57 protein-coding genes and 1 tRNA gene (2 of these 58 cut by a window edge) are annotated in these 55,462 nt (G+C 69.8%); 32 read left to right on the top strand and 26 right to left on the bottom strand.

The genetic code is table 11. The features are described from left to right. The 3 genes from PSH03_RS06730 to PSH03_RS06740 all read left to right on the top strand — a co-directional run. On the top strand, nucleotides 1-5,937 hold the 3' portion of the coding sequence (locus tag PSH03_RS06730; protein ID WP_238688560.1) for an RHS repeat-associated core domain-containing protein. It extends 372 nt beyond the left edge of the window; only the last 5,937 of its 6,309 coding nucleotides appear in the window; the start codon falls outside the window, past its left edge; the stop codon is at nucleotides 5,935-5,937. A gap of 147 nt (nucleotides 5,938-6,084) precedes the next feature. Beyond that, the gene (locus PSH03_RS06735; protein ID WP_238688561.1) at nucleotides 6,085-6,537 is read left to right on the top strand and encodes a DUF3592 domain-containing protein; all 453 of its coding nucleotides are present in this window, start codon (nucleotides 6,085-6,087) and stop codon (nucleotides 6,535-6,537) included. A gap of 17 nt (nucleotides 6,538-6,554) precedes the next feature. After that, nucleotides 6,555-6,743 (top strand): hypothetical protein, encoded by a 189-nt coding sequence (locus tag PSH03_RS06740; protein ID WP_210784551.1) that lies wholly within the window; start codon nucleotides 6,555-6,557, stop codon nucleotides 6,741-6,743. 35 nt (nucleotides 6,744-6,778) lie between these two features. On the opposite strand, the gene PSH03_RS06745 is transcribed toward PSH03_RS06740, so the two are convergent. Then, nucleotides 6,779-7,111: a DUF3817 domain-containing protein gene (locus PSH03_RS06745; protein WP_238688562.1), complete on the bottom strand. Its 333-nt coding sequence runs from the start codon at nucleotides 7,109-7,111 to the stop codon at nucleotides 6,779-6,781. Between the two features lie 25 nt (nucleotides 7,112-7,136). Continuing rightward, entirely contained in the window at nucleotides 7,137-7,559 is a 423-nt protein-coding gene (locus PSH03_RS06750) for a hypothetical protein (RefSeq protein ID WP_238688563.1), read from the bottom strand. 131 nt (nucleotides 7,560-7,690) lie between these two features. On the opposite strand from PSH03_RS06750, the gene PSH03_RS06755 reads away from it, so the two are divergent. From PSH03_RS06755 to PSH03_RS06765, 3 genes are read left to right on the top strand one after another with little or no spacing between them, the layout of a single operon-like run. Continuing rightward, on the top strand, nucleotides 7,691-8,032 hold the full coding sequence (locus PSH03_RS06755; protein WP_372494714.1) for a DUF6158 family protein: 342 nt from the start codon (nucleotides 7,691-7,693) through the stop codon (nucleotides 8,030-8,032). Further along, nucleotides 8,032-8,370, top strand: coding sequence for an SRPBCC family protein (locus PSH03_RS06760; protein ID WP_210784555.1), 339 nt, complete (start codon nucleotides 8,032-8,034; stop codon nucleotides 8,368-8,370). The genes PSH03_RS06755 and PSH03_RS06760 overlap by 1 nt, the downstream gene beginning before the upstream one ends. Nucleotides 8,371-8,423: 53 nt before the next feature. Then, nucleotides 8,424-8,966 carry a DUF1360 domain-containing protein gene (locus PSH03_RS06765; protein ID WP_210784556.1) on the top strand — a complete coding sequence of 181 codons (543 nt, stop codon included), beginning with the start codon at nucleotides 8,424-8,426 and terminating at the stop codon, nucleotides 8,964-8,966. A gap of 58 nt (nucleotides 8,967-9,024) precedes the next feature. Here the strand turns inward: PSH03_RS06765 and PSH03_RS06770 are convergent, their stop codons facing one another. The 3 genes from PSH03_RS06770 to PSH03_RS06780 all read right to left on the bottom strand — a co-directional run bounded on the left by PSH03_RS06770 (nucleotide 9,025) and on the right by PSH03_RS06780 (nucleotide 11,046). Continuing rightward, a complete protein-coding gene (locus tag PSH03_RS06770; RefSeq protein WP_091405645.1) occupies nucleotides 9,025-9,219 on the bottom strand; it encodes a hypothetical protein in 195 nt (64 codons plus the stop codon). 53 nt (nucleotides 9,220-9,272) lie between these two features. Next, the gene (locus PSH03_RS06775; protein ID WP_247669581.1) at nucleotides 9,273-9,512 is read right to left on the bottom strand and encodes a hypothetical protein; all 240 of its coding nucleotides are present in this window, start codon (nucleotides 9,510-9,512) and stop codon (nucleotides 9,273-9,275) included. A 439-nt stretch (nucleotides 9,513-9,951) separates the two neighbouring features. Beyond that, nucleotides 9,952-11,046, bottom strand: a complete 1,095-nt coding sequence (locus tag PSH03_RS06780; RefSeq protein WP_210784558.1) for a 3-deoxy-7-phosphoheptulonate synthase — start codon at nucleotides 11,044-11,046, stop codon at nucleotides 9,952-9,954. A 273-nt stretch (nucleotides 11,047-11,319) separates the two neighbouring features. On the opposite strand from PSH03_RS06780, the gene PSH03_RS06785 reads away from it, so the two are divergent. Beyond that, on the top strand, nucleotides 11,320-11,538 hold the full coding sequence (locus PSH03_RS06785) for a hypothetical protein (protein WP_210784559.1): 219 nt from the start codon (nucleotides 11,320-11,322) through the stop codon (nucleotides 11,536-11,538). Here the strand turns inward: PSH03_RS06785 and PSH03_RS06790 are convergent. After that, nucleotides 11,505-12,242, bottom strand: a complete 738-nt coding sequence (locus PSH03_RS06790) for a phosphodiesterase (protein WP_238688564.1) — start codon at nucleotides 12,240-12,242, stop codon at nucleotides 11,505-11,507. The genes PSH03_RS06785 and PSH03_RS06790 overlap by 34 nt on opposite strands. A gap of 103 nt (nucleotides 12,243-12,345) precedes the next feature. Between PSH03_RS06790 and PSH03_RS06795 the strand changes: the two genes are divergently transcribed. The 4 genes from PSH03_RS06795 (at nucleotide 12,346) to PSH03_RS06810 (ending at nucleotide 16,765) form a co-directional block, all read left to right on the top strand. Next, entirely contained in the window at nucleotides 12,346-13,635 is a 1,290-nt protein-coding gene (locus PSH03_RS06795; protein WP_238688565.1) for a M16 family metallopeptidase, read from the top strand. Beyond that, nucleotides 13,632-14,969 carry a M16 family metallopeptidase gene (locus tag PSH03_RS06800; RefSeq protein WP_238688566.1) on the top strand — a complete coding sequence of 446 codons (1,338 nt, stop codon included), beginning with the start codon at nucleotides 13,632-13,634 and terminating at the stop codon, nucleotides 14,967-14,969. Before PSH03_RS06795 ends, PSH03_RS06800 begins: the two co-directional genes overlap by 4 nt. A 162-nt stretch (nucleotides 14,970-15,131) precedes the next feature. Continuing rightward, complete coding sequence (locus PSH03_RS06805) at nucleotides 15,132-16,157, top strand: aspartate-semialdehyde dehydrogenase (protein ID WP_210784563.1); 1,026 nt, start codon at nucleotides 15,132-15,134, stop codon at nucleotides 16,155-16,157. A gap of 167 nt (nucleotides 16,158-16,324) precedes the next feature. After that, nucleotides 16,325-16,765: a PPOX class F420-dependent oxidoreductase gene (locus tag PSH03_RS06810; protein ID WP_210784591.1), complete on the top strand. Its 441-nt coding sequence runs from the start codon at nucleotides 16,325-16,327 to the stop codon at nucleotides 16,763-16,765. 15 nt (nucleotides 16,766-16,780) lie between these two features. On the opposite strand, the gene PSH03_RS06815 is transcribed toward PSH03_RS06810, so the two are convergent. Next, nucleotides 16,781-17,362, bottom strand: coding sequence for a nucleotidyltransferase family protein (locus tag PSH03_RS06815; protein WP_238688567.1), 582 nt, complete (start codon nucleotides 17,360-17,362; stop codon nucleotides 16,781-16,783). 177 nt (nucleotides 17,363-17,539) lie between these two features. Between PSH03_RS06815 and PSH03_RS06820 the strand changes: the two genes are divergently transcribed. The 6 genes from PSH03_RS06820 (at nucleotide 17,540) to PSH03_RS06845 (ending at nucleotide 23,112) form a co-directional block, all read left to right on the top strand. Further along, complete coding sequence (locus PSH03_RS06820) at nucleotides 17,540-17,956, top strand: CBS domain-containing protein (RefSeq protein WP_091405600.1); 417 nt, start codon at nucleotides 17,540-17,542, stop codon at nucleotides 17,954-17,956. Nucleotides 17,957-18,165: 209 nt separating this feature from the next. Then, nucleotides 18,166-18,537, top strand: coding sequence for an SCP2 sterol-binding domain-containing protein (locus PSH03_RS06825; protein WP_210784565.1), 372 nt, complete (start codon nucleotides 18,166-18,168; stop codon nucleotides 18,535-18,537). Next, a complete protein-coding gene (locus PSH03_RS06830) occupies nucleotides 18,537-20,597 on the top strand; it encodes an amylo-alpha-1,6-glucosidase (protein ID WP_238688568.1) in 2,061 nt (686 codons plus the stop codon). Before PSH03_RS06825 ends, PSH03_RS06830 begins: the two co-directional genes overlap by 1 nt. A 95-nt stretch (nucleotides 20,598-20,692) precedes the next feature. Then, the gene (locus PSH03_RS06835; protein WP_210784567.1) at nucleotides 20,693-21,445 is read left to right on the top strand and encodes a lysophospholipid acyltransferase family protein; all 753 of its coding nucleotides are present in this window, start codon (nucleotides 20,693-20,695) and stop codon (nucleotides 21,443-21,445) included. 73 nt (nucleotides 21,446-21,518) lie between these two features. Then, nucleotides 21,519-22,127, top strand: a complete 609-nt coding sequence (locus tag PSH03_RS06840; RefSeq protein WP_238688569.1) for an isochorismatase family protein — start codon at nucleotides 21,519-21,521, stop codon at nucleotides 22,125-22,127. A gap of 4 nt (nucleotides 22,128-22,131) precedes the next feature. Continuing rightward, complete coding sequence (locus tag PSH03_RS06845; RefSeq protein WP_238688570.1) at nucleotides 22,132-23,112, top strand: GlxA family transcriptional regulator; 981 nt, start codon at nucleotides 22,132-22,134, stop codon at nucleotides 23,110-23,112. On the opposite strand, the gene PSH03_RS06850 is transcribed toward PSH03_RS06845, so the two are convergent. The 5 genes from PSH03_RS06850 to PSH03_RS06870 form a co-directional block, all read right to left on the bottom strand. Beyond that, entirely contained in the window at nucleotides 22,994-23,716 is a 723-nt protein-coding gene (locus PSH03_RS06850) for a hypothetical protein (protein ID WP_238688571.1), read from the bottom strand. The two genes, PSH03_RS06845 and PSH03_RS06850, sit on opposite strands and share 119 nt — an antisense overlap. 72 nt (nucleotides 23,717-23,788) lie before the next feature. Then, complete coding sequence (locus tag PSH03_RS06855; protein ID WP_210784571.1) at nucleotides 23,789-24,502, bottom strand: response regulator transcription factor; 714 nt, start codon at nucleotides 24,500-24,502, stop codon at nucleotides 23,789-23,791. Further along, nucleotides 24,475-25,683 carry a hypothetical protein gene (locus PSH03_RS06860; protein ID WP_238688572.1) on the bottom strand — a complete coding sequence of 403 codons (1,209 nt, stop codon included), beginning with the start codon at nucleotides 25,681-25,683 and terminating at the stop codon, nucleotides 24,475-24,477. The genes PSH03_RS06855 and PSH03_RS06860 overlap by 28 nt, the downstream gene beginning before the upstream one ends. Further along, nucleotides 25,673-26,851 (bottom strand): sensor histidine kinase, encoded by a 1,179-nt coding sequence (locus PSH03_RS06865; protein ID WP_308194357.1) that lies wholly within the window; start codon nucleotides 26,849-26,851, stop codon nucleotides 25,673-25,675. The genes PSH03_RS06860 and PSH03_RS06865 overlap by 11 nt, the downstream gene beginning before the upstream one ends. Nucleotides 26,852-26,970: 119 nt before the next feature. Further along, complete coding sequence (locus tag PSH03_RS06870) at nucleotides 26,971-27,366, bottom strand: VOC family protein (protein ID WP_210784573.1); 396 nt, start codon at nucleotides 27,364-27,366, stop codon at nucleotides 26,971-26,973. A gap of 139 nt (nucleotides 27,367-27,505) precedes the next feature. Here PSH03_RS06870 and PSH03_RS06875 point away from each other — a divergent pair, with 139 nt between their 5' ends. Continuing rightward, on the top strand, nucleotides 27,506-28,504 hold the full coding sequence (locus PSH03_RS06875) for a hypothetical protein (RefSeq protein WP_238688574.1): 999 nt from the start codon (nucleotides 27,506-27,508) through the stop codon (nucleotides 28,502-28,504). A gap of 53 nt (nucleotides 28,505-28,557) precedes the next feature. Here PSH03_RS06875 and PSH03_RS06880 read toward each other — a convergent pair whose 3' ends face one another. Beyond that, entirely contained in the window at nucleotides 28,558-28,881 is a 324-nt protein-coding gene (locus PSH03_RS06880) for a plasmid stabilization protein (RefSeq protein WP_091405580.1), read from the bottom strand. A gap of 365 nt (nucleotides 28,882-29,246) precedes the next feature. Between PSH03_RS06880 and PSH03_RS06885 the strand changes: the two genes are divergently transcribed. Continuing rightward, a complete protein-coding gene (locus tag PSH03_RS06885) occupies nucleotides 29,247-29,993 on the top strand; it encodes a GAF and ANTAR domain-containing protein (protein WP_238688575.1) in 747 nt (248 codons plus the stop codon). Nucleotides 29,994-30,170: 177 nt separating this feature from the next. After that, nucleotides 30,171-30,668, top strand: a complete 498-nt coding sequence (locus tag PSH03_RS06890; protein WP_210784576.1) for an STAS domain-containing protein — start codon at nucleotides 30,171-30,173, stop codon at nucleotides 30,666-30,668. A 41-nt stretch (nucleotides 30,669-30,709) separates the two neighbouring features. Here PSH03_RS06890 and PSH03_RS06895 read toward each other — a convergent pair whose 3' ends face one another. Both PSH03_RS06895 and PSH03_RS06900 read right to left on the bottom strand, forming a co-directional pair. After that, entirely contained in the window at nucleotides 30,710-31,753 is a 1,044-nt protein-coding gene (locus PSH03_RS06895; RefSeq protein WP_238688576.1) for a hypothetical protein, read from the bottom strand. Continuing rightward, nucleotides 31,753-32,250, bottom strand: coding sequence for a SigE family RNA polymerase sigma factor (locus PSH03_RS06900; RefSeq protein WP_210784578.1), 498 nt, complete (start codon nucleotides 32,248-32,250; stop codon nucleotides 31,753-31,755). Before PSH03_RS06900 ends, PSH03_RS06895 begins: the two co-directional genes overlap by 1 nt. 732 nt (nucleotides 32,251-32,982) lie before the next feature. Here PSH03_RS06900 and PSH03_RS06905 point away from each other — a divergent pair. Continuing rightward, entirely contained in the window at nucleotides 32,983-33,285 is a 303-nt protein-coding gene (locus tag PSH03_RS06905; RefSeq protein ID WP_210787733.1) for a helix-turn-helix domain-containing protein, read from the top strand. A gap of 288 nt (nucleotides 33,286-33,573) precedes the next feature. On the opposite strand, the gene PSH03_RS06910 is transcribed toward PSH03_RS06905, so the two are convergent. Further along, nucleotides 33,574-34,305, bottom strand: coding sequence for an LPXTG cell wall anchor domain-containing protein (locus PSH03_RS06910; RefSeq protein ID WP_238688577.1), 732 nt, complete (start codon nucleotides 34,303-34,305; stop codon nucleotides 33,574-33,576). A gap of 320 nt (nucleotides 34,306-34,625) precedes the next feature. On the opposite strand from PSH03_RS06910, the gene PSH03_RS06915 reads away from it, so the two are divergent. Next, a complete protein-coding gene (locus tag PSH03_RS06915) occupies nucleotides 34,626-34,838 on the top strand; it encodes a hypothetical protein (RefSeq protein WP_238688578.1) in 213 nt (70 codons plus the stop codon). 792 nt (nucleotides 34,839-35,630) lie between these two features. Here PSH03_RS06915 and PSH03_RS06920 read toward each other — a convergent pair. The 5 genes from PSH03_RS06920 to PSH03_RS06935 form a co-directional block, all read right to left on the bottom strand. Continuing rightward, a complete protein-coding gene (locus PSH03_RS06920) occupies nucleotides 35,631-36,818 on the bottom strand; it encodes a hypothetical protein (protein ID WP_238688579.1) in 1,188 nt (395 codons plus the stop codon). After that, nucleotides 36,815-37,357 (bottom strand): DUF4365 domain-containing protein, encoded by a 543-nt coding sequence (locus PSH03_RS32990; RefSeq protein WP_372494712.1) that lies wholly within the window; start codon nucleotides 37,355-37,357, stop codon nucleotides 36,815-36,817. The genes PSH03_RS06920 and PSH03_RS32990 overlap by 4 nt, the downstream gene beginning before the upstream one ends. Before the next feature lie 171 nt (nucleotides 37,358-37,528). Beyond that, the gene (locus PSH03_RS06925) at nucleotides 37,529-38,245 is read right to left on the bottom strand and encodes a TIGR02391 family protein (RefSeq protein ID WP_238688580.1); all 717 of its coding nucleotides are present in this window, start codon (nucleotides 38,243-38,245) and stop codon (nucleotides 37,529-37,531) included. Between the two features lie 277 nt (nucleotides 38,246-38,522). Beyond that, complete coding sequence (locus tag PSH03_RS06930; protein ID WP_238688581.1) at nucleotides 38,523-39,017, bottom strand: SAM-dependent methyltransferase; 495 nt, start codon at nucleotides 39,015-39,017, stop codon at nucleotides 38,523-38,525. 30 nt (nucleotides 39,018-39,047) lie between these two features. Beyond that, the gene (locus tag PSH03_RS06935; RefSeq protein ID WP_238688582.1) at nucleotides 39,048-40,403 is read right to left on the bottom strand and encodes an NsdA family TPR-like regulatory protein; all 1,356 of its coding nucleotides are present in this window, start codon (nucleotides 40,401-40,403) and stop codon (nucleotides 39,048-39,050) included. Between the two features lie 1,006 nt (nucleotides 40,404-41,409). On the opposite strand from PSH03_RS06935, the gene murC reads away from it, so the two are divergent. Then, the gene (murC, locus tag PSH03_RS06940) at nucleotides 41,410-42,855 is read left to right on the top strand and encodes a UDP-N-acetylmuramate--L-alanine ligase (RefSeq protein WP_238688583.1); all 1,446 of its coding nucleotides are present in this window, start codon (nucleotides 41,410-41,412) and stop codon (nucleotides 42,853-42,855) included. Nucleotides 42,856-42,858: 3 nt separating this feature from the next. On the opposite strand, the gene PSH03_RS06945 is transcribed toward murC, so the two are convergent. Together PSH03_RS06945 and PSH03_RS06950 are read right to left on the bottom strand one after the other, a co-directional pair. After that, entirely contained in the window at nucleotides 42,859-44,256 is a 1,398-nt protein-coding gene (locus PSH03_RS06945; protein ID WP_238688618.1) for a UDP-N-acetylmuramoyl-tripeptide--D-alanyl-D-alanine ligase, read from the bottom strand. Nucleotides 44,257-44,345: 89 nt separating this feature from the next. Further along, nucleotides 44,346-44,418 (bottom strand) — tRNA-Arg (locus tag PSH03_RS06950). Nucleotides 44,419-44,578: 160 nt separating this feature from the next. On the opposite strand from PSH03_RS06950, the gene PSH03_RS06955 reads away from it, so the two are divergent. Continuing rightward, nucleotides 44,579-45,274 (top strand): hypothetical protein, encoded by a 696-nt coding sequence (locus PSH03_RS06955; protein WP_238688584.1) that lies wholly within the window; start codon nucleotides 44,579-44,581, stop codon nucleotides 45,272-45,274. Nucleotides 45,275-45,295: 21 nt separating this feature from the next. Here PSH03_RS06955 and PSH03_RS06960 read toward each other — a convergent pair whose 3' ends face one another. Both PSH03_RS06960 and PSH03_RS06965 read right to left on the bottom strand, forming a co-directional pair. Then, nucleotides 45,296-46,291 (bottom strand): alpha/beta hydrolase, encoded by a 996-nt coding sequence (locus tag PSH03_RS06960; RefSeq protein WP_238688585.1) that lies wholly within the window; start codon nucleotides 46,289-46,291, stop codon nucleotides 45,296-45,298. 187 nt (nucleotides 46,292-46,478) lie between these two features. Then, nucleotides 46,479-46,898, bottom strand: a complete 420-nt coding sequence (locus PSH03_RS06965; RefSeq protein WP_238688586.1) for an HPF/RaiA family ribosome-associated protein — start codon at nucleotides 46,896-46,898, stop codon at nucleotides 46,479-46,481. Between the two features lie 303 nt (nucleotides 46,899-47,201). On the opposite strand from PSH03_RS06965, the gene PSH03_RS06970 reads away from it, so the two are divergent. The 3 genes from PSH03_RS06970 (at nucleotide 47,202) to PSH03_RS06980 (ending at nucleotide 50,718) form a co-directional block, all read left to right on the top strand. Beyond that, on the top strand, nucleotides 47,202-47,999 hold the full coding sequence (locus PSH03_RS06970) for a single-stranded DNA-binding protein (protein WP_238688587.1): 798 nt from the start codon (nucleotides 47,202-47,204) through the stop codon (nucleotides 47,997-47,999). Nucleotides 48,000-48,190: 191 nt separating this feature from the next. Next, nucleotides 48,191-49,183, top strand: a complete 993-nt coding sequence (locus PSH03_RS06975; RefSeq protein WP_238688619.1) for a cobalamin biosynthesis protein — start codon at nucleotides 48,191-48,193, stop codon at nucleotides 49,181-49,183. Then, nucleotides 49,180-50,718: a cobyric acid synthase gene (locus PSH03_RS06980; RefSeq protein WP_238688588.1), complete on the top strand. Its 1,539-nt coding sequence runs from the start codon at nucleotides 49,180-49,182 to the stop codon at nucleotides 50,716-50,718. The genes PSH03_RS06975 and PSH03_RS06980 overlap by 4 nt, the downstream gene beginning before the upstream one ends. Nucleotides 50,719-50,872: 154 nt before the next feature. Here the strand turns inward: PSH03_RS06980 and PSH03_RS06985 are convergent, their stop codons facing one another. Then, the gene (locus tag PSH03_RS06985) at nucleotides 50,873-51,274 is read right to left on the bottom strand and encodes a rhodanese-like domain-containing protein (RefSeq protein ID WP_203126299.1); all 402 of its coding nucleotides are present in this window, start codon (nucleotides 51,272-51,274) and stop codon (nucleotides 50,873-50,875) included. Nucleotides 51,275-51,458: 184 nt separating this feature from the next. On the opposite strand from PSH03_RS06985, the gene PSH03_RS06990 reads away from it, so the two are divergent. From PSH03_RS06990 to PSH03_RS07010, 5 genes are all read left to right on the top strand, one after another. Beyond that, a complete protein-coding gene (locus tag PSH03_RS06990) occupies nucleotides 51,459-52,073 on the top strand; it encodes a uridine kinase family protein (RefSeq protein WP_238688589.1) in 615 nt (204 codons plus the stop codon). 67 nt (nucleotides 52,074-52,140) lie between these two features. Continuing rightward, a complete protein-coding gene (locus PSH03_RS06995; protein ID WP_238688590.1) occupies nucleotides 52,141-53,286 on the top strand; it encodes a M48 family metallopeptidase in 1,146 nt (381 codons plus the stop codon). A gap of 36 nt (nucleotides 53,287-53,322) precedes the next feature. Then, nucleotides 53,323-54,666 carry a dipeptidase gene (locus PSH03_RS07000; protein WP_238688620.1) on the top strand — a complete coding sequence of 448 codons (1,344 nt, stop codon included), beginning with the start codon at nucleotides 53,323-53,325 and terminating at the stop codon, nucleotides 54,664-54,666. Between the two features lie 77 nt (nucleotides 54,667-54,743). Then, nucleotides 54,744-54,950 (top strand): hypothetical protein, encoded by a 207-nt coding sequence (locus PSH03_RS07005; RefSeq protein WP_030488220.1) that lies wholly within the window; start codon nucleotides 54,744-54,746, stop codon nucleotides 54,948-54,950. An 86-nt stretch (nucleotides 54,951-55,036) separates the two neighbouring features. Further along, nucleotides 55,037-55,462 carry the 5' portion of an ATP-dependent DNA ligase gene (locus tag PSH03_RS07010; RefSeq protein ID WP_238688621.1) on the top strand. The gene runs 1,167 nt beyond the window's last position, so only the first 426 of its 1,593 coding nucleotides appear in the window; the start codon lies at nucleotides 55,037-55,039; its stop codon lies off the right edge, out of view.

Raw genomic sequence — 55,462 nt, forward strand, 5'->3', positions numbered from 1 at the left:
GACTGGGCGAGCCGGCTACGCCTGGTCTCCCTGCCGGCCTGTGCCCTCAGCACACCGGGGCGTCCGGAGTGCGCCGGCACCGTCCTGCCGACTCGCAACGACCTCGCCGCGCGTACGGCGACCGCCACCGTGCCGGTCGAGCCTCGGATGACGGAGAAGGGCAGCCTCGACCTGGCGGCGCAGGGGAGCCTGTTCGCTCTGACCGCCGGCCCCTCCGGTGCGGCCGGCGACTACGGCGCGACCAGTCTCTCGCCCTCGGCGACCTGGTCGGCCGGTAGCAGTTCCGGTGACTTCACCTGGTCGTACCCGATGCGCAACCCGCCAGGGCTCAATGGACCGACGCCGGAGATGAAGCTGGCCTACTCCGCGCAGAGCGTCGACGGGCGGCACGCGGCCTCCAACAACCAGCCATCCTGGGTGGGCGAGGGCTTCGAGTTCGTCCCCGGCGACTTCATCGAACGGCGCTACCGGTCCTGTGGGCAGGACATGGACGGCGACGACAACAACAACGCCACCAAGACCGGTGACCTGTGCTGGGAGACCAACAACGCGACGATGTCGCTCGGTGGCGCCGGTGGCGAGCTGATCTACAACGCCACCGACGATTACTGGCACCTGCGCCGGGACAACGGCACCCGGGCCGAGCGCATCGTCGGCGGCACGTCGTACGGCAACGGTGACAACGATGGTGAGCACTGGAAGGTCACCACCACCGACGGCACCCAGTACTGGTTCGGTCGGCACAAGCTGGCCGGTTGGACCACCGACAAGGCGGTGACCAACTCCACCTGGACGGTCCCGGTCTTCGGTAACGACCCCAATGAGCCCTGCCGGGGCTCCAACTTCGCCGCCTCAGACTGTATGCAGGCGTGGCGGTGGAACCTGGACTACGTCGTCGATCCGCATGGCAACACCATGTCGCTCTGGTACGCGAAGGAGTCCAACGGATACGCCCGCAACAACACCGCTGACGACGTCGCCTCCTACACCCGGGGCGGTTACCTGACCCGGATCGAGTACGGCACCGACAACCGCACCGCGGTCGGCGGTGTCCGCACCGACTCGCTCTATCGTGGCGTGGCCGCGCCGATGCGGGTGGATCTCGCCGCAGCGGACCGTTGCCTGAACGACTGCTCCAACCACGATGCGGCCCACTGGCCCGACACCCCCTGGGACCAGGAGTGCACCGGCGACTCCTGCCTGGTCGGTGCGCCCACCTTCTGGTCGAAGAAGCGGCTGTCGACAGTGACCACACAGGTCCGCGACGGCAGCGCCTACCGCAACGTGGAGCGATGGACCCTCACCCACACGTTCCCCGACCCCGGTGACGGCACCAGGGCGGGCCTGTTCCTGAAGAAGATCTCCCACGCGGGTCTGGTCGGCACCACCGCCTCGGTACCGGACATCGAGTTCACCGAGACGCAACTCAGCAATCGGGTCGACACCATCGACCACTCGGCTGCGATGAACTGGATGCGTCTCGCGGCGATCCGCAGCGAGAGCGGTGGCACGGTGAACGTCACCTACTCCGAGCCGGACTGTATCGCCGGATCCCGGATGCCCAGTGCCCCGCACAGCAACACGATGCGCTGCTACCCGGTCCGCTGGACACCGGAGGGCTACACCAACCCGGTCACCGACTGGTTCCACAAGTACGTGGTGACCACCATCTACGAGATCGACCACACCGGTGGCGTACCTCCGAACGGCAGTCCGCGGACCGCCTACTCGTACAGCTACCTCGGCGATCCGGCGTGGCACTACGCCGACGACGACGGACTGATCGGGAAGAAGGACAAGACCTGGTCGGTGTGGCGGGGATACGAGAAGGTTGGCGTCACCGTCGGTGACCCTGGCGAGCAGACCTACGTCGAGACGAAGTACTTCCGCGGCATGCACGGCGACAAGCAGCCGACCGGGACCCGCAACGTGCCGGTGACGGGGACCGGCGTGCCGACGGTGAAGGACGAGGACGCCTACGCCGGCATGGAACGAGAGAAGACCACGTACAACGGTCCCGAGGGCGCGGTCGTGTCCCGTGAGGTGAGCGAGCCCTGGCAGTCTTCCGCTACCGCCTCCCGCACCATCAACGGCGATCTCGTCGAAGCGAGATTCGTGGATGTTTCCGGACGGCACAACAGGATAACCCTGGACGCCGGCCGCGGTGAGCGGGTCACCTCGCAGTACACCACCTTCGACGACAAGGGTCTGCCGACCAAGGTGGACGATCTGGGTGACGCCGACAACGCCGGTGACGAGCAGTGTGTCAAGACCGAGTACGCGAACAACACCACGAACTGGCTCATCGGGCAGCCGCACACCAAGTCCACTTACGCGGTCCGCTGTGCTGACGCGGAGAACCCCGCCAGCCTCACCGAGGACAAGGTCATCTCGGTGGAGCGGGTCTCCTACGACGGCAACACCCACGGTGTGGCGCCGACGCGCGGCGAGGCCACCCGGAATGAAGAGATGTCGGCTTGGACGGCCGGTGCGCCGTCCTTCGTGACCGTCTCTCGGGCGGCGTTCGACGTCTACGGCCGGGTAACGGAGGCCTGGGACGCGGTGAACGCTCGGTCCACGACGGCGTACGTCCCGGCCAGTGGTGGCCCGGTGACCGGTCTCGTGGTCACCAACCCACTGAGCCATGCCATCACGAGTGAACTGGAACCTGGCTGGGGCCTGGCAACCAAGGTCACCGATGCCAACGGTAAGCGTACCGAGACCAGCTATGACGGCCTCGGCCGACTGAAAGCGCTCTGGGGTCCAGGCCGTGACAAGACGACCCAACCGGCGAACACCACCTACGACTATCTGATCCGGACCGACGCGCCCTCGGTGATCACTACGAAGGCCCTCAACTCGGCGGGCAACTACGTCGAACGGTACGAGCTCTACGACGGCCTGCTCCGCAAGCGGCAGACCCAGGCCGCGTCACCGTCCGGTGGCCGCCTGCTGACCGACACCTTCTACGACACCGCCGGTCGGGAGGTGAAGTCCTACAGCGCGTACCACACCGCCGGCTCGCCAGGCACCACTCTGGTCACCTCGACGGAAGCGGCCTTCGTCCCAACCCAGATGCGGACCGAGTACGACGGGGTGGGTCGGGCGGTCGCGTCGGTCTTCCAGCCGTACGGTGCCGAACGGAACAGGACCCGCACCTACTACGCCGGCGACCGGGTTGACACCACCCCACCGCTGGGCGGCACCGTCGATTCCAAGGTGGGCGACGCTCAGGGGCGCACCGTGGAGCTACGCCAGTACCACGGTGCGACCCCGACCGGCACATACGAGTCGACTCTCTACCGCTACAACCGGAAGGGTCTGCTCGATCAAGTGACGGACCCGGCGGGTAACCAGTGGGCGTTCAACTACGACATCCGTGGCCGGCGCATCGGGGCCACCGACCCGGACCGTGGGCCGACCAGCATGACGTACGACAACGCCGACCGCGTCACGTCTACGACGGACGCGCTCAACCAGAAGCTGGTTTACGCGTACGACTCGCTCGGTCGCAAGCGAGCGGTCTACGAGAACCAGGTGGGTGGGAAGCTGCGGGCAGAGTGGTTGTACGACACCCTCGCCAAGGGACAACTCACGCAGAGCAGCAGGGCAGTTGGCACGGCTGTCTACCAGGTGAAGGTCACGGGATACAACGACAACTACCAACCCACCGGTACGCAGGTGGTCATTCCGACATCGGAGACCGGCTTGGCTGGCACCTACGATTTCGGCGCCACCTACAACGTCGATGGCAGTGTGGCCTCCGGGTCTCTTCCTGCCAGTGCGGACCTGCCGACGGAGACGCTGTTCCAGCACTACGACCCCGTTTCCGGGCTGCCAAAACAGTTGACCACGCTATATGGTGCCGGACCGAAATCCAGCTATGTGGCGGACACCGACTACAACGCACTCGGCAAGGTCGATCAGTACGAGATGTATACCGGCCTCTATTCGGAGACGGGATCGAGAGTCTTCCGCTCGTTCACGTACGAACTCGAAACTGGCCGGGTGTCCGGCAGCAGCACCGATCGGGATTCGACCGCGCCGCACAAGATCACGGATGTTCGCTACAGCTATGACCAGGTCGGCAACATCACCAAGATGTCCGACATGGCGGCCACGGGCGGAGCCGACCACCAATGCTTCCAACACGACTACCGAGGGCAGTTGGCGCAGGCGTGGACGCCGGCCAACGGCGACTGCAACACCGCACCGACCGTCTCCGGCCTCGGTGGTCCAGCCAAGTACTGGCTGGAGTGGGACATCGACAAGGCGGGTCGCCGGCTGGAGGAGATCGATCGCAGCAATTCGTCCGGCGAGCGCGTCACCACCTACAACTACGGATATCCAGCCGGCGGCGGAGTCCGGCCACACGCACTCAACGGCACCACTACCAAGGTCAACGGGGTGGTCACCGCAACCACCTCCTACACCTACGACGCGGCTGGCAATACCCTGACCCGGCCGACGGCCACCGCCGGTACCCAAACCCTGACCTGGGATCCGGAGGGTCTGCTGGCCACCAGCACCGACAGCACAGGCCCCACCAGCTACATATACGACGCAGACGGCAATCGGCTGATTCGTAAGGACCCGACCGGGAAGACGCTCTACCTTCCGGGCCAGGAAGTGCGATACCGCACCTCCGACGGCAACCTCTCCTGCACCCGCTACTACACCTTCAACGGGCAGACGATCGCATCTCGTACCGCCGCGGGGCTGGTATGGCTCGGCAGCGACCATCAGGGCACCGCCCAGGTGTCGGTCAACGCAGGTAACCAGCAGTTCACCATCCGCCGACAGACGCCGTACGGCACGGCCCGTGGCGGATCGCCGGCCTGGCCCAACAGCAAGGGCTTCGTCGGTGGGACGGTGGACAACACGGGGCTCACCCATCTGGGGGCACGCGAGTACGACCCGGGGCTCGGTCGGTTCGTGAGTGTTGACCCGGTGTTCAACATGGACGCGCCCGAGCAGATGAATGGGTACGCCTACGCGGGCAACAGCCCCATCACGCAGTCCGATCCGACTGGCCGGGAGCCCGGTGGCAGTTGGACGTACCTCGGAAGCGACAGTTGGACCAGCACCAAGGGCGGCTACCGCTATCACTACCGTGCCGACTACTACCTCTTCTGCCGGTACGGCGGATCCGTCTGCCTCGGTGGGGTGGGCAACACGCTCTACTGGATCCCGATGGAGTACTCCGGCATGCCGGGCGTGTGGCTGGTGGCCCGAGTGGTGCTGAATGTCTGGCGATCGGCACTGAATTGGCAGGGCCCTACGGCGAACATACCCGCAGGGCCGCCGAAGCCCCGAGTGCACATCCCAAGTACTCCGGTCTGCCCCCCGGCGCCCATTCCTGAGAAGCCAGAGGGTGAGCTCGATGGTCCGAAGTGCGCCTTCAAGGACTGGAAGTGTTTGACCAGCGGCTCCGAGGGGGTGAAGAAGTGGTGGCGGGGTAACCGGGACTGGGTCACCGGCGCGGTCGGCATCACCGGCGCGGCCCTGTGCATCGTCGCCACGGCTGGGGTCTGCGCGATTGCCGGCGGGATCGGCTTGGGGGTCGCCGTGGGCGGCCGAGGCATGGACCTCTACTCCTCGAAGAGTGGGGCGAAGTCGCCAGAGGCTTGGGCGAGAGCCCTGGGCGGGGCGGTGATCGACTATGCCTCATACAGATTCATCCCAGCGGTGCCGTTGTACAAGACGACGCGGATGGGCAACACCGTCCCCGCGCCGCGAAGCTGGCGCCATCCGACCGGGAGCTACAGCCTTTCCTGGAAGGAGCAGTACAAACCTCGAGGTGTGACGGATACCGCTGCTACCGATGCCGCTGCAAGGGCGTTGGCTGCCCAACTGGGCTGGGTTGCGGTCTCGGCGCCGGGCGGCGTGGCGAAGTGGCAGATGGGCGTCCCGTTCACCGACCCCTTCGCGTGGTGACGAACCCAGCCGAGGGCTGTTCCAGCCCTCGGCTGGGTTCTAGGGTGGGTCGATCGATGGGGATGTCGTGACGAAGAGGTAGGGACGGTTTCTCGCGTGTGGTTGGCCGATGCAACTGAGGATGAGCGGAAACTGCTCCGTACGGCGATGATTCTGCTCCTGATAGGCCTGGGGTTGCTCGGCAGTTCGCTCGGCTACCGGTGGTGGGACTCATCGGAGGCGGATCGGCTGCGCGTGGAAGGCGTGCAGGTTCCGGCCACCCTCACCGACCGGGAGGGAGGCGACGCCCGAGGGAGCGGCGTCGACCGGATCGAGGTCTACTACATGTACGAGGGGGAGCAGCATCTCGACTGGATCCCCTGCGCCAAGCTCGCCGCCTGCAGCAGCCCGCCGCCGCAGGCGTTGACCATCTGGGTGGACCCGAATGATCCGGAGCATTTTGTGGCGGAGAACGGGCGTACCGATGGCTCGCTGTTTTTCCTGATGTCCTGGTATTTCGTGCCGATCGGCGCAATCCCCGCCATCGCCGGTGGCCTGATACTTCGCTCGATGAGGATCGATAGGAAGAACGCGAAAAAGTCACCCAGCGCTGATAATTAAATTATAGGGGAGATGGAATGACGAAACCTGTCAAAAAAGGGGTGCGGCCACCGTCCGCTGCCCGCAACCCGAAGGCGTATGCCTTGTCGGTGGCGGGAGCGGTGTTGATTCTGGTGGGACTGGTGGCGGTCGACTCGATCCTGCTGGTGGCGGTCGGGGCCGCTCTGACGCTGGCCGGATGGCTACTCGCCCGCCGAGGGGCGTGAAGGTCGGCGCAACCAATCTTCACGCCCGCTCACCGTCATCGCGGGAGGACGGGCTCCGGAGTCCGTTCCTCCTGCGGTGCGGCCACCCAGGCGCTGACCCGGCGCTCGGCGTAGAACGAGACGAACGGCACCGTGCCGGCCAGCATCACCAGCAGCATCCGCTTCAGCGGCCAGTCGGCTCGGCGGCTCAGGTCGAACGCGGCCACCAGGTAGATCATGTAGAGGAAGCCGTGCGCCGGCCCGATGGTCTCCACGACGACCGGGTTGTCGAACGCGTACTTCAGCGGCATGCCGATCACGACCAGCAGGATCAGCACCACGCCCACGATCCAGGCGATCACGCGGTACCGGGTAAGGGCAGCGCCCACCTTCGTCCGTCCTTCCGAGCCCGGCTCAGCCGGGATAGTCACCGGGCCGGGCGCCCGGATTGGCGTTCAACCATGACAGGTAGTGGTTGTAGGCGGCCAGGTCGGTGTCCTCGACGACATCGCCGGCGGCCGGCACCCGGGACACCCGCACCGGGCGGCGTACCGCCGGTCGGGACCCGATGGTGACCGCCGGCGCCGGCTCGACGGCCGGATCCGCGGGCGGCGCGTCGGCCTCCGCCGCCCTGCGGCGGGCCAGCTTCACCTCACGCCACCAGACGTAGACCACGAAGCCGGCGAAGATCGGCCACTCGACCGCGTACCCCCAGCTCAGGCTGTTGCCGGCGGTGGCCCGGCTGATCTGCCACCAGCCCAGCCCGAGAAAGCCCACGACCAGCACGACCATGGCCACGTGGCGTGCGATCCACGCCGGGGTCCAGAGCCGCCTCATGACATTGAGGGTACCGGGGGCGCTACCGGTCTCCGACACCGTGTCGTAGTCGTCGCCTCGCCGGCTTGGTTTGGCATCACCACGCCTGGGCAATCGTCTAGACGCCAGCCCAAACGAGATCAAGGGGGGCGATCATGACCGGATCGGTACGTGGGGACGGCTTCGCGTCCAGCGGCAGTGCGGATATTAGCCCGGAGCAGCGGGTGCCCGAGTGGGGCGGCGATCAGCTCGCCGACCCGGCCGGCGCTCCCGGCCTCGACGGCGACCTGCTCGGCATCGACCCGACGGAGCTGACCGACGAGGACCTGATCCGCGAGATGCACAGCCTGCACCGCACCCGCCTGGACACCCTGCGGCACGCGGCGGACTCCGCACTCGCGAACCACCTGCGGCGTACGGCGGAGCTGGAGACCGAGTACCTGGCCCGACACCCGGGTCGCGAGGTCGATCCCAGCCGCCTGCGGGACGCGTGATGCCGGCGCGCGCCGTGCGCGGCATGTCCGCGCCACCCGAGGTGGTCTTCAACACGGCCACCGACCCCGACCGTGCCTCGGCCTGGCTGCCGGAGCCGCTGCGCGGCGACGGCAGCCCCGCGGCGGAGATCAGCGGGGAGGAGCTACGCGCCCGCTGGGGCGACGGCGACGCCGACGACTGGTCCGCCGAGATCCGGGTGGAGCCGGCCGATTCCGGTGGCGCCCGGATTCAGCTCGACCTGGCCGACGGGTCCGGCGGACCCGGTCCGGACCAGTTGGCCGACGAGGCGCTCACCAACCTGGCACGCGAGGTCGCCGACAACCTCCAGGCCGGCTGAGCCGGCCGCGCGGGACGCCGTTCCCGCACCACCACGACACGTGAGGAGATCGGGTGAGCGACACTGGCCTGCGACAGAAGGCGGCCCGGCTGCGCCGGGCGTACGCGCCGCACGAGCACCGGCCGCTCGGCGGCTACCTGGTGGCCATGGGCGCCTACGCCGGGGTGACCGGGGTTCTCGCCGGCCTGGTCAAGGCGACCGGCCGACCGGTGCCGGAGCGTCCCGCGCCGTCCGACGTGGTGCTGCTCTCCATCGCCACGCACAAGCTGAGCCGGTTGCTGTCCAAGGACGCGGTGACCAGCCCGTTGCGGGCGCCGTTCACCCGCTACGACCGTCCGATCGGCAGCGGCGAGGTGATGGAGCAGGTCCGCGACTCGGGCAGCCCCACCCGGCACGCCATCGGCGAGCTGCTGAGCTGCCCGTTCTGCCTGGCGGTCTGGGTGGCCACCGGGCTGACCGGTGGCCTGGTGCTCGCGCCCCGGCTCACCCGTCTGGTGGCCACCGCGCTGACGGCGGTCGCCGCGTCCGACTTCCTCCAGATGGCGTACGCGACGGCGCAACAGGCTGCCGAGGGTGGGCACCAGGACGACGACTGACGAGCAGGACGGGAAAGGGGGGCCGGCAGACACCGGCCCCCCTTTTTTCTCGTACGCCTCAACGTTGCATGCCGGACCAACCGTGCGGCGACTCCGGCTCCCGCTCGTCCTCGTCCGCCCCGGTGATGATGTCCCGATCCACCGCCGTGCGGTCGTGCTCGTTGGCGAAGTCCGGCTCGGGCGTGGTGTCCCTGCCCTTCGGGGGCTGACCCAGCGCCGGCACCTTCTCGTCGTGGTCCTCGTGGTGCGTCATGTCGGTGTCCCTCCTGCGGTCATTCGCGCGATGGTGCCGCCCAGGTCGCTCGCTCAGCCGATGGAACCGCCCAGCAGGTCGCTGGCCTCGTCCACCGAGTACTCGCCCTCGGGAAGCGCGTCGATGCGGGCGAGCAGGTCCGGTGGAAGCTCGGCGGCCACCGCCCGGCGATAGATCTCCGCCTGGGTGACCCGCTCCTGCGCCCGGAAGATGTCGTCGAGCAGGTCGTCGAGGGCCTGGGTGTCCGGCTCGCCGGCCACGGATGCGTCTGCGTCGTCGGTCACGTCGATCAGCTACCCGGGGCGGAAACGGTCAAACGTCACCCCGGTGGCGGCCTGCGCTCTCGGTCGATGGCCCCGCGAACCCTCCTTTGCTCTGCACCCGCCCAGGCGACAGTCACGCTGGGTAGGTGGTGCGCGGACGGGTGCAGAGCAAAGGAAGGCAAAGGGGTGCCGGGGGCGAAGAGGGGCGAGGGTGATGTTGCTCGCCCTCTCGGCCGGGCCGGTCCGCTGGGGTTCGCCGAATACAGACAGCGCCGCCCCCGGCCTTGTGGGCCGGGGGCGGCGCTGGTGTCGGTGTGCAGGTCGCCTCTCGGCGAGTGGCACTACGCGGCTCCAGCCGGACGGTATTCCGCGAAGGCTATTTAGGTGAGGCCCGGGGACACTGGACACACCGACACCCCTGTCAACGAGCCGACCCCCGCTCGTGTTCCGTGCGCTGAGGTGTTGGCGGTCACACCGTCGTCGGCAGGGTGGCCCGCCGGGCCCGCACGGCCGAGGCGAGGTGGTCGAGCACCTCGGCGGTGTCGTCCCAGCCCAGGCACGCGTCGGTGACCGACCGGCCGTACTCCAACTCCCGAGTCGGGTCGAGCTCCTGCCGGCCGGGCAGCAGGAACGACTCCAGCATCACGCCGGTGATCCCACGCTGGCCGGCGGCCAGCTGGGCGGCCACGTCCGCGGCGACCAGCGGCTGGTTGCGGTGGTCCTTGCCGCTGTTGGCGTGACTGGCGTCGATCACCAGCCGCTCCGGCAGATCGGCGGCGCGGAGCAGGTCGAGTGCCCCGGCGACCGACTGGGCGTCGTAGTTGGGTCGGCCGCCCCCACCGCGCAGCACCAGGTGCCCGTCGGTGTTGCCCCGGGTGTGCATGATCGCCGGGGTGCCGGAGAAGTCGATGCCGGGGAAGACGTGCGGCACACCGGCGGCGCGGATCGCGTCCACGGCCGTGCCGATGCTGCCGTCCGGGCGGTTCTTCATGCCGATCGGCATGGACAGGCCGGAGGCGAGCTGGCGGTGCACCTGGCTCTCCACGGTGCGGGCACCGATCGCGCCCCAGCCCACCGTGTCCGCGATGTACTGCGGGGTGATCGGGTCGAGGAACTCGCAACCCACCGGCAGGCCCAGGCGGAGCACGTCGAGCAGCAGCGCCCGAGCCAGCCGCAGGCCGGTGTTGACGTCCCCGCTGCCGTCCAGACCCGGGTCGTTGATCAGGCCCTTCCAGCCGACCGTCGAGCGGGGCTTCTCGAAGTAGACCCGCATGACGATCAGCAGGTCGTCGGCCAGCCGGTCGGCTGCCGTCCGCAGCCGCTGCGCGTAGTCGAGGGCGGCGGCCGGATCATGCACCGAGCAGGGGCCGACCACCACCAGCAGGCGGTCGTCCTCGCGGTCCAGTACGCGACTGACCGCGCGACGGCCGGTCAGCACGGCCGCCGCGAGCGGGGCGTCCAGGGGCAACTCGTGGTGCAGCAGGGCGGGCGTGGTCAGCGGCACGACACGGTCGATCCGCTGATCGCTGACCCGATCGGTCTCCGGGGTCGTCACGGTGGGCATCCTTCCGCCGACCGTGCCCGGGGCCGGTGCCCGGGACGAGCCGGCTGCTCGTACGCAAAAGGGCAGGAACGACAGCTCCTGCCCAGCCGGCTCGGTCCGTGGTGACGTCAGTTCATGGGGAAGTCACCGGCGTGCGAGCCGGCCGCCTAAACCATCGATAGGAACGCGTCACCGGGCCAGCGTACCCGACCGGAGGCGGTCACCCGGACTGTCGTCCCAAGATGCGGGGCGGACATCGCGTGCCGGGGGCGCGGTCGGGGTAACAGGGGTGCCATGACACACGAGCAGAGCGATCAGGAGCGGGTGGAGTCCCGCGCGCACCACCTCCTGCCTGAGGAGAAGGCGGTGGGCAGCGACGACCCGGAGGCGCAGGCGGAGGCCATCCTCGCCGAGTCGGACATCCGCGAGGCGGACCAGAACGCAGCCCCGGACACGGTGCTGGAGCGCCGTACCTCGGATCAGACAGTGGTGGCGGTCGAACCGCCGGACTGAGCGGTTGCTCCACGGGCCCGACGAGATCCCCGGTAGGTCTGGTCGCGCAGCCAGGCAAGCGGGCCTGCGACCCGCAGTTCGGGTGGCAGGTTGCGCACCGGGTCGAACGCGAGCGCCGCGTCCTCGTCGGCGCTGAGCTGAGCATCGAGGCTGACCTGCCCGACCAGCCGCCAGGGCCCCACGGCTGACGCGACCGCGAGCACCAGGCGCGGGGTGTCCGTCCGGGTCGCGGCGGCCGCCGAGGCCAGGCTGCGACCGAGGTCGGCCGAGTCGGGGTCGGCCAGCGCGGCCAGCCAGAGCCGACGCCGACCCGCGCGGTAGCAGGTGATCGTGCTGTACGTGCCGGTGAAGCGGCGTCGGGGCAGCGGCAGGTTCCGCAGCACCGGGGCCGCGCCGCTGGAGCTGACCAGCAGGTCGAACGGTCGGCCGCCGTCGCGGTGCAGGCGCAGTGCGAGGCCCAGAACGTCGGGCCAACTGCCGGGCGTGGGCGTCCCCTTGGAGAGCCGGATGATGGTCCGGTACCGGCCGGGGTGGTCCAGCAGGGCGACCCCGGTCGGCGGTCCGGGCGTACCCCAGATCACCGTCTCGCCGACGAACGAGCGACCGGCCGGATGCAGCAACCGGCCGCGGCGCAGCCGGCCGAGTGCGGTGCTGGCGTTTTCGACGGCGGTGGCGGCCCGGGACGGAGGCGGGGTGACGGTCATTGCTCACCGGTACCCCGCGCGGCGGCTCCGATGCGGCCCGGGTCGGCTCGCCGACCGACCGCACGTCACCTTTCCGCCTCCGAGATCGGATAGCGTCGGGGGCATGCCCGACAGCGGTTACCCCTGGCCCATTCAGACGTCCCGACTGGACAACGGCCTGCGCGTGGTGGTGAGTGAGGATCGCACCGCGCCCGCCGTGGCCGTCAACCTCTGGTACGACGTCGGCTCCCGGCACGAGCCGGCCGGGCAGACCGGTTTCGCCCACCTCTTCGAGCACCTGATGTTCGAGGGCTCGGTGAACGTGGCGAAGACCGAGCACATGAAGCTGATCCAGGGCTCGGGCGGCTCGCTCAACGCCACGACCAACCCGGACCGGACCAACTACTTCGAGACGGTCCCGGCCGAGCACCTGGAGCTGGCGCTCTGGTTGGAGGCCGACCGGATGGGCGGCCTGGTCCCCGCCCTCACCCAGGAGACGCTGGACAACCAGCGGGACGTGGTGAAGAACGAGCGCCGGCAGCGCTACGAGAACGTGCCGTACGGCGACGCCTGGCTGCGGTTGCTGCCGCTGCTCTACCCGCCGGGGCACCCCTACCACCACGCCACGATCGGTTCGATGGCCGACCTGAACGCCGCCGACCTGGGCACCTTCCAGGCGTTCCACCAGACCTACTACGCGCCGAACAACGCGGTGCTGACCGTGGTCGGCGACGCCACCGCCTCCGACGTGTTCGCGCTCGCCGACAAGTACTTCGGCGCGTTGCCAGCCCGCGACGACATCCCGCCGGCACCGGACGGCCGCAACGTCCCCGCCACCGGGCAGACGGCCGTCGAGTCGGTGAGCGCCGACGTGCCGGCGCCACGGGTCTACATCGCCCACCGCAGCTACCCGTTCGGCAGCGCGGGGTACAACGTGATCACCGTGCTCGCCACCATCCTGGGCAGCGGCCGGGGCAGCCGGCTCTACCAGCGCCTCGCCGACGGCGAGCGGATCGCGCAACCGGACCTGGTCGGGGCATACGGGGTGGACCTCGCACACGCCCCGGCACCGCTGATCGCCACCGCCACCGCCCGCCCCGGAGTGAGCGCCGAGCGGCTGGCCGACGGGCTGGCCGAGGTCGTCGACGAGTTGGCCACGGTGCCGGTCACCGCCGCCGAGCTGGATCGCGCCAAGGCGTTGCTCAGCACCGGGTGGTGGCGTCAGCTGTCCACCGTCGACGGCCGCGCGGACCTGCTCGGCCGGTACACCACGCAGTTCGGTGACCCGGCCCGCATCGCCGAGCAGTTGCCGGCCCTGCTCGCGGTCACCGCCGAGCAGATCGCCGAGGCCGCCGCCGAGGTGCTCGCCACCGACCGGGTGACCCTGACCTACCTGCCCGAGGAGACCTCATGACGCTGATCGCCGACCGTCCCGGCCCGGGTGCCGCCCGCCCGTACCGGTTCCCGCCGGTGGTCCGCCGCGCCGCGGCCGGTGGTCAGGTCGTCGCCGCGCACCTGCCGGGGCAGAACCTCGCCGTGGCCCTGCTGCTGCTCGACGTGGGCGCGGGCCAGGAGCCGGTCGGCAAGGAGGGTCTGTCCGGCGTGCTGGCCAAGGCGTTGGAGGAGGGGACCGCGCAGCGGGACGCCGCCGCGTACGCGCTCGCCGTCGAAGGGCTCGGCACCGCGTTGTCGACCGGTCTGGACTGGGACTCGTTCCAGGCCAGCGTGGTGATCCCGGTGGACCGGCTGAGCGCGGCGGTGGAACTGCTCGCCGAGGCGGTCCGGACGCCCAGGCTCGACCCCGCCGACGTACGCCGGGTCCGCGACGACGAGGCGACCGCACTCCGGATGGACTGGGCCAACCCCGGCCCGCGCGCCGACGCCGCGCTGCGCGCCGACCTGTTCGGCGCCCAGAACCGCTGGGGACGGCCGATGCACGGCGACCCGGAGTCGGTCGCCGGGTTGGACGTGGAGGACGTGACGGTCTTCCACTCGGAGTGGTTCCTGCGCCCCGGCACCCTGATCGTCGCCGGTGACCTGGACCGGATCGACCTGGACGCGCTGGCCGCCGCGGCGTTCGCCGGCACCGGTGGTGGCCCCGCCGAGCGGGGCGGTCCCATCGAGGTGCCGCTGCACAGCGGTCGGCGGATCATCCTGGTGGACCGGCCCGGCTCGGTGCAGTCCACGCTGCGGCTGGGCCACCCGTCACCACACCGGGCGCACCCCGACCACGTGCCGATGACGCTCGCCGGCACTGTGCTCGGCGGGGCGTTCACCTCCCGACTCAACCACCTGCTGCGGGAGGTGCACGGCTACACCTACGGCATCCGGGGCGACTTCGCCGCGTCGCGGCGGTTCGGGCGGTTCGCTGTCAGTTCCGGCGTGCAGACGGCGGTCACCGCACCGGCCCTGGTCGAGGCGGTGGGCGAGATCACCCGTACCCAGGCCACCGGGGTGACCGAGGAGGAGCTGGAGGTGGCCCGCTCCTGGCGGGCCGGGCAGCTCTCGGTCGAGTTGCAGAGCCCTCGGGCGATCGCCTCCGCGCTGACCACTCTGGTGGTGCACGACCTGCCGGACGACTACCACGCGCGGTTGCGCGAGTCGTTGCTCTCCGCCGACGTGGACCAGGTCTCCGCGGCGGCAGCCACCCACCTGCACCCGGAAGCTCTCACCCTGGTCATCGAGGGCGACGCCGCAGTGATCCGCGACGACCTGGAGGCCACCGCCCTAGGAGATCTCCTCCCCTAACCCGCGCCGGACGAACGTCGTTGATCAAGAGGTTTGCGTCATCCGGAGCACGGTTTCTGACGCGAATCTCTTGATCGACAGATGTAGGGCGGGTGTGAGGTGGGACCCGGGGGGTGGGAAAGGGGTCCCGGTTTCGGGGGTGGGGTCGGTAGCCTCGCGGGCATGAGGATCGGCATTGTGGGGGCCACCGGCCAGGTCGGTGGCGTGATGCGGCAGGTGCTGGCGGAGCGGGAGTTCCCAGCGGAGCAGGTGCGGTTGTTCGCCTCGGCGCGGTCCGCCGGGCGTACGCTGCCGTGGCGCGACGGCGAGGTGACAGTCGAGGACGCCGCTACCGCTGACTATTCCGAGCTGGACATCGTGCTGTTCTCGGCCGGTAAGGGCACCGCTCGCGAGTTGGCGCCCCGGGTCGCCGAGGCCGGCGCCGTGGTGATCGACAACTCGTCGGCGTTCCGGATGGACCCGCAGGTGCCGCTGGTGGTCGCCGAGGTCAACCCGCACGCCGCCCTGGACCGACCCAAGGGCATCATCGCCAACCCGAACTGCACCACGATGGCCGCGATGCCGGTGCTGCGTCCGTTGCACGCCGAGGCCGGCCTGGTCGGCCTGGTCGTCTCCACCTACCAGGCGGTCTCCGGTGCCGGGCTGGCCGGCGTCGCCGAACTGGACGAACAGGTCCGCAAGGTGGCCGAGCACGCCGCCGGGCTGGCCTTCGACGGGTCGGCAGTGGAGTTCCCCGCGCCCCGCTCGTTCACCCAGCCCATCGCCTTCAACGTTCTCCCGCTGGCCGGTTCGATCGTCGACGACGGCTCGTTCGAGACCGACGAGGAGCAGAAGCTCCGCAACGAGAGCCGCAAGATCCTGGAGATCCCCGACCTGTTGGTCTCCGGCACCTGTGTCCGGGTGCCGGTCTTCACCGGGCACTCGCTCCAGATCAACGCCCGGTTCGCCCGGCCGCTCACCCCGCAGCGCGCCCACGAACTGCTGGCCGACGCGCCCGGGGTGGCACTGACCGACGTCCCGACGCCGTTGCAGGCCGCCGGCCAGGACCCGACCTACGTGGGCCGGATCCGCGTTGACGAGACCGTCGAGTACGGGCTGGCGCTGTTCTGCTCCAACGACAACCTGCGCAAGGGCGCCGCGCTGAACGCGGTGCAACTCGCCGAGCTGGTCGCCGCCGAGCGCCGCTGACCGGCACGGTCGCCGAAACACCGAACTCTCACCGAGCCCTCGCCGTCCGTCGGCGAGGGCTCGGTGCCGTTCCGGGTGGTCGCCCCGCCGTTCCGGGTGGTCGCCAGCGGCGGCCGGCAGGTCGTGCTTGGATGGGTTCGAGACGATCGTCCAACCTGGAGGACACCATGCCGGATGACCACACCCAGCAGGCGTTGACCGATCTGGTGGCCGGCCGCTCGATGGGCGTGCTCGCCACCATCAAGCGGGACGGGCGTCCGCAGCTGTCCACGGTGCTCTACTCCTTCGACCGGGACGCGGGCCTGATCCGGGTCTCGGTCACCGACGGTCGCGCCAAGACCGCCAACCTGCGCCGTGACCCGCGTGCCAGCTTCCACGTGAGCAGCGAGGACGGCTGGGCGTACGCGGTCGTCGAGGGTCGCGCCGAACTGACCCCGCCGGCCACCGAACTCGGCGACGAGACTGTCGAGGAGTTGGTGGCGCTCTACCGGGGGCTGAGCGGCGAACACCCCGACTGGGACGAGTACCGCCAGGCCATGGTCGACGAGGGACGGATCGTGCTACGCCTGCACGTCGAGCGGCTCTACGGGATGCCGCCCCGGGGCTGACCCGCCCACAGCCGATCAGCCCGGCTCGATCACTGTCACGCCGGGCCAACGTTGCGCCGGCCGGTGCCGGGCCAACCGCTCCCGCGACCGGGCCACGTCCACCCGGGCCGAGTTGTGCCGCCACACCCCGGCCAGCAGATCCGTCAGGCCGTACGGGGCGCAGACCCGGAGTCGGCCGGCCGGGTCCAGGCTGACGGCCACCGCTGTCGCGTACTCCGGCCAGGTGGCGACCGCGTCGGCCACGCTGCGGTACGGCGCGATCGGGTCGCCCCCGAACTTGGCCGCGTACCAGGTGTGCACCGCCGCCTGGTTGCGCGCCTGCCACGGCGGCTGCGGCCACATCTCCGCCAGCCGGGCGGTGGCCCGGTCGTCGTCGACGCGGGTCAGCCGCACCGGGTCGAAGAAGACCACGTCGACGTCGCGGACCCGCGCCGGGTCGAACCCCTCGCCGTACCGCTCGCCCCAGACCAGGTCGCGCAGGGCGCCCGCGCCGATCCAGGCGTCCGGCAACCCGGAGTCACGCACCACCGTCAGCGCCCGGGTCAGCCAGTTGCTGCCGGCGACCAGTTCCCGCAGCTCATCCTCGCCCGTCATCATCCGCCCACCGTAGGCAGCCCGACCCTGCGGCGGGAAACCTCCCGGTTGCTGTCGTTCAGCGACGGGGTCTTCGCCATCACGAACTGCGACACCCGCGCGGATAGGCCGGGGCCGTCGGCGTTACCCCCTCCCGGGCGGCGGGTAGACGGGCCGTGCCGACACCGAGAGGGGAGCACCATGACAACGGTCGGAGAGTTCATGACGACCCGGTTGGTGACGATGGACGGCAACGACACGCTCATCGCCGCCGCGCAGGAGATGCGTGACAGCGCGATAGGCGACGTGGTGGTGACCGACGGCGACAGTGTGGTCGGCATCGTCACGGACCGGGACATCACGGTCCGAGGCGTCGCGGAGAACATGGACCCGGGCTCGACCCGGTTGAGCCAGATCACCACTCGCGACGTGATCACGGTGAGTCAGTACGACGATGCCGTGGCCGCCGCGGACCTGATGCGGACGTACGCCGTACGCCGACTTCCGGTGATCGACGACGGGCGCCTGATCGGCCTGGTGTCGATGGGTGACCTCGCGGTCGAGCGCGAACCGCAGTCGGTCCTGGCCGACATCAGCGCCGACGACCCGAACAACTGACCCGTCCGCCGCGGCGCGCGCCGGCTCTCCCTTCCGGGAGGGCCGGCGCTGTGGCGTCTCCACCGGGGCGGGGCGGGCTCACCCGATTTGGGCGAGGTTGACCGGGGGAGCGGCGGGGACCCGTGCGGGGACGTGCAACGCCGGCCGTCCGTGCGACGCGAGCGCGGTGGGTGGGATCCCCGGCCCGGCAACTGGGAGGAGTGGACCCGATGGTGGACGCGACCACGAGGTTCTTCGAGGACCTGGACCGGCGGGGGTACGAACCCCTGCTGGCCAAGACCTCCGGGACGCTGCGGATCGACCTGCACGAGGGGGCGCAGACCCGGCACTGGCTGCTGAGGATCGACCACGGCCGGCTGAACGTCAGTCAGGAGGACCAGGAGGCCGACACGGTGATCGGCGCGAGCCCTGTCCTCTTCGACGACATCGCCTCGGGGCGCGAGCACGGCCTGGCCGCGCTGTTGCGGGGGGACATGACGGTCTCCGGTGACGCTCGGCTCGTCGTACAGGTGGAGCGGATCTTTCCGGGTGCCCCGGACGCCCGTGGGCCGCGTCGGCGATTCGCCGGGGAGGTGCACTGATGGGGCAGAGCAACACGATCCGGATCCTGGACGGCAACACGTTCGTCGTCTGCGAGGACACCGGTGACATCGAGGCGACGCCGAGCGAGCCCACCGGGCTCTTCTCCATCGACACCCGGTTCCTGTCGACCTGGGTGCTGACCGTCAACGGTGAGCGACTCAACTCGCTCTCCTACGACGACCTGCAGTACTTCGAGTCGCGATTCTTCCTGGTCCCGGGAATGGCAACGCACTACGTGGACGCCAAGCTGTCGATCATCCGGGAGCGCACCGTGGGCGGCAGCTTCTGTGAGCAGCTGACCATCCTCAACCACGACGAGAAGCCGGTCGACCTGGAAGTCCGGATGGACGCCGCGTCGGACTTCGCCGACCTGTTCCAGGTCAAGGACGAGATCCTGAACAAGAAGGGCGAGATCTACACCGAGGTGGAGTCGGACCGGCTGCGGCTGGGGTACCGGCGGGGCAACTTCCGGCGGGAGACGGTCATCTCGTCGTCGATGTCGGCCCGGTACGACAGCAAGGGCTTCGCGTACACCGTGCACCTGGAGCCCAACGAGCAGTGGGACGCCTCGATCGACGTCCAGACCCACGCGGTGGGGCCCGGCGGCCGGGACCTGCGGTTCGGGCTGCGCAAACACGGCACCGAGCGGCTCGCTCTCCAGCACGACCTGGAGAAGTGGATCGCTGACGCACCGAAGGTCAACAGTGAGCACGGCCGGGTGGCCAGCACGTACCGGCGCAGTCTGATCGACCTGGCGGCGCTGCGTTTCTCGCCGCTGTCGCTGGGCGGCGCCACCCTGCCCGCCGCCGGTCTGCCCTGGTTCATGACCATGTTCGGCCGGGACAGCATCCTCACCTGCCTGCAGACGCTGCCGTTCACCCCGCAGTTGTCGAAGACGACGCTGCGCATCCTGGCGTCCCTTCAGGGCAGCCGGTTCGACGACTTCCGGGACGAGGACCCGGGGCGCATCCTGCACGAGATGCGCTACGGCGAGACCGCGGCCTTCGAGGAGCAGCCCCACTCGCCGTACTACGGCTCGGTCGACGCGACGCCGCTGTTCATCGTGCTGCTCGACGAGTACGAGCGGTGGAGCGGGGACGTCGCGCTGGTCAAGGAGCTGGAGCAGGAGTCCCGGGCGGCGCTGAGGTGGATCGACAACTACGCCGACCTGGTTGGCACCGGCTACATCTGGTACGAGCGACGCAACACCGACACCGGCCTGGAGAACCAGTGCTGGAAGGACTCCTGGGACTCGATCTCCTACTCCGACGGCACGCTGCCGCCGTTCCCACGGGCCACCTGCGAGGTGCAGGGGTACGCGTACGACGCGAAGGTCCGCGCGGCCCGGTTGGCGCGCGAGTTCTGGGGTGACCCGGAGTTCGCCGACCAGTTGGAGCGGGAGGCGGCGGAGCTGAAGGAGCGGTTCAACAGGGACTGGTGGGTGGACGACGGGGAGTACTTCGCCCTGGCCCTGGACCCGGACGGCCGGCAGTGCGACATCCTCAGCTCCAACATCGGCCACCTGCTGTGGAGCGGGATCGTCGAACCGGAGCGGGCGGAGAAGCTCGCCGCGCACCTGGTCGGGCCGCGGCTCTTCTCCGGCTGGGGGGTGCGCACCCTCGCCGAGGGGGAGGCCCGCTACAACCCCATCGGCTATCACAACGGCACGATCTGGCCGTTCGACAACTCGTTCATCGCCTGGGGTCTGCGCCGCTACGGCTTCGCCGAGGAGGCCGCGACCATCGCCAACGGCATCCTGGACGCGGCCACGTACTTCGACGGCCGGTTGCCGGAGGCGTTCGGCGGCTACCCGCGGGAGTTGACCAAGTTCCCGGTGGAGTACCCGACGGCGTGCAGCCCGCAGGCATGGTCGACTGGTACGCCGCTGTTGCTGCTGCGCACCATGCTCGGTCTGGAGCCGCACGAGGGTCACCTGGCGGTCGAGCCGCGGCTGCCGGTGGGGATGGGTCGCATCGAGGTGCTGGACATCCCCGGTCGTTGGGGCCGGGTGGACGCGTTCGCCAGGGGTCGACTGGACCTGGACAAGCTCTCCGACTGACCGATCCGGCCGCCGAACCGGCGGTGGCGCGCCGCCCGCGTCGCCGCCGGTTCGCCACCCAGCCGATCCCCAGCCGGTCAGGGTAGATTCTGCGAATGCCGGAGCTCGTGTACCCGCCCGTTATCGCCGCCGCCAAGACGCTGTTCCGGGTCCTCGACCTGAAGATCACGATCGAGGGCGCCCACCACGTACCCCGCACGGGCGGGGCGGTGTTGGCCAGCAACCACGTCAGCTACCTCGACTTCATCTTCGCCGGTCTGGGCGCGAACGCGTCGGGCCGGCTGGTCCGCTTCATGGCCAAGGATTCGGTCTTCACACACAAGATCTCCGGCCCGCTGATGCGTGGGATGCGGCACATTCCGGTGGACCGGCAGGCCGGCGCGGCCTCGTTCCGCGCCGCCGTGGGGGCGCTCAAGAAGGGCGAGGTCGTCGGCGTCTTCCCCGAGGCGACGATCAGCCGGTCGTTCACCGTCAAGGAGCTCAAGAGCGGCACGGTCCGGATGGCCCGCTCGGCGAAGGTGCCGGTGCTGCCTGTCGCGTTGTGGGGCACCCAGCGCCTCTGGACCAAGGGCCGCCCGCGCACTCTGACCCGCCGGCACACGCCGATCACCATCCTGATCGGCGAGCCGATCAACCCGGCGGACTTCCCGGACCCGAACGTGCTGGCCGCCGAGCTGACCACCCGGCTCAGCGCCCTCGTCGACCGGGCGCAGCGGGACTATCCGGACACCCCCGCAGGCCCGGACGACACCTGGTGGCAGCCCGCGCACCTGGGCGGCAGCGCGCCGACACCGGAGGAGGCCGCCGCTCTGGACGCCGCCGCCGAACACCGCGCCCCCACGCCCTAGTTGGCCGGATCGTTCCGCACCCGGGCAGAATGGTGTCTGCCGGCGCGAACGCCGTCCGACCAGGATCGACGTCATGAGCAGAGCAGCACTCGTCGTGATCGACGTGCAAGAGTCCTTCCGTCAGCGCCCGATCTGGGCGTACGGCTCCAACCCCGACGTGATCCGCCAGGTCGACCGGCTGGTGACTGCCGCCCGGCAGCGCGGCGACCTGGTGGTCTGGGTCCTGCACTCGGAGCCCGGCACGGGCGGGTTGTTCGACCCTGCTCTCGGGTACGTCCGGCTGATCGACGGGCTGGTCCGCGCCGAGGGTGAGGCGACGCTGGTCAAGACCGCGCACAACGCGTTCACCACAACGAACCTCCAGCAGCGGCTCACCCAGGCGGGCATCACCGACATCACCGTCTGCGGCATCCGCACCGAGCAGTGCGTGGAAACCACCACCCGGGTCGGCGCGGACCTCGGCTACCGGATGACCTTCGTCACCGACGCCACGCTGACCTTCCCCATCCCACACCGGGACCTGCCGGAGACCGCCACGGTCGCGGAGATCCTCGCCGACCCGCGCACCCTGACGAACGAGGAGATCGTGACCCGGACCGAGTACGCGCTGGCTGGCCGCTTCGCGACCATCCGCACCGTGGACGAGGTCACCGGCGCGACCCTCGCCGGCAGCCGGGGCTGACGTCGTGACCCGGGTCGTCTTCCTGCTGGTCCCACAGCTGCACCTGCTGGACCTCGCCGGGCCGGCCCAGGTCTTCTCCAGCGCCGCCGACCTCGGGTACGACTATCAGCTGCACTACGTCGCGGAGCGCGAGCAGGTGCCCACCGTGCAGGGTGTACCACTGGTCGCCGACACCCGGTGGCCCGAGCTGGCCCCGGACGACCTGCTGATCGTGCCCGGTTGGCGGCCGGCGGCACACGGGCCGCAGGGACCGGTGTCGCCCGGCGACCTGCGGCGGCTCGCCGAGCACCACGCGGCCGGTGGCACCGTGGCCAGTGTCTGCGCCGGGGCGTACGCGCTCGGGCGGGCCGGACTGCTCGACGGCCGACGCTGCACCACCCACCATGAGGTACAGGACGACCTGGCCCGCCGGCACCCGGCGGCCCAGGTCGTCCGCGACGTGCTGTACGTGGTGGACGACCGGGTGGTCACCTCGGCGGGCATCGCCAGTGGCATCGACGTGGCGCTGCATCTGGTGGCTACCCGGCACGGCCCGGCGACCGCCGCGAAGATCGCCCGCACGCTGGTCGTCTACGCGCGCCGCAACGGCCACGAGCCGCAGGCCAGCGCGTTGATGCGGCACCGCTCACACCTGTCCGACTCGGTGCACCGGGTGCAGGATCTGATCGACAGCCGGTACGCCGAGCCCCTGCCGCTTGCCGAACTGGCCGCCGCGGGTGGCGTGGCCGAACGAACCCTGACCCGGCTCTTCCGGGCGAGCACCGGCCTCACCCCGCTCGGCTACCAGCAGCTGCTCCGGGTGGAACGGGCCGAACACCTGATCGGGCACGGCACCACTGTGGAAGCCGCCGCCCGGGCTGTCGGTTTCACCGATGCCCGGATGCTGCGCCGCCTGCGAGCCCGCCCCACTCTGTCGGATCCGGTCTCGAGCGGTAGTAGTCGTCCCGGGAGTGGAACTCCACAGGCAACGAGCCGGGCAGCGTGATCCGGGTGTCGCCGGCGAGCAGACCGGGGCCGGCCCGCACCAGCAGCACGTCGCGCTCCTGGGCCGAGAGGTCGACCAGTTGTGGACGGTTGAGCCGGAACATGGCCACCGCCCGGCGGACCTGCCGGGCCAGCGCCACGACCTCGGCGGTCGTTCCGCTGAGGGCCAACGCCGGCTGCTGAATGGTGCGCAGCGCGTCGCAGACGATCAGCAACTGCGCCGGGGCGTCCGGCGCGCTCGCCGGAAGCTCCAACCGGGACGGCCACTGCCAGCGGACCTGACCGCTCATCAGGCCGTTCAGTCGAGCCGGCGGTCGGGCCCGGTGCGTGCCGTCGGCGACCAGCGACAGCTGCGAGCCACTGCCCACCCAGCAGATCCGCTGGTCGGTGACGGTCACCGCGACCGGCTCGGGCATCTGCCAACGGCGTCGTACCTCGCTGGGCCCGAGCAGGTAGCCCGCGACCAGCAGCCGGTGTCGCCCGAGCAGCCGCTCGCCGGGAATCGGTCGCAGGTTGTAGCGGCGGTCCAGGGTCGGGCCCACGTCGTCGTCGGGGGCGTCGAACCGGTGGGGACCGATGAAGAAGGGGGACGCGTCGGCGTGCATCGTCACGACCTTCCGGTCAGCTGGCTGTGTACTGAAGCCTTCCGGACCGCAGCGCCCCTGTCATGACGCCTGTTAGGGGGTCGGCCGGTCGTGTGTCGCCTGTGACCGGTAGATGCCGATCTCCTCCGGGCGGACGAGACCGTCCTCGATCGCACGGGCGAGCAGTGCCGCCTTTGTGGCGGCTGGTCGCCCCGCCCGGGTGTACTTGATCCGCGCCCGGTCGACGTACTGCTTCACTGTGTGCTCGCTGATCTGCATCCGCCGGGCCACCGACGCCTTGGACATCGACTGGAACCAGAGCAGCAGTGCCTCACGTTCCTTGTCGGACAACATCGGCCGGTCCGGCCGTGGGTCACCGACCATCGCACCGGCCAGCGCCGGCGGCACGTACGGGCGGTCGCTCGCGGCGGCCAGCACCGTTTCCACGCAGTGTTCCCGGCCCTCGTGCTTGGCCAGGAACGCCACCGCCCCGGCGTCCAGCGCGGCGAGCATCGTCTGCGGGTCGGTGTGCTCCGAATAGACCACCACCCGCCGGCCGGCGGCGCTCAGCTCGGCCAACTTGTCCAACGCCATCCGCCCGTGCAGTCGCAGATCGAGCAGGACGACGTCGGCGTCCGGCGCGGCCCGCAGCACCGCGTCCGGGTCGTCGCCGGTGGCGAGCACCGTCAGGCGAGGCTCGGTGGCGAGCCAGGCGCGGACCCCCTCGACCACCACCGGATGGTCGTCGACGATCGCCACCCCGACCGGCCGATCGCCGCTCACCGCCGCCACCGGGTCTGCGCCCATCTGATGTTCCCGTCCCGTTCGTAGAGGTACTGCACCGGCCCGTCGTCGTGCTCCCCGGGGGGCGGGCCGGTCGACTCCGGCCCCTCCCGATCCGGGGTGACCAGGCTGACCACCACCTCGTCCGAGCCGGAGACCACCGTCAGACGCGCCCATCCCCGGGCGTCGGCGAGGGTGCCGGTGAGCGGGTCGGCCAGCCGGCGGCGGACCTCCACCGGCAGTGGCGGCGGGGTGCCGATGGTGACCAGGTCGATCGGAAGGCCGTTGCGTTCCGCCAGGTCGGCGGCGGCTCGCAACTCGTGCAGCAGCGGGTCGGGCACGTCGTCGGACTCGGCGATCAGCCGGCGCAGCCGGGCGGCGGCCAGCATGCACCGGCGCTGCACCTCCGGGTCGTCCGGGTCGGCCTGGCCGCCGGCCAGGTCCCCGAGGACCCGCCCGGCCGCCGAACTGACCAGAGCGAGCCGGTCCCGGCGTTCCCGACGGCCCTGCTCGGCGGCATCCCGCTCCGCGGCCATCGCGTGACCGGTGGCCGAGACGGCGGCCCGTTCCCGAGCCAGGCCGACGATGACAGTGCTGCCCACGAAGACCGCCACCGGCAGGGAGAACGTGCCGTAGACGTACATCACGTAGCGTGCGACGTCGGCCGGATCGGGGCCGTGCACGAGCACGGCGACCAGGGCGATCAACGCGTGCGTGCTGAGGAGCGCGATCAGCCCCATGACGCGCCGACCCCACACCGCGAGCACGAAGAACCAGCCGAGCGTGCCCCACACCCAGTTGGCGGCGGTGAACAACTGCCGCTCACCGGCCGCGGCGAAGACTGCCGCGTCGACGACCAGCAGCAGCCCGGCCAGCGGCCACGGCGGCAGTGGCGAACCTTGCAGTAGCCGTACCCCGGCCACCGCGCCGGCCACGGCGACCAGTATCCAGGCGCCGAGCACCACCGCTGGCGCGGCGAACTCCGCGCGGGCGGAGAGCACCGCCGGCAGCGCGATCGCGACGTGCCAGGCCAACGCGATGGCGACGGCGGCGATCCGGGCACCCCGGTCGGACGCGTGCGCCACGGCGGCCGGCGCGGCGAGCGCTGCGGGGGAGTCCGGCTCCCGGGGCGTCGGAACGCTGGTCCGGTCCGGTGCCTCCGGCGCGTCGGTGGGGTGCGCCGCGGCGTTCAGGTCAGCCGACACCGGGCCACTCCAGTCGGATCCGGGTGCCCGCGCCCACGGCCGAGTGCACGTCGGCCCGGCCACCGACCGTCGCCATCCGGCCGCGGATCGACTCGCGCAACCCGTACCGGTGCGGTGGGACGGTGGCCAGGTCGAAGCCGGGGCCGTCGTCGGCGACCTCGACCACGACGCCGATCGCGTCGCGGGTCAGTCGCAGGGTGGCCCCGGCGCCCGGCGCGTGGCGGACCACGTTGGACAGCGCCGCGTAGGCGCTCTCGCTGATCGCGTCGGCCACCCCGACCGGGACGGCGCAGGACGCCAGGTCCAGCCGTACCGCAAGCTCGGGCAGCCGGCCGACCACCAACCGCAACCGCCCGTCGAGCGGCACCGGGCCGTCGCCGGCCACCGGGCCGACGTCGGTGAGCGTGACGAGGGTACGCAGGTCGGCCGCGCACCGGTCCCGGAAGACGGCCGAGGGCCCAGCCACCGCGCCCAGCCCCACCATGGTCAGCGTCCCGAGCACCGTGTCGTGCAGGTCGCGGTTCTGCTGGCGTTCGGCCTCGCGGGCGGCGCGCGCGACCAACGCCTCCCGGGTCAGCCGCTGGTGCTCGACGAAGGCGCGGTCCGCCCGGCCGATGCGTCGGCGCATGACCGCCGCCATCATCGCCGTGCAGGCGGTCTGCGCCAGTAGCGTGGCCGCGTGCGCCCGAGCTTCGGTGGGGTTGCCGGCGGCCTGCGCCCCGGTCACGTAGGTGGCTATCACGAGCAGCCCGGCCGGGATCGACCAGCGGGCCGAGGTCGTTGCCTGTGTGTTGATCACCGTGGTGCTGGCCAGCACGGCGATCCAACTGCCCTCGCCGGGCAGCACCTCGGGCGCCACCAGCACCGGGATGAGCAGGCAGGTCAGCGCGGTGACCGCCACGTCACCGGCGACGAGGCCGGGGCCGATGCCGTGGCGCAACGCGCGGTGCGCGTACCAGAGGGACCAGCCGGTCAGCACGGCCACGGCGGGCAGCAACACCGCCTGCTGCACCGGCGGGGTCTGCACCGACACGGCCACCGCCGCGCCGAACAGCCCGCAGCTCAGCCGCAGCAGCGCTGGCAACGTGGTGAAGATGAGGCCCAGAGCCCCGCCGGCCGGATTGTCGAGCGTGGGCGGCGGCACGGTTGGGGTGGCAACGGCCGGCATCGGGAAGTGTCCTTCCGACAACGACCCGGTCCGGGTCCACGCGGCGTAGATCGACATCGGACAATAGCATGGTGGACCGTGACGGGGTGATCCTTTGTGTGCGGAGTGTCGCTAATGTGTCACTCTGTGCTGCGGGGCTGGAGAAGGTCCCAGCGGTTGCCGTAAATATCGACGAACACCGCTACCGAACCGTACGCCTCGTGCCGCGGTTCCTCCAGAAAACGCACCCCGGCCGCCACCATCCGGGCATGGTCCCGGGCAAAATCCTCCGTGTAGAGAAACAGCCCGACCCGGCCGCCGGTCTGGTCGCCGATCCGAGCCTGCTGCTCGGCGCTGCTCGGCCGGGCCAGCAGAAGTGCGGTCTCCCGGGCCCCCGCCGGGCGGACCACCACCCAGCGTGAACCGTCGGGTCGGGCGGTGTCCTCCACCAGTTCGAAACCGAGGTCGCCGACGTAGAAGTCGATCGCCTCGTCGTACTCCCTGACCAGCAGCGCGACAAGTCCCAGATGTGCCATTCGGCCATTTTGCCGGCGGACGCCCCGGGCCAGCCGGCGACGCCCCCACCGGTCGCCCACGTCACGCCTCGGGCCGGCCGGCCGGAACCGGACGCGTCTGTCGTCCGTCTCATCCTCGGGTGGAAGGGTGGTGAGCCGGATGCGCTCGTCCCGGACGGTACTGGCGGTGGCACTGCTCGGCATGGCGATGGGTGGCTGCGGTGGCACGGTGGTCGGGCCGGGCGATCCGAGGGAGCCCGGTCCGGCCCAGATCGTCGACGGGTGGACCTCCTGCGCCGAGGCGGCACCCCGGGCCGGCGAGATGATCACGGTGCCGACCACGGAGACGTCGCCACCGGCCGGGACAGAGCCGACGATCGGTCGCATCGACCCGGCGTTCACCCCGGTCGCGGCCGTGATCTGCGGGCGTGAGATTCGGCCGGGCCCCAACGGCGGCCAGGAGCAGATCGCCACCGAGCGACGCGCCGAGCAGATCGCACCGCTGCTCACCGCACTTCGCCTGCCCAGCGAGCAGACCGGCGGGGAGGTCGCCTGCACCCTCGAGATGGTCATCCCGCCGTGGTTGGCCCTGGTGGACGACCGGGGGCGCTGGCTGCGGCCCCACATCCCAACAGACTCCTGCGGCAAGCCTCGCGCCGAGGTGATCGCCGCGTTGGCCGGGCCGCGGTGGACCACTGTGGACACCCGTACCATCCGGCAGATCGAATCCGCGGCGGCCGAGGCCGCCGGATGCGCGCAGCAGTGGACGGACATGGTGTGGGTGGAGACCCGGAACGGTAGCCCCAGGCCGCCCGGGCCGGGGCTACCGCCGGCCGCCGGGCCGCTGCGCCTCTGCGTCTACCAGGTGCCCGCGTCGCTTCAGGAAGGCGAGAAACCCGCGGGCGACTTCGTGTACGGCGGTCCGCTGCCAACCGAGCGCCAGGCGGGCGTGCTCCGGGCGCTGTCCAACCGCCGGGCCGTGACCGACTGTGCCACCCCGGCGACCCGCTTCGCGGTGCTACGCCCGCTCGAAGGTGCAGGCCCCGACCGGTACGTGGAACTCGATGGCTGCCGCCGTTTCCTGGTCGCGCCGGCGAGCGGCGCTGCGCAGCTCGGCCAGGGCGACGACACGCTGGTCGCCCTGCTGAAGCCCGTCTGAGCCGACTCGGCAGGTCCAGGACGCCCGCCGTGTCGGGGCGGGCAACGCGGCTGCTACTTCGACAGGGCACGCTCCAATTCGCTCTTCGACATCGAGGAGCGGCCCTTGATGCCGCGTTGCTTCGCCTCGTTGTACAGCTGCTCCTTGGTGCGACCCTGGGCGCCGCTGTGGGAGCGCTTACCGCCACGGTGCCCTGACGACACGTCGTTCCGGGAGGACCGGCTCGCCGTTCGGGACTCACCGGAGCGGGCCCGTTCCTTGTTGACGGTGCGGGCCGCGATCTCCTTGGCCCGCCCCGAGGAGGCGCCCCGCTGTTGCGCGCTCTCCTTGATGTGCTCGTACTGTCGTTCTCTCTTCGGGCTTGATCCTGCTGGCATCGGTGCCTCCCACCTCCGCTGTCGGGTGCGGTCGAGGCCCGGCTCGTGCGCTGCTGAGCTGACGTCGGCACATTCCGAGCCGGGGCATGGTGTTCACGCTGTCTGAGCACGATGCCCCGCCGTCCGGGGGGTCAAACGGGTGCGCCCGAACCGATCCGGCTGCTTCGGGGACGTTCCACTCCGCGTCGTATAGTTGTCGCCGCAGCCGACGCCTGTGCGTCGGTCAGTCAGCGTCCAGCAGCGGGCGCCCGGGCTCGGTTGGCGAGTCCGTGCGGCGCCCCGTGCTCGCGGTGCGCCATCACCACGCGCGCTGCCGTCGCCTTCCTGCAACCGGTACGCGCCCCGGGCACGAGGACCTTGAAGTCATGGCACAGCAGCCCATTGACCCCAATGCGGCGGTCTCCGAACTCGGTCAGATCAAGCTCGGCGAAACCGACCTGTCTGGAGTGTTGACCCAGGTCTCCGAGTTGGCACGGCGAACGATCCCCGGCGCCGAGGAGGTGTCGGTGACGTTGCTGAAGCAGGAGGGTGCGCACACCGCAGCGTTCAGCGGTGAGATGGCGCTGCAGCTCGACGAACTGCAGTACGAGCACGGTGAGGGTCCCTGTCTGGAGGCGGCCAGAGACTCCGCCGTCGTGTCCGTCCCCGACATGTCCGAGGAGATCCGCTGGCCGCAGTGGGCGGCCGAAGCCGTGCAGGGCGGAGCGCACAGCTCACTGTCGATCGGGTTCCCGATCCAGGAGTCCGTGCTCGGTGCGCTGAACATCTACGGGGTCGAGGCGGGTGCCTTCGACGACGACGCGGTCGCCCTCGCAGAGACGTTCGCGGGGTACGCCGCTGTCGCCCTCGCCAACGCCCACCTCTACGACACCACCGCCACCATGGCCGCGCAGATGCAGTCGGCCATGCAGAGCCGGGCCGTCATTGAGCAGGCCAAGGGCATCATCATGGGCGAACGCCGCTGCACCCCCGACGAGGCGTTCGCCGTCCTGGCGAAGGTTTCCCAGGACTCCAACCGCAAGTTGCGGGAGGTCGCTGCCGCCCTGGTGGAACGGACCACCCGACCGCCGGGTCTCAAGCGTGACCGCGGTGCGTCCGGCAACCTACCGTAGGCTTCCGGCAACCGACTGCTGTTCTCCGGAAGTGGCGGCCCGCCAGCGCAGCACCGACTGAGGTCGGCCGGGAGCGGACGCGCGGAGTGGCGGACGACTGCCCAGGCGGTTATCGTCGAGGTTGGTCAAGCCACGCGCCAATCCTGTTACGGATTTCAACAGGAGGCGGGTGCTCCCATGACTGAGCGTTCCTGGCCCTTCCAGAGCCATCTCGACAGATCCCCGACGGCAGTCACCATCGGTCAGGTCACGTCAGCGGTGCTTGCCGGCAGCAAGTGGGACGGCCGCCTCGACCTCGACTCCTCCGGGCCGTCGTTCCAGGTGACCCGCTACACCGAGCCCACGAACATGTCCGCGACCATCTCGGCCGACCGGATGGTCGTCGCCCCGGTGGGGTACGTCGACATGGACACCGCGCCACGCCTGGCCACGGCCCTGATGATCGCCATCGACAGCCATCCGGAAGTCTGTTGCGACCTGACCGGCGTCGGCTTCTTCAGCGCCGCGGGCGTGCGCGTACTTCTGCTGGCGCGGAACCGGGCGGACCAGGCCGGCTCCCGCTTCTCGATCCGAGGCGCCGGGGGAATCACCCAGCGGGTGCTGCGGATCACCGGGGTGGAGCGGCTGCTCCTCGGCCCCGAACAGGACACCGGCCCAGCCGCGCGGCTCGGGTGATCCGCAGCTCATGAACCACACACCCTCGCCAGGTGGTGGCGTCACCAGGTGTCCGGGCGGTCGAGATCGCGGGCCGGCTGGTACCCGCCGAGGATCGCCAAGCCCTCCGCCTCGGTGTAGCCGTTCCCCCAACCCTTGCGAAACGCCTCGACGAAGCAGCGCTCGACCACCATCTCCAGCACGTCCCTGCCTTGTCGGCGGGCCCGGTAGGGGCCGGCGACAAGGTCTCCGCGGCGGGCGTCGTCGCCGGCCGGGGCGAGTTGCGCCCGAACGGTCAGCCAACGACCGGATGCGTCACCGACCACCAGAGAGCCCTCGACGAAGGAGTCCCGCGCCGACCGGCCGAGCGTGACCGAGCACTCCAGCAACCGTCCGTCGGGCGGCAGCGACTCCAGGCGGAACGGCACGACACAGCGGTGGGCACCATCGAACCGGACCCGGCTCGCCGTGCCGGCCGCCTCGTCCCGGGTGGTCGCGTAGATGTCCAACTGGGCCCAGAGCCCGTCGGCGGGTTGCCAGCGGACGAACCACAGCTTCCGGTCGCCGGACGGATCGAACCAGGCGGCCCCCGGGCGGTCGCCGACCCGCACCTCGGTCCGTCCCTGCGGTCGACCCTGTGAGGACAACGTCTGCTGAAGCCCGTCCAACAAACCTTCGGTACGCGCCAACACGAAACGGGCCCCCCCGGTCGGGCCCCGAAACTCGACGCTCTCGATGCCGCGCCCGGTGCGCCACGACGCGGAGCTGGCATCGCTCACCAGCGTGTCGGTCGAGAAATGCACGGTCGCGGGATCGGCACCGACCTCCTCGGGGCGTACGGTCCCATCGCTGTGTGCCTCCGGCAGCATCAACGCCGCGGCCGGCATGATCCGGTCATCGGTGGTCCCGCCGCCCGGAATCACCAGCACCACCGAGGTGAGAGCGGCACACGCCGCTGCCACGCCGCCGGCGATCAGTCCCCGTCGCCACACTCGCAACCGCCGGCCGCGATGCCGGGCCTGTTGCACGATCGGCGTCGGATCGATGTCGCCACCCGCCCGATGCTTGAGCGTGGTGGCGAGCTGCTCATCGAGGTCACTGAACATCAGAGCTCTCCTGCCCATGCGTGGGTAGCTGCAACCTGACGCTGACGCAGCGCCGCCAGGGCCCGCCTCGCGTGTGTGCGTACCGTCCCGGTCGAACAGGCGAGGATCTCGGCGATCGACGTGTCGTCCAGATCCTCGTAGTAGCGCAGGACGATCACGGTGCGCTGACGCGCCGGCAGATCACAGACCAACCGCCACAGTGCGTCGCGCTCGGCGACCCCGGCGGCCTCGTCCACCTCGCCAGCCCGATCGAGCACCGCGGCAACCGAGACCTCGCGGCTGCTGAGCCGACGCCACCACGAGTTGTGGGTGTTGACGAGCATGCGCCGGACATACGCATCAGGACGGTCCGTCCGCGAGATGCGGCCCCACCGGGCGTACGCCCGCGCGAGGACATCCTGAACCAGATCCTCGGCTCGGTGCTCGTCACCGGTCAGCAGCCGGGCGAGCCGCACCAGCGCCGAAGTGCGAGCGAACGCGTACTCCTCGAACGTCACGCCCTATTAACGCCGTAGGCCGGCCGGTCCGTAGACACCCGCCGGGCACTTTGTGCGCAGCAGGCCCGATCGACCTCGACACGGCCCGACGCTGTCAGCGCAGTGCTGGTGCTGAGCGCCAGGAGACAGCCGTGCGCCGGCAGGACTATCTCCGTCCCCGGAGAAAATCTATGAGCGAAGCGCTAGACATTCGCGCCGCCGTCGACTAACGTACCTGTGGTCGAGAGCAGAGCAAACAAAGACGCTGACGTTGCCGCCCCGCACGAGGGCGAAGGAGTGGGGCCCAGGGAACCTTGTGGGGCCTGCTCAACTCGGCGGCAGACATTTGCCGCAGACGGACGTGTGACAGCGGGTGGGGCCGACGCTTGTTCAGGGCTTCACCCGAGGTTCAAGGAGGGTTCGTCGTACGTGTTGGGGCCATGAAGTCGCGTGGGGCTCGGACACCGACGGACAGCACGGAGTACTTCAGAGGAAATCAGAGGCAAGGGAGGGCATTACACCGTTGGATCGCCCGCTGCCAGTCGCATTCGTGGGCTGGGCGCGGACACCGCAGTTTCCCTCGAACGAGAGGTGGTCTCCGGTCACGCTTATGCGATCCTCGCACCCCGAAGCCGTCCCTGACGGCAGGTGCGGACAAGACAAGCCGACGTTCTGTCGGTAGATGGTGTTCCTGACCCACAACCCTTGGGCCCCGGTGCTTCCGAGCACCGGGGCCCTCGTGATGGAGATTTCATGGCTCAACCCGACGACATGCTCGACGATGAGGACTACCCCGCCTACACGATGGGCCGTGCCGCCGAGATCCTCGGCTGCTCGCAGGATTTCCTACGCCGACTCGGCGATGCGAAACTGATCGACCCGCAGCGCTCCGCTGGCGGGCACCGCCGCTACTCCCGCTATCAACTGCGCCTTGCCGCGAGAGCCCGGGAGATGTGCGACCAGGGCACCGACCTGGCCTCGGCCTGCCGGATCATCATTCTCGAGGACCAACTCGAAGAGGCCCTTCGGCGCAATGAGCGTCACCAGCAGGGCTGACACACCGTTCCGCCCTCGGCCGGCATCCGATAGGTCTCGGTGAAGCCGAGGCCGGCGTAGAACTCGGCGCGCGGGAGACGTCCTCGCTGAAGAGGATCACCTGCGGGCTGCGGAACATCGACACCGTCCGACGCTATCAGCGCAGTGACTTCTCGCTACGCGGGCAAGTCCGATGAACTTCCGCAAGCGCGCGTTCGCCCAGTATGCCCCCCGCTGCATCCGCGACGGCCACGAACGGCGTTGACGCGCCCGGCTCGACGACGCATCGAGCCGGACGCGCCAGTTGCGCTATGCCACGAAGCGGGAACGGCGTCGGCGTCCGATCAGGTATCCAGCGCCGCCGAGGAGCAGGAGCACACTGCCAATACCGGCCACGGTCGCGGTGTCGGCACCGGTCACGGGCAGCCCACCGCCCTCGCCACCCTCGCCGCCGGGGGCGCCCGGGCTGGCGGAGACGGTAGGAGTCGGTGCCGCGGTCGTCGTGGCGCTGGGCGTAGCGCTCGGTGTGGGCTGAGACGTCGGCGTCGGCGTGGGCTGAGACGCGCAGTCAAGCTCACGGGCGGCGTACAGGCCGTCGTTCAGGTAAGCCAGGTAGGCGTCGACGGTCGCCTCACCGAGCACCTTCTGCGCGGCGGCCTCCACGTTGGCGCCAGCGTCCGTCAACGTTCGAACCACGGTGATCCGCAGAGCCGTTGACCAGGCATTCTGCACGCCTGTCTTGAGGAATGCGCGGAGCTCATCATCAGTGCCCTTCAGCGCATCCTGGATGGCACCGGGCAGAACGGGCAACGAGTCGGCGTTCGCCGCGGCCAGGATCTGGGCAGCCAACACCCGTACCTCCTGCTCGGTGGCGGTATCCAGGTCGAAGGTGACAAGCTCGCGGATGTCCTTGTACACCTTGCGCTCGACCGTTTGGCAGGCCTCGTTCAGCCCTGGTGATTCGAACTGCGCCGCCGCCGGAGTCGCCGGAATCAGAAAGGCCAGCGCCAATAGGGCGCCGGCCGGGAACTTCCATCGCATGTGGTCTTCCTCCCCGTTGCAAGCAAAAACACGGAGATACTACCGTCAGTGGGCGGAAGAGCAAGGATGGATGCACGTCCAAGACTGCGCAATGAGCAACACCGCAGCGGGATGGCTGCCCAACCCTCTCCACAAGGGAGGGAATGCCTACCATTTGGTCCGTTTTGGTGGGAACTCTTGGCAGGCTGTGGTCTCACCTCGATCTTTATTCGCTCCTCAGGAATTCGAGCCCTGGCCGCTGACGCTGAGAAATGCCGAGATAACGGTTCGTCAGCCACGAGGAGGCTCAGGCTGCGCTCGGCCAGAACGAGCCCGCGCCGGTGTCCAACGGACGTAACCAACTAGTGCTCGGCGAAGTTTCTTGGCAGACCCTGCCCAAGCCACTCGACGGCGGTTACTTCGCGATCTTCCTCATTGACAAGCGCACCAACCGCAAGGCGGGAAGCTTCAGCGCGTCTTCGCCACTGCCGGACGCCATCAGCGCCGGGAGCGCCGGAGTGGAAAACAAGATCCCCAGCGCTATCCCTGGCTGAAGGGCGCAGGCGACATCAAAGTTGGCGACACCTGGTGGACCCACGGGCTCCAGACTGGCCGTGTTCGACGGGGGCGCTTCACCGCTAACGTTCGTCGCGCCCTTCCCGTATCTGGAGGGGGCGCAACGGGAAGCGGCCAGGGGAGCCACTGCACTGGTTGCGATGTCGGACCTGCTGCTGGCCCTGGTCTACACGGGGCCCGATGGGCAGGTGTACCGGGCCCAGCGGCTCCAAGGCCAGGTAGCGGATCTCCGAGCTGTATGAATGGCCGTGCCGGGGTCGAGGTCATCGACGGGGCCGGGCACGCAAGCCGCTGACCTGCGGTGGTGGGGTGCGCCCGGCAGGATTCGAACCTGCGGCCTTGGGATTAGAAGTTGAATCGGATACGGGTTAGCCCGTGATCGTGAGTTGCTAGGGGTGTCTATCTGTCCAGGTAGACACCCCTATCCATGTCGATCCATGTCGGGTCGTGACGCCGGATCCGGAGGCGTCCGGGCTCACTGCGGGCTCACCCTCCAAGCGATCAGGCCATTAGGACCACGACCCGGTCGGTACGAGGCGCGGATCGGGCCGCACCGTGATCGGCAGTTGGCGGTAGCCGCCGCGCGGAGGGGTGACGCGCTCTACGGCAGCGAGCACGATCCCCTGCCGCCGCACGCCCTACGAACGGCGAGCCAGGGGCCGAGCGCGAAGCCGCAAGGGCGATCCGTGAACCCGAACCGCCGGTTTACGGGTCGACTGGTGGGTGATGTTCGCTGGCGGAGGAGTTCGATCTGAACCGCTGGCGCCTGCCTAAAACAGGGGCTGATCGAGGTCGTCATCGCTGTCCTGCTCGGCAGGGCTAGGCTCCACCGCCGAGGGGACCTCAACGAGGTCGATCCCTCGCGGGTCGTACAGCCAGTACAGCCGTCCCTCCTTCTCCTGCCGGCCAGACAGGCGCATCGCAAGCCCTTCTCGGAAAGCCTGGATTGCCTGGTCGTACAGTTCCTCAGGCAGCCGAACGCGGAGCTTCTTGGCTTGCGAGCCCTCGATGACGTTCAAACGGATCACGCCCGCAGTGCCCGGCCTGGGCCGGTCGAGCAGGGTTACCGTCCCGAGTGCTGTGATGCCGACTGAAGGCTCGGTCCGGGCGAACCGGGTACTGGCGCTCTCAAGAGCAATGACGTCCGATGGCTCGAACTGTACGTAGGTCGGACCGGGCGCATCTTCCCGCCAGTCCCGCCACTCCACGCCGACCTCGGCTCCGTCTGAGTTGGCGACGAGTCGGGCTAAGGCTTGCGTCAGCTCATATGAGACTCCGTACTGGACTGCTTCGTCAAAGGCGGCACTGGATGATGTTCGGTTGAACTGATCTGTTGCTTCCCGGGTGGCTTCCAGACTCGATACCAACGTGCGCGTAACCTTACGGCCTGTCAGGGCCTCGCCGAAGCCTGGCAAAGGTACGTCTACCCCGGCTATGTCGCCCACGGGAGTTAGCGCCGTGACGACATAGCTGCCTATCTCCGTCTGCCCCATGCGGACACTGTTCATGTACGCCTTGGCAGAGGTCCAATGTTTGTTTCCGAAATACTTGGTCTTCTCCCGTTCGGCCTTGGCAGCCGCTTCAAGTAGCCGAGTAGACGCGGTGATCAGTGATTGACCGGACGTCCAAGGAATCGTTCCGTGTGGCGTAGGCATCTCCTTGCGGAATCGGACCAGATCGCCAATGCCAACATCAAGCCTGGTGAGCATCCGCTCATAATCTATACCGGAGATGTCCCCGACGGCCGCGACTGCGTCGGTCAGCAGATTCCGAAAGTCGGCATGCCCCACGTCCATCGGAACTACAACACTCTGACCGACGGTCGGTGGAGCTAGTCGCAGGTACAACCCTTCGCGCCCGCCACGGATCGTCCAACCCTGGCGCTGTAGATATGCCACAGTCTGACTCGGGCTGATCCACGAGCCGTCCAGCGCCACGGCGTCCACCGGGATGGTCATGCTCGACCACCGGCCCCGATGCGTCGCATGATGTCGCAGAGAGCGAACTCGTCAAAGACCTGCGACGTGGGAACCCTAACTACAGTCTCGTCCCTGCCGGTAATCGGGTGTCCTTCGAGGTTCCGCCAATAGCAACAATGGCGGAGCATCATGTGGTTGGAACCTACCTCAATCCACTGCCCGATATCGCGAGGCACCAGCATGGCGATCAAGATCGTTGAAGTGATGACGGGCGAGTGCGCTAGGCGAGTTAGCTGACTGTTTGGCAATGAGATCGGAATCGAATCCAGATCGCTTGCCGGGGCGACCTGATATGTGCTCTTCAACTGGACTCGGAGATCTACCTCGAAGTCGTGAAGATGCTCAGTCGATTGATGGCTGATCTTCCAGTCAATCCCTCGATCCCTATTAGGTTTCGAGAGGGAGCAGCGGGCCGCCGCAGCCACGGCGTGTAGGTATGCCTCCTGAAGGGTTTCCATGCACTGCTTCTGATCCAGGTCCCCACGCAGTGGAGTTGGGTCATCGACAGCGACAGACATGGTTCCCCCTACAGTCCGGAGCGATCATTGTGACGCTCCGTTGCATGTAGATCTACCCACCGAAAAGTCGAGGCTAAAACCCGACAGCAGCCGTGTCCACACTGACCGACCGCGACCCGGCGGTATCGGGGCCGTGTGCCTGGTGGTGGGCGGCCTGAGCGCTGTGCCCAGCTACTCGGTCTTGAGGATGTCGCTGTGCTCGTACCGGAGTTGCGTCAGCAGCAGGCTCCCGAGGCCGAGCACGCCGAGGGCATAGCGCTTGGCGTCGTCCCGGTTCTGGATGCGGTGCCGGTCCACGTTGCTGAGCGCCTGGGCGAAGCCCATCCCGAGGTACCGCCAGCCCTCGCGCTCGCTGGCTTGCCGGCCAAGCCGGTAGTCGCTGGCATCGTCGAACACCTTCAGGTAGAGAGCCTTGCCGACCAGGTTGTTGTCGTTCCGATCCTGCGGGTTCCCCGCCCACGTTCGGACGTGGTTCTCAACAAAGATCGCTGTCTGACTGGCGACCTTCCCCCACTCCTCGTCATCTACCAGTCCCTTGACGTGCGACCAAAGATCAGGGTCGTACGCGTACTCGTCCACTGGCTCACCGCCGCCACTGAACTGGAGTTCATAGATGGCCGCGTCTGTCAGCCCCATGACACTCAGGACTCCGCTACGCCGACGTTCCTCGTAGGCAGACCGGGGCATCCCACCGGATATCGCGGTCGGCGAATACCTAACCTTGTCGAAGCTCTCCACAATGTGGTTGTCGGTGCCCAGTGTGCGGACAAAGATCATGCGCACCCGATGCTTCCACGACTCCAAGCCCTCGCGCTGACGGAAGAGATCAGCAGCTTCGGCCTCGGCCTTGAGCTTCGTCAGTTCCTCGATGGCGACAGCTGGGCGCATGGACGCGAGCCTACTTCTCCCCTGCGACATGGATCCCGCGCCCCGGCTGGCCCACGACAAGATCCCGGTCGTGCAGGAGCGAGACGGCACGGTACGCGATGGCCAAACTGACGTCGGATCTACACCGGATCGTCTACGCCGGTGGGTTCGCAGGGAAGCATTGGTGCCCTTTCGGCGAACCGGGTTAACGCTGCAATATGTGCCAGCCGCCTCAAACTGTCCTGGCGCCCGTACTGTGGGTCACACGTTCGATGACGTCCGCAAGTCTGCTGAGGCGTCAAGCTTGTTGATCGCCGGGTGAGGTGAAATAGCTTTGCAGCATTTCAGAGGTCCAGCTAGCTTGCTGCACCGAGCCCCGTGGACCGAACTCTGAGAACCACGGCTTGATGTCGAGGACTGGAGTGCCGTCCACCGCGTCCAGGTCCTCGACGTGCAGATCAAGCCCGTCGACCTTGACCAGGCGGCACCGACTTACGCCCAGCCAGTTGATCCGACGCATGTTGCGATGGCCAAAGATGCCGACTTCCGGCCACTCCGGGTTGTCTCTGGGGCGACGTGCACCGAGGTTCAGGTCAGTGGGATCGGTGAGATGGAAGCGAAACACGACCTCAAGATGGGAGAACTCCTCAAGTCCTTTGGTGGCTTCTGGCGTGAAGCGTTCTTCATCGACTCGAATGACAGCTCTGGTTCCGCCCCAGTAGTCGTCTGTTGGCTCGGTTCTTCCCCCTACGACGCGAGCAATGGACTCCACGGTGAATTCTTCGGCTGCCATTCGGCCCTCCCGGTCTGTATGTGACTTCTTCTAGGCAGAAGTAGAGAGGTAGCTCTTGGCGCGAGCATCGATCTCCTGGACCCCTCGGATCTTGCGGTTTTGGTAGGGGGAGAGGATGGCGCGCATCTCGGCGGCTACCTGACGCGTACGGCCCGAGCGAACGCCTTCCATCGCGTCGAGGGCGCGGGACCACGTTGCGCAGGCTTCCTCAATCTCACCCTGCCGGGCCTGCACTGCCCCGAGGTAACCCAGCGTGACTGCGTGGGTTCGGGTGAAGGCTGCCGCTTTGCGTGTCCTGACACTGCGGCGGAAATGACTTGTCGCCCCCGCCAGGTCGCCGGTGTCCCGTAACGCGCATGCCGTCTCGTGCGCGAGGCTGGCCTCAGCGAAGAAGAAGACTCGTCCGGGCTCGTCGTCTCCTTGGGTGGCGGCGGCGAGGTCGTCCTCTGCTCGGATCAGCGCGCGGGCCGAATTCTGGGTCTCGCCGTTTACTGCTAGAGCGCGAGCATGGACCACTCCTATGAGAGCGCGTTCCCGTGGAGCTGCCGTCTCGTAGCGGTCGCCGCGCACCGAGGCATCGGCGAGATCGAGAGCGTGCTTGTGGTGCCCAAGGTCGATCGCCTGGTGTGCCATCGCCCGGAGGACGTGGCCCGCCATCGCCGGGTTGTCGGCTTCGGCAGCTAACTTCACTGCGATGTTGAAATAGTGCTGCGCGACGTTGTGTTCGCCATTGTCAAACGCCATCCATCCCGCAAGGTAAGAAAGCTCGCTGGCCGCGGTGAACATGTCGCGTCTCAGCTTTTCGTCTGCGTAGCGCCCGCGTAGGTAAGCCGCCACGTCGGAGCTGAGATATTGGGCCACTGCTGATCGGGCGTGCCCGCCGCCCCGGCGCTGGTCCACGCGCGAGAACAGCGACACCATGTCGTGTACCGCGTCAACGTCGCCCCTGCGTACGGTCCTGCCAGCGGGCGTGCCGCGCGCTTGGCCCAGCTTGGCCATGCGCGTCCACCAGGGATCGGCTGGCAGGGCAAGCGCAGCAAGCGAGTAGGCGGCAGTGCCCAGAACACGCCTGCGCTCAGCGTCCACGTCGACTCTCCCGAGTTCGGTCAGCGCGGCCAGCGTATCGACTCGCCACCCAAGCATGTCCGCTGAGGACAGCAGTGGAGTCGGTAGACCGATGTCCTCCAAGGTCAGCGCGCGTCCGAGCTTGCGTGACAGCGCTTCGCAGAGCAGCACGGGTGCTCGTCCAGAGGGCTTCGAGCCGGCGATCCAGTGCGAGACGTGGGAACGGCCGACCCCGGTCAACTCGTCCGCGTTGCTCTCCTGAGCGACGCGGACCAGTGCTCGTGCCACCTCGGCATGGGACATCCCAGCTTCCGCGATCACGGCTGCGAGCTTGGCGTTGCCGGGTCCCGCTTGCGGCACTGTGTACCCCCGCATAGAAGTCGATCTTTCACCACGTTCACCGCTTCGACGTGGGTCACAGAGTACCTAACGGCGGTGGTTTGCGATTCGCTGTAGGTAAGCAAGACGACGACGAATCGGCAAATTGATTAGCCCTGCGTCGCGTCGGTCTTGTGTGGCTGAAATCTGGACGGAATCCCCATTGCTGCGAGCGGTGTACGCCGTAGTGGTGGGTGACGGGCAGGGTGCGCCGCGTGGACGAGAGGTTGTTACTCATGCGGCGTCGCCCTGCCCCCTCGGGAGGTGAAATCGCGTGACTACTTACTCCGGCGGCTGGCAGATCGACAGGGCGCAACTGGTATTGGATCGGCACACGGTTCTGAGCGCAAATGGTTGTTGCGCCGGCTGCGGAAAGTCGGGGTCATGCCCGCAACGCGAAGACGCCGTTCGAGTATTCCGCCGCTCACTACGTCTACCCAGGCGCAACCCGGGAGCGACACGCCCTGAGCTGATCAACGCGCGTCGGATCGGCGGCCCTGCATTCTTCGGAGCATCGTCTCGGGCCGTCGTTGGGGGCGTCGTGAACACCCCACCCTGCGGAAGCAGTGACGGCGCACATGGATGACGACGACGCGGACCTGATCCGACCAAGGCATCGCCCGCACCGGTCACTCCGCTTCCCTGGTGGCCGCCCGTGTGCGTGTCCCTCGTGCCGCGCGGCGCGCAGGCGAGAGCGAAAGCAACAGGCACTTGGTGCTGCGCCGCCGGCTACTGGCTATCTCCCGTTTTCCGGCGGTGGCCTGCCACCGCCTCCGGCCTCGCCCTACAGGCCGACGCATATCGATTGGACTCGCGCGGCCGAGGCGGTGACCCGAGGCCACCTCGGCCGCGCGCAAGGAATCGCACCCGTCGGAAGGAGCGGACCCCCTCGCACGTCAGCTCACGGCACGGAATCCGTCAGCTCTCACACCGAAGGAGACACGGCACCATGACCGACACGATCACTGGTAACCCGACCATCGAGGCTTACACCGGCCCCATTGACCTGTCCCGCCCGCACTTTGTGGGCGTCGGTGGGTCCGCGATGTCCGGCCTGGCCCGATTGCTGGCCGAATTGGGCCACCAGGTCAGCGGTAGCGACCTGAACGATTCCGCCACAGTCGCGGCCCTGGGCGTCGCGGGCGTGCGGGTGCACGTGGGGCACGATGCCTCTCACGTGCAGGACGCGAGCTGCGTCGTCTACACCACGGTTGCCCAGAACGCGCCGGAGATCGGGGCGGCCCGTGCCGCCGGTATCCCGCTGGTGCACCGGGCACAGGTCCTCGACGCGCTCAGCGCTAACCGGCGGCTCGTCGCGGTGTCCGGCTCGCACGGCAAGTCCACGACGACCGGCATCCTGGCCCACATCCTGCGGACCCTCGGGGAGGACCCGACCTACCTGATCGGGGCTGACCTGACCGGGCCGGGCTCTGGCGCCCGTCTCGGCGGGTCCCGGCTGCTGGTCGCTGAGGCGGACGAGTCGGACCGGTCGTTCCACTTCCTCACCCCGTCGATCGCCATCATCACCAACGTCACGGACGACCACCCGGAAAACTTCGTCAACCACGCCGCGGTGATGCGTGCCTACGTCGAGTTCGGCTCCCGGATCGCTCATCACGGGTTCCTGATCGTGAACGCCGACTGCGTGGGCGCGAACGTGGCCGCCGAGGTCATCGCTGATGAGCGACCTGACCTGACGGTGCTGCGCTACGGCCGGAGCCGCACGGCCGATATCTGCCTGCTCGATGTGCGCGCCGAGGGGTGGAGCGTTTCGGCGACCGTCCGGATGCCGAACGGGACGACGGTGCGGCTGACTCTGCCGACCCCTGCGGCGCACCACCTGGAGAACGCGGTTGGGGCCGTGGCGTGCGCGGTGGCCCTGGGCCTGGACCCCACCAATGCGGCGGGCGCGGCGTGCACCTTCGCGGGGGTTCGCCGTCGCTTCGAGCACGTCGACACTCGGGCCGGGGTGACGGTGATCGACTCCTACGCCGACCACCCGAAGGAGATCGCGGCCGACCTGGAAGCCGCGCGCACCTTGGCTCGCGGCCGGGTCATCGTGGTGTTCCAGCCGTCCGGACACGCCCGGGTGCTGGCCTTCAGTTCGCGGATCGGCCGGCTCCTGGCGGACAAGGCCGACTACGTCCTGCTGCTCGATGTCCACGGCACCGTGCCGCAAGGACGGCCGGCGGCCGACGCAACAGTGATCGTGACTCACTTGCGCGACGGTCAATACTGCCTGCCGCTTGGCGCGGATCACGTCGCGCGGATCGTCGGGGGGATGGCTGGTCGCGGTGACGTGGTGCTGACGATGGGCACCGGTGATGTGACCGGCTACGGTGCGACGATCCTGGACGCCCTGAGCCAGCGTTCCGAGGTCGCGTTGTCGGCGTGATCCCTACGCCTGGGCGGTAACAGCGCCGGGCTCCTCGATCAGCTTGTCCGCGAGCGCGAGGAGCCCGGCGCTGTTCGATGCCTTCACCAACACGACATCGCCCGGCCGTAGCCCACTGCGGAGCAGGTCCCACGCCTGGGCCACGTCCGCCGCCCGATCAACCGTTGTGCCGCTGCCGGCGGCCCCGTTCGCGTACTGGTCGGCGTTTGTACCGCCGATTGCCACCAGCCACCCGGCCCCCATCCCGGCTACCTGCTGTCCGATCTCGCGGTGCACCTCTGTGGCGTGCTCGCCCAACTCATTCATCTCGCCCAACACCGCGACCGCCCGTTGGTCGTCCCCGGTCATCGCGTGCAGGGCGCGTAGTGCGGCGTGCATGGCGTCGGGCGCGGCGTTGTAGGCGTCGTTGATGATCGTCACCCCGTCGGCGCGGGTGGTGACCTGCATCCGGCCTGGTGACACCGCTTCGGCTTGCGACACGGCCTCGGCTACTGCCTCGATCGGGTGGCCCAGCCCGAGAGCTACGGTCGCGGCGGCGAGCGCGTTGGACGCCTGGTGCAACCCGTACAGCCGCAACCGCACCTCGGCGGCCTGGCCGTCATACACGAGCCGGAAGCCGGCGCGGCCCAGCTCGTCCAATGTCACCTTCTCGGCCCGCACGTCCGCCGGGTTGTCGATCCCGTAGGTGAGGACGCGGGCGCGGGTGCGGCTCGCCATGGCGACCACCAACTCATCGTCGGCGTTGAGCACCGCCAATCCGCCGTCGCCCGCATCTGGCAGGGCTTCCACGATTTCGCCCTTGGCTTGGGCGATGTTTGCCACCGAACCGAACTCGCCTAGGTGCGCGTGCCCGACGCGGGTAACGACGCTGACGGTGAGCGGGGCGATCCCAGTCAGGTAGGCCACGTGCCCGATGCCGCGTGCGCCCATCTCCAAGACGAGATAGCGGGTGTTGGCAGTGGCGCGGGTGACCGTGTACGGCAACCCAAGCTCGTTGTTGTTGGACGCCCGGGTAGCAACCGTCTCGCCCCAGGCGGGAAGCACCTGGGCAAGGATGTCCTTGGTTGAGGTCTTGCCTACCGAGCCGGTCACACCGATAGCCGTGGCTTGCGCCAGCCGGTCGACCACCGCGCGGGCGAGGCGTCCATAAGCGGTGGGCACGTCCTCGACGACCACCGCCGGCACCCCAACCGGTCGTGACGCCAGCACTGCCACCGCGCCGGCCTCGATCGCCTGGGCGGCGTAGTCGTGCCCGTCGACGCGCTCACCCGGCAGCGCCACGAACATCCCGCCATGCTCCACGCGCCGGCTGTCGAACACCACCGGAGCCGTGACGCTCACTGGGTCGGGGGCGTCGCGGACGGCTCCGCCGATCGCGGCCGAGATCTCTTCCAGGGTCATCGGGAGCACGGGTTGAACGTACCGTGCGGAGCTGATGCCGCGCCCGATCCATTGGCCGGTGTTGTGATGTCAAGCCGGTGTTTTGAAGGTGCGCCCGGCAGGATTCGAACCTGCGGCCTTGGGATTAGAAGTCCCCTGCTCTATCCGCTGAGCTACGGGCGCGTGTGGCGTGGATGTCGCGCCCAGAGGGTACCGCCGTCCCACTGTGCGACGGCGAAAAGGGTGCCCGCGTCCACGTTGCCGAGCAGAGTCTCACGTCCGCCTCGTAGCGGGCATCCGGGTTACCGCGGACCGGCCTGGCCGCGAACCGTACCTTTGGCTGGTGTTGCTGGATTCCGATGCCGAGAGCAGCGTCGCCTACGAGCTGTGCCAGGTCGTCGGTCGCGCCATCCTGCCGTACCGGTCGTCGGGCGACGTCGGTACCGCGTTCTTCTTCCAGGGCGGCGACGACCCGGTGGGGGAGTCGCTGCTGACGGCGGCGGACCTGGTGGGCGGTTCGGGTGGTGAGTTGAGCCTGCGGGCGAGCATCACCGAGCCGGCGGGGATGGCCCCGGCCGTCATTTCCGAGGCCGAGATCGTGCCCGGTTGGGCCCGCTTCGCGGGCGACGGGGTTGCGGTGTTGCCAACCGCTGGCCTGCACCGGTATGCCGGCGACGGCGGCTGGCGGTGGCGCGTCCAGCCGGTGCCGGCGGGGATCGCCGCCGGGCCCGAGGTGGTCGCCCGCCTCGGCGCCGACGCCAGTTCCGCCTTCGTGCTGGCCCATGGGGTACGCGAAGACGGGTCGCGGCCGCTGGAGGTCGCGATCGAGCGGGTGGTCCGCGACGGGGACGCCGTGCTGATCACCACCGAGCTACCGCCGGGGTACGTCGGCGCGCCGGTCTTCATCGTTCAGGCCGAACCCACCGGTGAGGTCTCCCCGTACTGCCTGGGCCTGGTCCTGCCCGGTGTCGGCGCGCAACCGGTGGCGACCTTCGACCGGATCCGTGCCGTCCTCCCGGCGACGCCCGGCGACATCTGAACCGCGTGTTGGCCGGCCTGGTCAGCCGCCGGGCGTCGCCGCTCCCGTCACGTCGGCCGGGGCGGTGGGGCCGGCGGCGAGGAACGCCTCGGCCCAGCGGCCCACCTCGTCGAAGACCTTTTTGCGTACGGTGGGGCCGGAGAGCGTGAGGTCGTGCATCCCTCCGTCGAAGCGGGCCAGTGTGACGTGGCGCCCGAGGCGGGGCGCGTAGCGGACCATGTGTTCCACGTCCAGTACGGCGTCGGCCAGTGTCGCGTTGTCGTGCCACTTGGTGCCTCGGAAGGACCGGGTCGAGCAGGCCAGCAGCACCGGCACCTGGATGTCCAGCCCGGCGCGCAGCCGGCGTTGCCCGGTGCGGATCGCGTTCAGCCAGCCGGCCCGGACCGGGAATCCGGCCAGCGGCTTCCACGCCAGGTCGTAGGTCCACTCGCCGCGGTGGTCGGAGTGGATGCTCTCGCCGTACACGGTGCCCAACCCGAACGGGAGGATGCGGTGCGGCGCCCTGCGGCCCAGCCGCGACGCGGCGGCCGCGAGGGGTCGACGGACCGCCCAGGGGGCGTTCAGGTCGAAGAAGGGGCTGTTGAGCACCAGGCCATCGATGGTGCCGGTGTCGCGGCGGGCGTCCGCCCAGAGCGAGATGATCAGGCCACCGGTGGAGTGGCCCATCGCCAGCAGGGTGTCGTGCCCGTCATCGGAGCGGATGATCTCGGCGGCGGCGTCCAGCTCGGGAAAGTAGTCGCTGATGTCGCGACAGAAGTTGGGGGTCTGGGCGGGGAGCAGACTGCGGCCGTATTTGCGGAGGTCGAGTGCGTAGAAATCCCAGCCTCGCTCGGCGAAGAAATCGGCCAGATGTGTCTGGAAGAAGTAGTCGACGAAGCCGTGCACGTAGAGCACGGCCCGCCCGGTGGGGCGCTCGGCCCGCCGCCGGACCACTGTCGCGACGACGGGGCCTTCGTCGTCGGTGCCCAGGTCGATCGTCTGCCGCTCGTACGGCGGCCCCAACACGTCCGGTTCCACGAACGCGACGCTACGCCGCCAACCTACCCAGCGGTAGCCCGCGCCCGCGCCCGCCCCCGCCCGCCCCGCCCCCGCTCCCCGCCCGCCCCGCTCACCCCCGCGATCTTGCACTTTCTGTCCCGACATAACGGGGCAGTAGCCGCTGTTCGGGAGCTGAAAGTGCAAGATCGCGGGGGTGAGGCGTGGGTCAGACCGTCTCCGCGTCGGCGCGGGGGGCCGGGTTCTCCGACTCGTCGGCCTCGGTCTGCGGCTGGGGGAGGTCGCGCAGGTGCTTGTTGTGCCGCGGCTCCTGGCGGGTTTTGGCGTCGTTGAGCCTGCGGCGCAGGTCGTCACGGACGTCGTTCAGGGCGGCGTGCAGGTCCTCCTCCGCGGAGGTGGTGACGATCTTCTGCCGGCCGGCGATCCAGCACTCCAGGGTGACCTTCTGACCACGCGCCTCCCGGTCCTTCACCGACACCTCCAGCTCGGTGGCGTCAGCGTGGAAGCTGGCGAGCCGGGCGTCGAGGGTGGCGAACTGCTCGGCGATCCAGTTGCGGTCGCCCTGGGAGAACCCGGCGCCCACCCGCAGGCACTCAGCCACGGTGGCCGGGTTGGCCACGGCGCTCATCGCTGCGCCTCGGAAGCGTTCGCGGAGCCGATGGTAGTGATCATCATGGCGCTGACCTCTCGTCGACGTGCAGCTGTCGGTGGTGCTTGATCAAGTCCTTACCCAGTTCGGGTGGCCTGGGAAACCGTGGGCGGCGGGTCGGGCGGGTCGGGCGTACCACATCGGGGCGTGATCAGGGCGTTGTCCACAGGTGGGTTCGTCATCCACAGGTCGGGGATGGGCGCTCGCGATTGGCGCTCTCAGTGTCGATGCTCGGTGTCGAGTCGACTCGCGCTGGCAGGCCCCGATCCCCCTGGAGGGACGATGTTCGACACTTACGTGACAATCGTCGGCAATGTGCTGACTACGCCCGAGTGGCGGCGTACGACCCAGAGCAACACTCTGGTGGCCAACTTCAAGGTCGCCTCGACCGCCCGCCGACTCGATCGGGACAGCGGCCGGTGGGTTGACGGCAACTCGCTCCGCGTCCGCGTCAACTGCTGGCGCAAGCTCGCCGAGGGGGTGGCGGCCTCCGTCATGGTCGGCGATCCGGTGGTGGTCTGCGGGCGGCTCTACACCCGCGACTGGACCGACGACGGCGGTAACCACCGCACGCTCTACGAGCTGGAGGCGGTGGCCGTCGGCCACGACCTGTCCCGGGGTCGGGCCCGCTTCCTGCGCAACCGGCCGAGCATGGCGACCAGCACCGTGGAGGACGGTGAGGCCGAGAGCCGGGTGCGCGGCGAGCCCACCGAGCTGGTGCCGACCGGGCAGGCGCCCGTGCTGCCCGACGACCGTCCGCTGGATGACGACTTCGAGCTGCCCGACTACGCGGAGCTGCGAACCAACCCGTTCGGCAACGTCCCGGGGGACGACGACAGTTCCCCGAGCGGCGGGGTCTTCGGTGACGGCGGAGCGCTTGCGAGCGGCGGGCAGGCCGGGCTGGCCGACGCTCCGCCGGACCTCGACGAGTTGGCCCCTCCGCCCGAGGCGGACGACGACAACAACGCCGACGGTGACCTGGACATCGAGTTGGGGCCGGTGTCCGACGAGGGGCAGCCGGAGCCGGCGCAGCCCGGTCGAGGGCGGCGTGGTCGGGGCCGGATCCCGCAGCCAGCCTGACCGGTCACGACGGGGGCGGGGTGGCGGCGCGACCGGCGTCGTCACCCCGCGTGACGGGCGTCGGCAGGTTGGGCTGGTTGTTCGCTCCACGGGTTCTCGTTGCCGGTGCGGGACCGTGGGTTGGGCTGGTTCACGGGGTGCTCGTCTAGGCTGGCCGGCCGGAGGTGGTGCGGGTGCGACGGACAGCGCCGATGGCGAACGCGGTGGGGCTGCTCGCCGGGTACGCGCTGGACAGGGTGCTCGGCGACCCCCGCCGGTGGCACCCGGTGGCCGGCTTCGGGCAGGCCGCGGGCGCGCTGGAGCGCCGCCTCTACCGCCCGGACCGAACGGCGGGCACGGCGTTCACCGCGCTGGCCGTCGGTGGGCCGGTGTTGCTCGGGGCGGTCGCCGCGGCGGCTACCCGGCACCGGCCGGTGACCCGGGCGGCGCTGGTGGCGGTCGGCACGTGGACCGTGCTGGGCGGCCGCACGCTACGGCACGAGGCGACCGTCATGGGTCGTACGCTGCGTGACGGTGACCTGCCCGCTGCCCGGCGACGCCTCGGTCACCTCTGCGGGCGGGACCCGTCGACGCTGGGCGAGTCGGAGCTGGCCCGCGCCACCGTCGAGTCGGTCGCGGAGAACACCTCGGACGCGGTGGTCGCTCCGCTGCTCTGGGGTGCGGTCGCTGGTCTGCCCGGCCTGCTGGGCTACCGCGCGGCGAACACCCTCGATGCGATGGTCGGGCACCGGTCGACGCGCTACGCGCGGTTCGGCACGCCGGCCGCTCGGCTGGACGACGCGCTCAACCTCGTGCCGTCCCGGCTGACCGGGCTGCTCACCATCGCCGTCGCGCCGGTCGCGCACGGGGACCGTCAGCGCGCCTGGCAGGTGTGGCGGCGGGACCGCAACGACCACCCGAGCCCCAACGCCGGTCAGTGCGAGGCGGCGATGGCCGGTGCGCTCGGGGTCCGCCTCGGTGGTCGCAACGCCTACTTCGGGCGCTCCGAGGTGCGGCCGTTCCTCGGCGACGGCCCTCGCCCAGAGGCGCGGCACCTGAAGCGGGCCGCCCGGATCTCCGGCGCGGTGGGGCTGGCCGCCGTCGGGTTGGCGGCCGCGTACCCGGTGACGCTCGGCCGGCTGGTCGGCGCGGTGAGCAGGCGTGCACTGTTCGGCGCTGTGGGTCGGCGGGGGAGTGGGCGGTGAGCGGCGGGCTGCTGGTGGCCGGCACGACGTCCGACGCCGGCAAGAGTGTGCTCACCGCCGGCATCTGTCGTTGGCTGCACCGGCAGGGCGTGAAGGTGGCGCCGTACAAGGCGCAGAACATGTCGAACAACTCGGCGGTGGTCGTCGGGCCGGACGGGCGCGGCGGCGAGATCGGGCGCGCCCAGGCCATGCAGGCCGCGGCGTGCGGGCTCGCACCCGACCTGCGGTTCAACCCGGTGCTGCTCAAACCGGGCAGTGACCTGGCCAGTCAGGTGGTGCTGCTGGGCGAGGCGGTCGACACGATCACCGCCGGCACCTTCCGGCAGTTGCGTCCCCGGCTCGCCGAGACCGCGTACGCCGCGCTGGCCGAGCTGCGCGAGACGTACGACGTGGTGATCTGCGAGGGCGCCGGCAGCCCCGCGGAGATCAACCTGCGGGCCGGTGACTACGTCAACATGGGGCTGGCCCGGCACGCCAACCTGCCCACCATCGTCGTCGGCGACATCGACCGGGGCGGTGTCTTCGCCTCGATGTTCGGCACCGTGGCCCTGCTCGACCCGGCCGACCAGGCGCTGATCGCCGGGTTCGTGATCAACAAGTTTCGGGGCGACCTCGGGCTGCTCCAGCCGGGCCTGGACATGCTGCGTCAGGTCACCGGCCGCCCCACGTACGGGGTGCTGCCCTGGGCGCTGGACCTGTGGCTCGACGCGGAGGACTCACTCGCCTACGGCCGGGTGCTCGGCCGACCCGCCGCCCCGCACGGCAGTGAATGGCTGGACGTGGCCGTCGTCCGCCTACCCCGGATCAGCAACGCCACCGACGTGGAGGCGCTCGCCACCGAGCCGGGCGTCCGGGTACGCCTCACCATCGAACCGGCCGAACTGGCCGCCGCCGACCTGGTCGTCCTACCCGGCTCCAAGTCCACCGTCGCGGACCTCGCGTGGCTGCGCGAAACCGGTCTCGCCGACGCGGTGGCCACCCATGTGGCGGCTGGCAAGCCCCTGCTCGGCCTCTGCGGCGGCTTCCAGATGCTCGGCCGCGCCATCCACGATCCGGTGGAGAGCCGGCAGGGCAGCGTGCCGGGGCTCGGTCTGCTGCCCATCGACATCACCTTCGACCCGCGCAAGACCGTCCGGCAGTCGGTGGGCACCGGCCACGGTGGCCTCCCGGTGCGGGGCTACGAGATCCACCACGGGTACGTCTCGCAGGCCGACCCGAGCCTGACCCCGCTGCTGACCAGCGACGACGGTGTCGGGGAGGGGGCCGTGCTCGGCGTGGTGCACGGCACGCACTGGCACGGGGCGTTCGAGTCCGACGAGTTCCGCCGGTGGTTCCTCACTGAGGCGGCTCGGCTGGCTGGCCGTAGCGGGTTCCGGGTCGCGCCGGCCACCAGCTTCGCCGCCGCCCGGGAGCGCTCACTCGACCTGCTCGGCGACCTGGTCGAGGGACACCTGGACACCGATGCCCTCTGGCGTCTCATCGAAGCCGGCCCCCCCGCCGACCTGCCCTTCATCCCACCCGGTGCCCCGTCCTGACCGGGAGCACCGTCCCTTGGGGAGGGTGAAGGGATCGTGCTCGATCGTTGTTGGAGGGGCCTCGCCCACACAAGGAGGGGCCTGTTCCTGGATCGAGCACGATCTTGCGTAGACCGACCGCCCGGAATGGCAGGCGAGGGGCGAGGTCGGGGGGTCAGGGGCGGATGTCGGCCGGACGGTCGGTGGTGGGCAGGCCGGCGGCGAGCCAGGCGTCCATGCCGCCGATCATGTCGGTGGCCCGGCGCAGGCCGAGGGTCTGCAGGCTGGCGGCGGCCAGACTGGAGCTGTAACCCTGTCGGCACACCAGGATGATCTCCCGGTCGTACCCGGTGGCTTCCGGGATCCGCCAGGCGCTGGCCGGATCGAGGCGCCACTCCAGTACGGTCCGGTCGATGACGACCGCGCCCGGCAGGTCGCCCTGTTCGCGGCGCTGTAGTTCGGTGCGGGTGTCGACCAGCAACGCGCCGCCGCGGACCGCCTCGACGGTCTGCTGCGGAGTCAGTCGGTGCAGCCCGGCGCGGGCCTGTTCGAGTAGGGCGTCTATACCGGGGCTCATTACGTCTCGGAGCACCACCCGATCATGCCGATTCGGTGGCACCCCGGGCGGCGAACGGGCCGCCCGTCACCCGTCGCCGCACCAATTCCCCCGGACGTGACGGTGGCCGGCCAGGGCGGTGGCGGCATACTTCGGTCATGCACCACGGGAGGCTGCGCTGAACCCGGGAACTGGCGGACCGACCGTGGCGGTTGTCGAGGCGTACGCCGAACTGGCTCGTCGGGTGCTCGCGGGCCCGGCGCGGTTGGGGCGGACCCGGCTGGTCGCGGTCGACGGGCCGAGCGGCGCGGGTAAGAGCCGGTTCGCCGCCCAACTCGCGGATGCCCTGGCGGGGCCGCTCGGCGGCCGACCGCCGGTGGTGCACACCGACGACCTGCTCGACGGGTGGGACGACCAGGTCACCTTCTGGCCCCGGCTCGACGACTGGGTGCTCGCCCCGCTGCGTAACGGGGAGCCGGGCGCCTACCGGCGGTACAGCTGGGTCCGGCAGTCCTTCCTGCCCCGGCCGGTTCCGGTGCCGGTGGCTCCGGTGCTGGTGGTCGAGGGCGTCAGCGCCGCCCGAACGGTCGTCCGGCCGGAGCTGACGCTGGCCGTGTTCGTCACCGCGCCCGCGTCGCTGCGGCTGGCTCGCGCTGTCGCCCGGGACGGGCCGGAGATCCTGCCCGAGCTGCGCCGCTGGCATGACGGGGAGCGGGCGCACTTCGCCGCCGACGAGACCGTGACCCACGCCGACCTGTTGGTGGATGGCGCGCCGACACTGCCGTACGACGCGGACCGGTACTACGTGCGGCTTCGCTGAGCGGGGCATGGACGTGGGCCACCGACTGCGGCACGATGCGGAGAGCTACGGCGAACGGGGAGCCACCATGACGGCAGCGGACGCGCCAGCGCGGCGTCGGATCACCCTCACCGGCATCAGCTCGCGGGCCTGGGAGCATCCGGCCGACCGGGGTGCCCTGGTCGCGCTGCGGGAGCTGCGCGGTTTCGACGACGTGCTGCGGGCGTTCTTCGGGATGTGGAACGAGCGGGGCTTCCGGCTGTCCGTGCTGGCCTCCGGCATCCGGGTCGACCACCGGCAGTACCCGGCGGTGTGGCAGCGCTACACCGAGGCGGCGGCGGCGCTCGACGTGGCCGAACTGCCCGAGCTGTACGTGACCCAGTCGCCCTGGTTGGGCGCCGAGGCGGTCGGGCTGGAGCGGCCGTTCATCGTGCTGAACTCCGCCTGCGTGCAGCAACTCGACGAGGACGAGCTGCGCTGCCTGCTCGGCCACGAGTTGGGGCACGTGGGCAGCGGGCACGCGGTCTACAAGACCATGCTCATGATCCTCACCCGGTGGGCGGCCAACCTGAGCTGGTTGCCGGTCGGCGCGATCGCGCTGCGCGCCATCATCGCGGCGATGCTGGAGTGGTGGCGCAAGGCGGAACTCTCCGCCGACCGGGCCGGCCTGCTCGCCGGGCAGGATCCGGCCGCCGCGCTGCGGCTGCTGATGAAGCTCGCCGGCGGCGGTGACCTGTCCCAGGTCGACACCACAGCCTTCCTGGAGCAGGCCGCCGAGTACGCCGGCGGCGGCGACCTGCGCGACAGCCTGCACAAGATCCGGATGACCGCGTGGAGCACCCACCCGGTGCCGGTGGCGCGGGCGGCGTCGGTGCGCCAGTGGATCGACTCCGGGGCGTACGGGCAGGTGCTGGCCGGGGACTATCCACGCCGCGAGGACGACAGCTCGACAAGCGTGTCGGAGGAGATCAAGGCGGCCGCCGAGTCGTACCGGGAGGAGTTCAGCCGGTCCACCGACCCGCTGGTCGGGTTGCTGCGCCGGCTCGGCGACGGCGCGAGCGACGTCGGCGAGTGGGTGGGCGGCACCGCCGGCCGGGCCCGTTCCTGGATGGACGCGGCCACCGAGGCGGCGGGCCGCGCACACCGCGCCGGGCGGGCCGCACCGGGCGCGCGGGCCGGCGCCGGCCCCGCTGACAGCGGTGACGGTACGGGCTCCGCCGACACACCCCGGTAAGGCCGGCATACGATGCCGGTCATGACCTCACCGATCATGTCCGAGTCCGAGGTGCGGGCCGCCGTCGAGCGGGAGATGCCCGGCGTGCGGGCCGACCTGGAGCGCCTCGTCCGCATCCCCGGCATCGCCTTCGAGGGCTTCGACCACTCGCACGTGGAACGCTCCGCGGAGGCGGTCGCCGAGCTGCTGCGCGGCTGCGGCCTGGACGTCGACATCGTGCGATCCGGCGGCCAGCCCGCGGTGATCGGCCGTCGGGCCGCCCCGCCCGGCGCGCCCACAGTGCTGCTCTACGCCCACCACGACGTCCAGCCGGTCGGCGACCGGTCGCTGTGGGAGTCCGACCCGTTCGAGCCGGTGGAACGGGACGGCCGGCTCTACGCCCGGGGTGCGGCCGACGACAAGGCCGGCGTCATGGCGCACGTGGCGGCGCTGCGCGCGTACGGTGACGCGCTGCCGGTCGGCGTGGTCCTCTTCATCGAGGGCGAGGAGGAGTACGGCTCCGACTCGCTGGAGCAACTGCTGGCCGAGCACCGCGACGAGATCACCTCGGACGTCATCGTGATCGCCGACTCGGGTAACTGGGACATCGGCGTACCGGCGTTGACCACCTCGCTGCGGGGCATCGTCAACTGCTTCGTCGAGGTGCGCACGCTGGACCACGCGGTGCACAGCGGCATGTTCGGCGGTGCCGTGCCGGACGCGCTCACCGCGCTGGTCCGGCTGTTGGCGACGCTGCACGACGACGCCGGTGACGTGGCCGTGGACGGACTGGTCGGCCGGGAGGGTGCCGTCGTCGACTACCCGGAGGACCGGGTCCGGGCCGAGGCCGGGCTCGCCGAGGGCGTGCAGTTCATCGGCACCGGCCGGATCACCGACCGACTCTGGACCAAGCCGGCGCTGGCCATTCTCGGTGTCGACGCGCCGTCCACCGGCGAGGCGCCGAACGCCCTGGTCCCGGCCGCGAAGACGAAGCTCAGCATCCGCCTCGCCCCGGGCGACGACCCCAAGCGGGCGTACGCGGCGGTGCGCGCGCACCTGGAGCAGCACGCGCCGTGGGGTGCCCAGGTGACTGTCACCTTCGAACACGACGGTGACCCGTGCGTGATCGACGCGACCGGGCCGATGTTCGACGCCGCCCGTTCGGCCTTCCGGACCGCCTGGGACGGCACCGACCCGGTGGACATCGGCGTCGGCGGTTCGATTCCGTTCATCGCCACCTTCCAGGAGATGTTCCCGAAGGCGGCGATCCTGGTGACCGGCGTGGAGGACCCGCACGCCCGCGCGCACGGCCCGAACGAGAGTCTGCACCTGGGTGAGTTCGCCCGGGTCTGCCTCGCCGAGGCACTGCTTCTGCGCAACGTGGCGGCCGTGAGCGGTTAGGTGTCAGAACGGCAACTTTGGGCCTGATCTGGGAGTTTACGGCGTGTCGGATGGTCAGCTGTTATAGCCTTTCGTACATGAGTACGAACGAGGTGATGGCCCGGTTGGGGGCCGCTGTCAGCGCGCTGGGAGATGTCGATGTCTCCGCGTGGTCCGAGGACACGCTCAACGAACAGCTCGGTGAGCTCTCCGCCGCACTGGTCGCCCTCGACTCGGTGCTCTCCCGGGTCGCCGGCGAGGTCCGCGCCCGAGGCTTGCGCATCGAGGAGCCCATCTCCGCCTAGGCCTGTCGTCCACGTGAGTGGGCGGCACCCTGCCGACACCGCCCGGGCACGGCAATGCCCGGGCGGTGTCGGAGGTGACTGGCAGGATGAGCTGCGTGCGGTTCCTCGATCTGGCAGCCACCTCCGCCGCCGTCGGCGCCACCAGCGGCCGACGGGCCAAGGTGGAGCTGCTCGCTGACGCGCTGCGCCGGCTCGATCCCGCCGAGGTCGAGCCCGGCGCCGGCTATCTCGCCGGTGAGCTGCGCCAACGGCAGACCGGGGTCGGCTTTGCGAGCCTGCGTGACGTGCCGCCGCCGGCCGCCGAGCCGACGTTGACGGTGGCCGCCGTGGACGCGGCCATCGCGCAGATCGCCGCAGTGCACGGTTCGGGCTCACAGGCTCGGCGTCGGGCGCTGCTCGGTGCCCTCTACGCGGCGGCCACCGCCGACGAGCAGCGGCTGCTCACCGGCCTGTTCAGTGGCGAGCTACGGCAGGGCGCCCAGGCCGGCCTCCTCGCGGACGCGGTGGCCCGG

Source organism: Micromonospora salmantinae (assembly GCF_022230905.1).
GTDB classification, from domain to species: domain Bacteria; phylum Actinomycetota; class Actinomycetes; order Mycobacteriales; family Micromonosporaceae; genus Micromonospora; species Micromonospora salmantinae.

Coding starts and splice junctions, on each gene's coding strand:
- PSH03_RS06735 (WP_238688561.1), top strand. CDS start 6,085: ATGATTCTGCTCCTGATAGGCCTGGGGTTGCTCGGCAGTTCGCTCGGC.
- PSH03_RS06740 (WP_210784551.1), top strand. CDS start 6,555: ATGACGAAACCTGTCAAAAAAGGGGTGCGGCCACCGTCCGCTGCCCGC.
- PSH03_RS06750 (WP_238688563.1), bottom strand. CDS start 7,559: ATGAGGCGGCTCTGGACCCCGGCGTGGATCGCACGCCACGTGGCCATG.
- PSH03_RS06760 (WP_210784555.1), top strand. CDS start 8,032: ATGCCGGCGCGCGCCGTGCGCGGCATGTCCGCGCCACCCGAGGTGGTC.
- PSH03_RS06770 (WP_091405645.1), bottom strand. CDS start 9,219: ATGACGCACCACGAGGACCACGACGAGAAGGTGCCGGCGCTGGGTCAG.
- PSH03_RS06780 (WP_210784558.1), bottom strand. CDS start 11,046: ATGCCCACCGTGACGACCCCGGAGACCGATCGGGTCAGCGATCAGCGG.
- PSH03_RS06785 (WP_210784559.1), top strand. CDS start 11,320: ATGACACACGAGCAGAGCGATCAGGAGCGGGTGGAGTCCCGCGCGCAC.
- PSH03_RS06790 (WP_238688564.1), bottom strand. CDS start 12,242: ATGACCGTCACCCCGCCTCCGTCCCGGGCCGCCACCGCCGTCGAAAAC.
- PSH03_RS06795 (WP_238688565.1), top strand. CDS start 12,346: ATGCCCGACAGCGGTTACCCCTGGCCCATTCAGACGTCCCGACTGGAC.
- PSH03_RS06800 (WP_238688566.1), top strand. CDS start 13,632: ATGACGCTGATCGCCGACCGTCCCGGCCCGGGTGCCGCCCGCCCGTAC.
- PSH03_RS06805 (WP_210784563.1), top strand. CDS start 15,132: ATGAGGATCGGCATTGTGGGGGCCACCGGCCAGGTCGGTGGCGTGATG.
- PSH03_RS06810 (WP_210784591.1), top strand. CDS start 16,325: ATGCCGGATGACCACACCCAGCAGGCGTTGACCGATCTGGTGGCCGGC.
- PSH03_RS06815 (WP_238688567.1), bottom strand. CDS start 17,362: ATGATGACGGGCGAGGATGAGCTGCGGGAACTGGTCGCCGGCAGCAAC.
- PSH03_RS06820 (WP_091405600.1), top strand. CDS start 17,540: ATGACAACGGTCGGAGAGTTCATGACGACCCGGTTGGTGACGATGGAC.
- PSH03_RS06825 (WP_210784565.1), top strand. CDS start 18,166: ATGGTGGACGCGACCACGAGGTTCTTCGAGGACCTGGACCGGCGGGGG.
- PSH03_RS06830 (WP_238688568.1), top strand. CDS start 18,537: ATGGGGCAGAGCAACACGATCCGGATCCTGGACGGCAACACGTTCGTC.
- PSH03_RS06835 (WP_210784567.1), top strand. CDS start 20,693: ATGCCGGAGCTCGTGTACCCGCCCGTTATCGCCGCCGCCAAGACGCTG.
- PSH03_RS06840 (WP_238688569.1), top strand. CDS start 21,519: ATGAGCAGAGCAGCACTCGTCGTGATCGACGTGCAAGAGTCCTTCCGT.
- PSH03_RS06850 (WP_238688571.1), bottom strand. CDS start 23,716: ATGCACGCCGACGCGTCCCCCTTCTTCATCGGTCCCCACCGGTTCGAC.
- PSH03_RS06855 (WP_210784571.1), bottom strand. CDS start 24,502: ATGGGCGCAGACCCGGTGGCGGCGGTGAGCGGCGATCGGCCGGTCGGG.
- PSH03_RS06865 (WP_308194357.1), bottom strand. CDS start 26,851: ATGCCGGCCGTTGCCACCCCAACCGTGCCGCCGCCCACGCTCGACAAT.
- PSH03_RS06870 (WP_210784573.1), bottom strand. CDS start 27,366: ATGGCACATCTGGGACTTGTCGCGCTGCTGGTCAGGGAGTACGACGAG.
- PSH03_RS06875 (WP_238688574.1), top strand. CDS start 27,506: ATGCGCTCGTCCCGGACGGTACTGGCGGTGGCACTGCTCGGCATGGCG.
- PSH03_RS06880 (WP_091405580.1), bottom strand. CDS start 28,881: ATGCCAGCAGGATCAAGCCCGAAGAGAGAACGACAGTACGAGCACATC.
- PSH03_RS06885 (WP_238688575.1), top strand. CDS start 29,247: ATGGCACAGCAGCCCATTGACCCCAATGCGGCGGTCTCCGAACTCGGT.
- PSH03_RS06890 (WP_210784576.1), top strand. CDS start 30,171: ATGACTGAGCGTTCCTGGCCCTTCCAGAGCCATCTCGACAGATCCCCG.
- PSH03_RS06895 (WP_238688576.1), bottom strand. CDS start 31,753: ATGTTCAGTGACCTCGATGAGCAGCTCGCCACCACGCTCAAGCATCGG.
- PSH03_RS06905 (WP_210787733.1), top strand. CDS start 32,983: ATGGCTCAACCCGACGACATGCTCGACGATGAGGACTACCCCGCCTAC.
- PSH03_RS06910 (WP_238688577.1), bottom strand. CDS start 34,305: ATGCGATGGAAGTTCCCGGCCGGCGCCCTATTGGCGCTGGCCTTTCTG.
- PSH03_RS06920 (WP_238688579.1), bottom strand. CDS start 36,818: ATGACCATCCCGGTGGACGCCGTGGCGCTGGACGGCTCGTGGATCAGC.
- PSH03_RS32990 (WP_372494712.1), bottom strand. CDS start 37,357: ATGTCTGTCGCTGTCGATGACCCAACTCCACTGCGTGGGGACCTGGAT.
- PSH03_RS06925 (WP_238688580.1), bottom strand. CDS start 38,245: ATGCGCCCAGCTGTCGCCATCGAGGAACTGACGAAGCTCAAGGCCGAG.
- PSH03_RS06930 (WP_238688581.1), bottom strand. CDS start 39,017: ATGGCAGCCGAAGAATTCACCGTGGAGTCCATTGCTCGCGTCGTAGGG.
- murC (WP_238688583.1), top strand. CDS start 41,410: ATGACCGACACGATCACTGGTAACCCGACCATCGAGGCTTACACCGGC.
- PSH03_RS06945 (WP_238688618.1), bottom strand. CDS start 44,256: ATGACCCTGGAAGAGATCTCGGCCGCGATCGGCGGAGCCGTCCGCGAC.
- PSH03_RS06965 (WP_238688586.1), bottom strand. CDS start 46,898: ATGAGCGCCGTGGCCAACCCGGCCACCGTGGCTGAGTGCCTGCGGGTG.
- PSH03_RS06970 (WP_238688587.1), top strand. CDS start 47,202: ATGTTCGACACTTACGTGACAATCGTCGGCAATGTGCTGACTACGCCC.
- PSH03_RS06975 (WP_238688619.1), top strand. CDS start 48,191: ATGGCGAACGCGGTGGGGCTGCTCGCCGGGTACGCGCTGGACAGGGTG.
- PSH03_RS06985 (WP_203126299.1), bottom strand. CDS start 51,274: ATGAGCCCCGGTATAGACGCCCTACTCGAACAGGCCCGCGCCGGGCTG.
- PSH03_RS06995 (WP_238688590.1), top strand. CDS start 52,141: ATGACGGCAGCGGACGCGCCAGCGCGGCGTCGGATCACCCTCACCGGC.
- PSH03_RS07000 (WP_238688620.1), top strand. CDS start 53,323: ATGTCCGAGTCCGAGGTGCGGGCCGCCGTCGAGCGGGAGATGCCCGGC.
- PSH03_RS07005 (WP_030488220.1), top strand. CDS start 54,744: ATGAGTACGAACGAGGTGATGGCCCGGTTGGGGGCCGCTGTCAGCGCG.